At 68.3% G+C, this 57,671-nt stretch carries 48 protein-coding genes and 1 pseudogene (2 of these 49 cut by a window edge); 19 read left to right on the top strand and 30 right to left on the bottom strand.

Annotated elements, in window-relative coordinates:
- The 4 genes from G1H11_RS26940 to G1H11_RS07560 all read right to left on the bottom strand — a co-directional run.
- A protein-coding gene (locus G1H11_RS26940; protein ID WP_343074823.1) for a LuxR C-terminal-related transcriptional regulator crosses the window boundary here: on the bottom strand, window positions 1–1,609 show its 5' portion. It extends 20 nt beyond the left edge of the window; only the first 1,609 of its 1,629 coding nucleotides appear in the window; it begins with the start codon at window positions 1,607–1,609; its stop codon lies off the left edge, out of view.
- Between the two features lie 114 nt (window positions 1,610–1,723).
- Window positions 1,724–3,103, bottom strand: coding sequence for an NAD(P)H-quinone dehydrogenase (locus G1H11_RS07570; protein WP_163817606.1), 1,380 nt, complete (start codon window positions 3,101–3,103; stop codon window positions 1,724–1,726).
- 584 nt (window positions 3,104–3,687) lie between these two features.
- Window positions 3,688–5,205, bottom strand: coding sequence for a UxaA family hydrolase (locus tag G1H11_RS07565; RefSeq protein WP_163817603.1), 1,518 nt, complete (start codon window positions 5,203–5,205; stop codon window positions 3,688–3,690).
- A gap of 62 nt (window positions 5,206–5,267) precedes the next feature.
- Window positions 5,268–5,636 (bottom strand): peptidoglycan-binding domain-containing protein, encoded by a 369-nt coding sequence (locus G1H11_RS07560; RefSeq protein WP_163817601.1) that lies wholly within the window; start codon window positions 5,634–5,636, stop codon window positions 5,268–5,270.
- A gap of 195 nt (window positions 5,637–5,831) precedes the next feature.
- Here G1H11_RS07560 and G1H11_RS07555 point away from each other — a divergent pair, with 195 nt between their 5' ends.
- Together G1H11_RS07555 and G1H11_RS25165 are read left to right on the top strand one after the other, a co-directional pair.
- Window positions 5,832–6,656, top strand: a complete 825-nt coding sequence (locus tag G1H11_RS07555; RefSeq protein ID WP_163817599.1) for a purine-nucleoside phosphorylase — start codon at window positions 5,832–5,834, stop codon at window positions 6,654–6,656.
- Window positions 6,657–6,806: 150 nt separating this feature from the next.
- Complete coding sequence (locus G1H11_RS25165) at window positions 6,807–8,681, top strand: phospho-sugar mutase (protein WP_163817597.1); 1,875 nt, start codon at window positions 6,807–6,809, stop codon at window positions 8,679–8,681.
- Window positions 8,682–8,778: 97 nt separating this feature from the next.
- Here the strand turns inward: G1H11_RS25165 and G1H11_RS07545 are convergent, their stop codons facing one another.
- Window positions 8,779–10,053: an amidohydrolase family protein gene (locus tag G1H11_RS07545; protein WP_163817595.1), complete on the bottom strand. Its 1,275-nt coding sequence runs from the start codon at window positions 10,051–10,053 to the stop codon at window positions 8,779–8,781.
- A 274-nt stretch (window positions 10,054–10,327) separates the two neighbouring features.
- On the opposite strand from G1H11_RS07545, the gene deoC reads away from it, so the two are divergent.
- The 3 genes from deoC to G1H11_RS07530 all read left to right on the top strand — a co-directional run bounded on the left by deoC (window position 10,328) and on the right by G1H11_RS07530 (window position 13,702).
- Window positions 10,328–11,278, top strand: coding sequence for a deoxyribose-phosphate aldolase (gene deoC / locus G1H11_RS07540; protein WP_216843543.1), 951 nt, complete (start codon window positions 10,328–10,330; stop codon window positions 11,276–11,278).
- A 5-nt stretch (window positions 11,279–11,283) separates the two neighbouring features.
- Window positions 11,284–12,738: an aldehyde dehydrogenase family protein gene (locus G1H11_RS07535; protein ID WP_163817593.1), complete on the top strand. Its 1,455-nt coding sequence runs from the start codon at window positions 11,284–11,286 to the stop codon at window positions 12,736–12,738.
- Window positions 12,739–12,829: 91 nt separating this feature from the next.
- On the top strand, window positions 12,830–13,702 hold the full coding sequence (locus tag G1H11_RS07530; protein ID WP_163817590.1) for an aldehyde dehydrogenase family protein: 873 nt from the start codon (window positions 12,830–12,832) through the stop codon (window positions 13,700–13,702).
- Window positions 13,703–13,950: 248 nt separating this feature from the next.
- Here the strand turns inward: G1H11_RS07530 and G1H11_RS07525 are convergent, their stop codons facing one another.
- Window positions 13,951–14,214: a hypothetical protein gene (locus G1H11_RS07525; RefSeq protein WP_163817588.1), complete on the bottom strand. Its 264-nt coding sequence runs from the start codon at window positions 14,212–14,214 to the stop codon at window positions 13,951–13,953.
- A gap of 16 nt (window positions 14,215–14,230) precedes the next feature.
- Here G1H11_RS07525 and G1H11_RS07520 point away from each other — a divergent pair, with 16 nt between their 5' ends.
- The gene (locus G1H11_RS07520; RefSeq protein WP_163817586.1) at window positions 14,231–15,157 is read left to right on the top strand and encodes a CapA family protein; all 927 of its coding nucleotides are present in this window, start codon (window positions 14,231–14,233) and stop codon (window positions 15,155–15,157) included.
- Window positions 15,158–15,182: 25 nt separating this feature from the next.
- Here the strand turns inward: G1H11_RS07520 and G1H11_RS07515 are convergent, their stop codons facing one another.
- A complete protein-coding gene (locus tag G1H11_RS07515; RefSeq protein WP_163817585.1) occupies window positions 15,183–16,493 on the bottom strand; it encodes an HAAS signaling domain-containing protein in 1,311 nt (436 codons plus the stop codon).
- An 83-nt stretch (window positions 16,494–16,576) separates the two neighbouring features.
- Window positions 16,577–16,894 (bottom strand): annotated as a pseudogene (locus G1H11_RS07510) (PadR family transcriptional regulator); the annotation flags it as partial.
- A gap of 164 nt (window positions 16,895–17,058) precedes the next feature.
- Between G1H11_RS07510 and G1H11_RS07505 the strand changes: the two are divergent.
- Entirely contained in the window at window positions 17,059–17,268 is a 210-nt protein-coding gene (locus tag G1H11_RS07505; protein WP_163817581.1) for a PspC domain-containing protein, read from the top strand.
- Here G1H11_RS07505 and G1H11_RS07500 read toward each other — a convergent pair.
- Complete coding sequence (locus G1H11_RS07500; RefSeq protein WP_163817580.1) at window positions 17,249–18,379, bottom strand: adenosine deaminase; 1,131 nt, start codon at window positions 18,377–18,379, stop codon at window positions 17,249–17,251. The two genes, G1H11_RS07505 and G1H11_RS07500, sit on opposite strands and share 20 nt — an antisense overlap.
- Before the next feature lie 123 nt (window positions 18,380–18,502).
- Here G1H11_RS07500 and pta point away from each other — a divergent pair, with 123 nt between their 5' ends.
- Window positions 18,503–20,572, top strand: a complete 2,070-nt coding sequence (gene pta / locus G1H11_RS07495; protein WP_163817577.1) for a phosphate acetyltransferase — start codon at window positions 18,503–18,505, stop codon at window positions 20,570–20,572.
- A gap of 3 nt (window positions 20,573–20,575) precedes the next feature.
- On the opposite strand, the gene G1H11_RS07490 is transcribed toward pta, so the two are convergent.
- On the bottom strand, window positions 20,576–21,532 hold the full coding sequence (locus tag G1H11_RS07490; protein ID WP_216843542.1) for an LLM class flavin-dependent oxidoreductase: 957 nt from the start codon (window positions 21,530–21,532) through the stop codon (window positions 20,576–20,578).
- Window positions 21,533–21,626: 94 nt separating this feature from the next.
- Here G1H11_RS07490 and G1H11_RS07485 point away from each other — a divergent pair, with 94 nt between their 5' ends.
- Window positions 21,627–22,817 (top strand): acetate/propionate family kinase, encoded by a 1,191-nt coding sequence (locus G1H11_RS07485; protein ID WP_174257460.1) that lies wholly within the window; start codon window positions 21,627–21,629, stop codon window positions 22,815–22,817.
- Between the two features lie 177 nt (window positions 22,818–22,994).
- On the opposite strand, the gene G1H11_RS07480 is transcribed toward G1H11_RS07485, so the two are convergent.
- The 11 genes from G1H11_RS07480 to G1H11_RS07430 all read right to left on the bottom strand — a co-directional run bounded on the left by G1H11_RS07480 (window position 22,995) and on the right by G1H11_RS07430 (window position 36,514).
- A complete protein-coding gene (locus G1H11_RS07480; protein ID WP_163817575.1) occupies window positions 22,995–24,296 on the bottom strand; it encodes a thymidine phosphorylase in 1,302 nt (433 codons plus the stop codon).
- Window positions 24,297–24,631: 335 nt separating this feature from the next.
- On the bottom strand, window positions 24,632–25,972 hold the full coding sequence (locus tag G1H11_RS07475) for an MFS transporter (protein WP_216843541.1): 1,341 nt from the start codon (window positions 25,970–25,972) through the stop codon (window positions 24,632–24,634).
- A 79-nt stretch (window positions 25,973–26,051) separates the two neighbouring features.
- Complete coding sequence (locus G1H11_RS07470; protein WP_343074822.1) at window positions 26,052–26,471, bottom strand: cytidine deaminase; 420 nt, start codon at window positions 26,469–26,471, stop codon at window positions 26,052–26,054.
- Between the two features lie 34 nt (window positions 26,472–26,505).
- Window positions 26,506–27,753, bottom strand: a complete 1,248-nt coding sequence (locus G1H11_RS07465; RefSeq protein ID WP_163817905.1) for an ABC transporter permease — start codon at window positions 27,751–27,753, stop codon at window positions 26,506–26,508.
- A 23-nt stretch (window positions 27,754–27,776) separates the two neighbouring features.
- Window positions 27,777–28,913: an ABC transporter permease subunit gene (locus tag G1H11_RS07460; protein WP_163817573.1), complete on the bottom strand. Its 1,137-nt coding sequence runs from the start codon at window positions 28,911–28,913 to the stop codon at window positions 27,777–27,779.
- Window positions 28,910–30,514 carry an ABC transporter ATP-binding protein gene (locus G1H11_RS07455; protein WP_216843539.1) on the bottom strand — a complete coding sequence of 535 codons (1,605 nt, stop codon included), beginning with the start codon at window positions 30,512–30,514 and terminating at the stop codon, window positions 28,910–28,912. Before G1H11_RS07455 ends, G1H11_RS07460 begins: the two co-directional genes overlap by 4 nt.
- A 2-nt stretch (window positions 30,515–30,516) precedes the next feature.
- Complete coding sequence (locus G1H11_RS07450) at window positions 30,517–31,566, bottom strand: BMP family lipoprotein (RefSeq protein WP_216843538.1); 1,050 nt, start codon at window positions 31,564–31,566, stop codon at window positions 30,517–30,519.
- A gap of 181 nt (window positions 31,567–31,747) precedes the next feature.
- A complete protein-coding gene (locus G1H11_RS07445) occupies window positions 31,748–32,788 on the bottom strand; it encodes a hypothetical protein (RefSeq protein WP_163817571.1) in 1,041 nt (346 codons plus the stop codon).
- 106 nt (window positions 32,789–32,894) lie between these two features.
- Window positions 32,895–33,590, bottom strand: a complete 696-nt coding sequence (locus G1H11_RS07440; protein ID WP_163817569.1) for a hypothetical protein — start codon at window positions 33,588–33,590, stop codon at window positions 32,895–32,897.
- A 181-nt stretch (window positions 33,591–33,771) separates the two neighbouring features.
- Window positions 33,772–35,352: an acyl-CoA mutase large subunit family protein gene (locus G1H11_RS07435; protein ID WP_163817567.1), complete on the bottom strand. Its 1,581-nt coding sequence runs from the start codon at window positions 35,350–35,352 to the stop codon at window positions 33,772–33,774.
- Between the two features lie 205 nt (window positions 35,353–35,557).
- Window positions 35,558–36,514 (bottom strand): hypothetical protein, encoded by a 957-nt coding sequence (locus G1H11_RS07430; protein WP_163817565.1) that lies wholly within the window; start codon window positions 36,512–36,514, stop codon window positions 35,558–35,560.
- A gap of 256 nt (window positions 36,515–36,770) precedes the next feature.
- Between G1H11_RS07430 and G1H11_RS07425 the strand changes: the two genes are divergently transcribed.
- Window positions 36,771–37,553 carry a hypothetical protein gene (locus tag G1H11_RS07425; protein ID WP_163817563.1) on the top strand — a complete coding sequence of 261 codons (783 nt, stop codon included), beginning with the start codon at window positions 36,771–36,773 and terminating at the stop codon, window positions 37,551–37,553.
- 245 nt (window positions 37,554–37,798) lie between these two features.
- Here G1H11_RS07425 and G1H11_RS07420 read toward each other — a convergent pair whose 3' ends face one another.
- Window positions 37,799–38,377, bottom strand: coding sequence for a hypothetical protein (locus G1H11_RS07420; protein ID WP_163817561.1), 579 nt, complete (start codon window positions 38,375–38,377; stop codon window positions 37,799–37,801).
- A gap of 192 nt (window positions 38,378–38,569) precedes the next feature.
- On the opposite strand from G1H11_RS07420, the gene G1H11_RS07415 reads away from it, so the two are divergent.
- The 5 genes from G1H11_RS07415 to G1H11_RS07395 all read left to right on the top strand — a co-directional run bounded on the left by G1H11_RS07415 (window position 38,570) and on the right by G1H11_RS07395 (window position 43,332).
- Window positions 38,570–39,706 carry a glycosyltransferase family 4 protein gene (locus tag G1H11_RS07415; RefSeq protein WP_163817559.1) on the top strand — a complete coding sequence of 379 codons (1,137 nt, stop codon included), beginning with the start codon at window positions 38,570–38,572 and terminating at the stop codon, window positions 39,704–39,706.
- A gap of 247 nt (window positions 39,707–39,953) precedes the next feature.
- Entirely contained in the window at window positions 39,954–40,331 is a 378-nt protein-coding gene (gene sdhC / locus G1H11_RS07410; protein ID WP_163817557.1) for a succinate dehydrogenase, cytochrome b556 subunit, read from the top strand.
- 6 nt (window positions 40,332–40,337) lie between these two features.
- Window positions 40,338–40,784 carry a succinate dehydrogenase hydrophobic membrane anchor subunit gene (locus G1H11_RS07405; RefSeq protein ID WP_163817555.1) on the top strand — a complete coding sequence of 149 codons (447 nt, stop codon included), beginning with the start codon at window positions 40,338–40,340 and terminating at the stop codon, window positions 40,782–40,784.
- Between the two features lie 29 nt (window positions 40,785–40,813).
- Complete coding sequence (gene sdhA, locus G1H11_RS07400; RefSeq protein WP_163817554.1) at window positions 40,814–42,568, top strand: succinate dehydrogenase flavoprotein subunit; 1,755 nt, start codon at window positions 40,814–40,816, stop codon at window positions 42,566–42,568.
- Complete coding sequence (locus tag G1H11_RS07395) at window positions 42,568–43,332, top strand: succinate dehydrogenase iron-sulfur subunit (RefSeq protein ID WP_163817552.1); 765 nt, start codon at window positions 42,568–42,570, stop codon at window positions 43,330–43,332. The genes sdhA and G1H11_RS07395 overlap by 1 nt, the downstream gene beginning before the upstream one ends.
- Window positions 43,333–43,542: 210 nt before the next feature.
- On the opposite strand, the gene G1H11_RS07390 is transcribed toward G1H11_RS07395, so the two are convergent.
- Both G1H11_RS07390 and pcrA read right to left on the bottom strand, forming a co-directional pair.
- Complete coding sequence (locus G1H11_RS07390) at window positions 43,543–44,076, bottom strand: glyoxalase superfamily protein (protein ID WP_163817549.1); 534 nt, start codon at window positions 44,074–44,076, stop codon at window positions 43,543–43,545.
- Between the two features lie 425 nt (window positions 44,077–44,501).
- Window positions 44,502–46,796: a DNA helicase PcrA gene (gene pcrA, locus G1H11_RS07385; RefSeq protein WP_343074827.1), complete on the bottom strand. Its 2,295-nt coding sequence runs from the start codon at window positions 46,794–46,796 to the stop codon at window positions 44,502–44,504.
- 221 nt (window positions 46,797–47,017) lie between these two features.
- On the opposite strand from pcrA, the gene G1H11_RS07380 reads away from it, so the two are divergent.
- Window positions 47,018–48,466: a hypothetical protein gene (locus G1H11_RS07380; protein WP_163817545.1), complete on the top strand. Its 1,449-nt coding sequence runs from the start codon at window positions 47,018–47,020 to the stop codon at window positions 48,464–48,466.
- Between the two features lie 36 nt (window positions 48,467–48,502).
- Here G1H11_RS07380 and G1H11_RS07375 read toward each other — a convergent pair whose 3' ends face one another.
- Both G1H11_RS07375 and G1H11_RS07370 read right to left on the bottom strand, forming a co-directional pair.
- On the bottom strand, window positions 48,503–49,192 hold the full coding sequence (locus G1H11_RS07375) for a response regulator (RefSeq protein ID WP_343074821.1): 690 nt from the start codon (window positions 49,190–49,192) through the stop codon (window positions 48,503–48,505).
- Between the two features lie 38 nt (window positions 49,193–49,230).
- Complete coding sequence (locus tag G1H11_RS07370; protein ID WP_163817542.1) at window positions 49,231–50,559, bottom strand: PspC domain-containing protein; 1,329 nt, start codon at window positions 50,557–50,559, stop codon at window positions 49,231–49,233.
- A 460-nt stretch (window positions 50,560–51,019) separates the two neighbouring features.
- On the opposite strand from G1H11_RS07370, the gene G1H11_RS26390 reads away from it, so the two are divergent.
- Both G1H11_RS26390 and G1H11_RS07360 read left to right on the top strand, forming a co-directional pair.
- Window positions 51,020–52,492: a PspC domain-containing protein gene (locus G1H11_RS26390; RefSeq protein ID WP_163817540.1), complete on the top strand. Its 1,473-nt coding sequence runs from the start codon at window positions 51,020–51,022 to the stop codon at window positions 52,490–52,492.
- Window positions 52,489–52,689 carry a hypothetical protein gene (locus tag G1H11_RS07360; protein WP_163817538.1) on the top strand — a complete coding sequence of 67 codons (201 nt, stop codon included), beginning with the start codon at window positions 52,489–52,491 and terminating at the stop codon, window positions 52,687–52,689. Before G1H11_RS26390 ends, G1H11_RS07360 begins: the two co-directional genes overlap by 4 nt.
- Window positions 52,690–52,699: 10 nt before the next feature.
- Here the strand turns inward: G1H11_RS07360 and G1H11_RS07355 are convergent, their stop codons facing one another.
- The 4 genes from G1H11_RS07355 to G1H11_RS07340 form a co-directional block, all read right to left on the bottom strand.
- On the bottom strand, window positions 52,700–53,812 hold the full coding sequence (locus tag G1H11_RS07355; protein WP_163817536.1) for a glycerophosphodiester phosphodiesterase family protein: 1,113 nt from the start codon (window positions 53,810–53,812) through the stop codon (window positions 52,700–52,702).
- Window positions 53,813–53,961: 149 nt separating this feature from the next.
- Window positions 53,962–55,533, bottom strand: a complete 1,572-nt coding sequence (guaA, locus tag G1H11_RS07350; protein ID WP_163817535.1) for a glutamine-hydrolyzing GMP synthase — start codon at window positions 55,531–55,533, stop codon at window positions 53,962–53,964.
- A gap of 77 nt (window positions 55,534–55,610) precedes the next feature.
- Entirely contained in the window at window positions 55,611–56,129 is a 519-nt protein-coding gene (locus tag G1H11_RS07345; protein ID WP_163817533.1) for a nuclear transport factor 2 family protein, read from the bottom strand.
- 99 nt (window positions 56,130–56,228) lie between these two features.
- Entirely contained in the window at window positions 56,229–56,699 is a 471-nt protein-coding gene (locus G1H11_RS07340; protein ID WP_174257459.1) for a hypothetical protein, read from the bottom strand.
- Window positions 56,700–56,836: 137 nt separating this feature from the next.
- Between G1H11_RS07340 and G1H11_RS07335 the strand changes: the two genes are divergently transcribed.
- A protein-coding gene (locus G1H11_RS07335; RefSeq protein ID WP_163817531.1) for an ABC transporter transmembrane domain-containing protein crosses the window boundary here: on the top strand, window positions 56,837–57,671 show its beginning. It continues 914 nt past the right edge of the window; 835 of the gene's 1,749 nt are visible here — the first part of the coding sequence; the start codon lies at window positions 56,837–56,839; its stop codon lies off the right edge, out of view.

The raw sequence follows: 57,671 nt of genomic DNA, 5'->3' as shown, positions 1-57,671 counted from the left end.
GGAAGGCGTACGCGGCCGCCTCGGTTCGAGACGACACATTGATCTTGGTAAAGATATTCGACAGGTGCCGCGCCACCGTCTTCTCGCTCAGTACCAGCGACGTGGCGATCTGCCGGTTGGATTTCCCACGGGCGGCGAGCCCGAGGACCTCTGCCTCTCGCGCGGTGAGTCCGTCCGGTAGGGCAGCCCCGCCCTTCCGTATGCTCAGCGCCCGCGTGTCCAGGACTGCGCCGAGCCGGACGAACGTCGCTTCGGCGACTCGTCGTTCAGCCTCCGCGGCGTCGGTGTCTCCGAGCTCGTCGTAGACCTGCGCCAGGACAGCGCGGACCCGGGCACATTCATACGGCGCGTCGAGCTCCCGCCATCGACGGCAGGCATCGCGCAGGATCGGGAGCGCCTCTGCGGCTCCGCCGTCCTTCAGCGCCACCAGGCCATGCACGAAAAAGGCCAAGGCGAGCAGGCCTGAACTGCCGTAGGCGGAGGCTATCTCCGTGAGTTCGGCGTCGGCCTTGCATGCGGTATCGACGTCGTCGGCGGCGAGAGCGATCTCGACCTGAGCAGCGCACAGCCGAGCCCGGACTGGCCGGTTCAACGTCTCGGCGATCAGCGCGGAGCGAATCGACGAAGCGGCCGCCTCGACCCGTCCCTCGGCCAGATGCAGGAGCGCCAACCCCGGTTGTGGGTCTCGGCCCAGTTCATGTGAACGGCTGTATGCCTCGTGAGCGCCGGCGAAGTCTCCCCGGAGTCGCCGGAGATCACCCACCTGGTAGTGGGCTTCCGCCGCGGTGCCCACCGCCATGTGCTCGACGTCGGTGCAGACTCGCAGCGCCTCGACTTCCGCCTCCTCCCATGCCCCGGAGCTCTGCAAGACCTGCGAGCGATGTACCCGGCAGATCCCCGCGAACAGCACTGCGGCCGAGAACGAATCGACCCATTGCACTGCTGCCTCGGTCCACTCGCGCGCCCGCCGCACATCGGCGACCTCATAACACGCGCTCATCAGGTTGCAATAGACGTTTCCGACCCAATCCGGGGATAGTCCATCGCGCAACGACGACGTCATCGCTTCGTCGAGCGCCGCCATACCGGCGGCGACCTTCCCCTGCCGGATCAGGCCGCGGCCACGGCCGGTCAGCCCGAGAGCGACGAGAGTCGGCTCGTCGTGGCGGACCCCGGCCTCGATCACGGCCTGGGCGGCCGCAAGGACGCTGTCGAGGTCCGGGCCGTCCAAGGCGAACTCGACGTCCCGGGCGTACACGAGGAACGCCTGCTCAGGACAGTCGGTCTCGTGGGCCAGCAGTCTGACGGCTCGGCCCAGCCAACCGGACGCTGCCGATACGTCTCCGCGCAGCGCCAGGTAATAGGCCAGATTCAGTGCCTCCATCGCGGCCGGCCGCGGGTGGTGTTCGTCGATATATCGTCTGTAGGCGCGCGAGCTGACGCCGAGTGATTCGTCGATGTGGCCCAGCCACCAGGACGCGTCCGCGAACGCGTGCAGGTCGTCAGCGTCCAGCTCAGCGAGCCCCTCCGCGGCGGTGAACAGCTCTTCCGCGCGTCGCCACTCCCGGCGTCGGTAAGCCTCTCGTGCCTCTGGCAGGACTTCGGTCACTGGCGCCCCCTGGCTTCCCCCCACCGAAACCCCAGTATCCCGTATGGGCTCACGAGGTCCCGGTGTCGAGAATTATTGCACCGGAGCCAGAAGAGTCAACGGGACAACCGGACGTCAGTGCAGATGAAGCTGGCGGGCCGCCTCGGCCACGGAACCAGACAACGAGGGGTACACGGTGAATGCCCGCGCGAGCTGGTCGACGGTGACGGATGCCTCGACGGCCAGCGAGATCGGGTGGATCAGCTCGCTCGCGCGGGGAGCGACGACGACGCCGCCCACGACGATGCCGGTGCCGGGCCGGCAGAACAGCTTGATGAAGCCGTCGTGGATACCCTGCATCTTCGCCCGCGCGTTCGTGGCGAGGGGCAGTTTGACAGTGCGGGCGTCGATCTCGCCGGCCTCGACCGCGGCGCTGCTCCACCCGACCGTGGCGATCTCTGGCGAGGTGAAGACGTTCGCTGCCACTGTCTTCAGATCCAGCGGGCGTACGGCGTCGCCCAGCGCATGCCACATGGCGGTGCGGCCTTGCATCGCGGCCACCGAAGCGAGCATCAGCACACCGGTGCAGTCTCCGGCGGCGTAGACACCGCGGGCGGATGTGCGGGAAACGCGGTCGACGGTGACGAAGCCGCCGTCGTCCACCGCGATCCCGCAGTCCTGCAGGCCGAGATCCTCTGTGTTCGGCACCGAGCCGACGGCCATCAGGCAATGTGATCCCTCGACCGTGCGTCCGTCGGACAGGGTCACTACGACACCGTCGCCGTCCCGCTTCACCGATGCCGCCCGCGACTTGGACATGACCGTGAGGCCGCGACGGGCGAAGACGTCCTGGAGCACCAGTGCGGCGTCCGCATCCTCACCGGGCAGCACACGGTCGCGGGAGGAGACGAGCACGACGTCGGAGCCGAGCGCGTTGTACGCGCTGGCGAACTCCGCGCCGGTGACGCCCGATCCGACGACGACGAGCCGTTCAGGTAGCTCGTCGAGATCGTAGACCTGTTCCCAGGTCAGGATCCGCTCACCGTCGGGCTGGGCGTCGGGCAGTATCCGCGGCCGCGCACCGGTGGCGATCAGAGCGACGTCGGAGACGAACTCGTCCGTCCCGCCGTCGTGAAGATCGACGACGACCCGGTCCCCCGGGGCCAGCCGACCGGTCCCGCGCACGATCCGCACGCCCGCGCGCTCCACGCTGGCGGTCGTGTCGGCCGACTGCGCCAGCGCCAGCTTGCGCACCCTGCCGTTGACGCGGGCCAGGTCCACCCCGACGTCGTCGCCGATCGCGATACCGAGCTCTCCGGACTCACCGGCCTCGGTGGCCACCTCGGCCGTGGCGATGAGCGTCTTGCTGGGGACACAGTCGGTGAGCACCGTCGAGCCGCCCACCCCGTCCCGGTCGACGAGGGTCACCTCCGCGCCCAGCTGCGCGGCCACCAGGGCCGCCTCATATCCGCCCGGACCGCCACCAAGAATCACCACACGTGTCACGCCCGCCATTGTCCCGCATGGTGGCCACCCGGGGCACGGCGGCCGTTTGCTGAGCGCGGCCAGCCCGTTGCTCAGCGTGGCTGGCGCATTACAGGGGCGCAGCCTGCACAGGGTGAGATCTCGGTGTGCATCCCGGCCGCTCATAGCAGCCTCGTGTCAACAGCCGTGTGAACCTTGACCGCTCTACGCCATACCCGGACAACCGCGCGACGAGCCGTGTGAGGGAGGGCCGCCGTTCGCCGTCCAGATCAACACGGCTGATCCCACGCCGGCTGTGAAGATCCTTGTGTGAAGAACAGCCGGTGAAGTCTCGTACCGAGCAGACGTGAAGATTGCTGTGTGCGTCTTGGCCGGCGCCGGTGCGGAAACCGAGCCGATCAGAGAACATCGACGCGTCTCCTGACCCCATTTTGTCGTCCTGACGCCCTTCCATCGCGCCATGGAGCCAGATCCGGGACTAAGGCACGACTGCAAGTAGTCAGGACGAGCAAAAGGCGTCACGACGCGACGCCCGACGACGACCCGACGCCACACGACGGCCCGACGCAGGCGTAGCGCACGGCCGGGCTCCCGCCCGCCTGCCTTGGCCGGTCTCACATCACGGCACCCAGCTGCCAGGGGGCGAACTCCTCGTCTCCGAAGCCCAGAATCTCGCTGGCGGTCTGCTCACCCGAGGCGGTCGCGACGATGCGGTCGAAGATCGTCTGGCCGGCCTCCTGGACGCTTGCCTCGCCGTCGGCGATGACACCACAGTTGATGTCCATGTCTTCGGACATGCGCCGGTACATCTCGGAGTTGGTGGCGAGTTTGAGGCTCGGTACCGGTTTGCACCCGTAGACCGAGCCGCGACCGGTGGTGAAGCAGACGACGTTGGCGCCTCCGGCCACCATGCCGGTCACGGAGACGGGGTCGTATCCGGGGGTGTCCATGAAGACGAGGCCCTTGGCGGTGATCGGCTCGGCGAACAGCCGCACGTCGGTGAGCGGGGTGGTGCCGGACTTGGCGACCGCGCCGAGGGACTTCTCCAGAATGGTGCTGATGCCGCCGTCTTTGTTGCCCGGCGACGGGTTGTTGTCCAGGCTGCCGCCGTGTTTAGCGGTGTAGTCGCGCCACCAGGCGATCCGTTCCAGGAGCCGGGCGGCGACGTCGTCGTCGATCGCTCGTTCGGCGAGCAGGTGCTCGGCGCCGTAGATCTCCGGAGTCTCGCCGAGCACGGCGGTGCCGCCGCGGGCAACGAGCAGGTCGGCCGCCACACCGAGCGCCGGGTTGGCGGTGATGCCGGAGTAGCCGTCGGATCCGCCGCATTCCAGACCGAGGATGAGCTCCGACACCGGCACGGGTTGCCGCTCGACATCCATCTTCTCCAGCAGCACGCCGACGCCTTCGACGCCGGCCCGGACCGCGGCGGCGGTGCCGCCCGCGTCCTGGATGGTCATGCTGGTGATGGCTGTGTTCGTGGGGAGTTCCAGTTCAGCGATCTGATTGACCTCGCAGCCGAGCCCGACGACGACCAGGCCGCCGAAGTTCGGATGCCTGGCGTATCCGGACAAGGTCCGCCGCAGGAGCTCCAGGCCCTCGCCGTCGGAGGCGAGGCCGCAGCCGGTCTGGTGGGTGATGGCGACGACGCCGTCAACACTGGGATGGGCCGCGAGCATCCCGGAGGCCCGGACCCTCTCGGCGACGAGCTTCGCCACGGTGGCCGAACAGTTGACCGAGGTGATGATGCCGACGTAGTTGCGGGTGGCGATCCGGCCGTCGGGCCGGACGATGCCCTGGAAGGTCTCGGGTTCGACGGGATCGGGGGCGGCCACCCCACCGGTGGTGATCCGGGCGTCGTCAGTGTCGGCGAAGCCGACGTTGTGCACGTGGACGTGCTCCCCCGCGGCGATGGGCCGGGTGGCGTACCCAATCACCTGGCCGTACTTGGTGACTGGGGCACCTTGGGCAACGGCGACGACGGCGAACTTGTGGCCAGGGGGGACGGCCTCCCGGGCTGCGAGAGCGGCGTCGTCGTCGCCCAGGGAGAGCGGCGCACCCGGTGGTAAGCCGTCGAGCGTCACCGCCACGGAGTCGTCCGGCCGGAGCTTGAGCACTCGCCCGCCAGCGGTCATACCCACTCCTTCGCACGTTCGGGGTCAGCACCGGCCGCTACGATGAGAAACCGGTTCCCCGTCTAGCTTACTCCCCATCGCGACGACGAGTGCCACGCCCGGGCCAGGGCGTGCACGGTGGCGCGATCGGCCACGCCATCGGTGCGCAGGCCGAGCTCGCGCTGGAACGACGTCAGGGCGCGGGTGGCCCGCGGGTGCCAGCGGCCGGTCGCATACCGTGCTTCGAGCCGGCCGATCTCGACGAGAATGCGCTGCACCGACGCCGGGTCGGCGTCCACCTCCGGAATCCGGACCAGCAAGCGGTCCAGCCGGAACCGCACCCGCCGGGCGGCCCATGCGGCGCGGGCGGACAGCACATCGGTGAGACGACGCGGCCGGCTCGTGGCGGCGCGTCGCTCACCCGGGATGACAGCGGTGGCGTGGATGGCCATGACGTCCTCCTCGATCAGTCGTGGACATCCACTACTCTGCGTGAATACGGCGGCGTTAGCGTCTGCCCACGGGTGTATTCGCCTGCGCCGGCCGTCACCCCACGGGCTGACCTCTCCGCGCGCGGCCGCAGGACCGCGGAATGAGCGACCCTGAGGAGGCCTCGGGGCTGTCCCCGAGCGCGATACAGTCACCCGGTGGACGAGAACGTGACTCTCGCAGCCGACCCTCAGGCCGCTGCGGATCAGGCAGCGCGCCATATCGCCGAAGCCACCGGAATCGAGCGGCACGACGTCGCCCTCGTCCTGGGCTCCGGCTGGGGCGGAGCCGCGGAACTGATCGGCGAGACGGTGGCCGAGCTCCCCAGCGCCGACGTCCCCGGTTTCAGCCGGCCGGCCGTGGCCGGTCATGTCGGCACCATCCGGTCCATCCGGATCGGCGACACCGGCCGGCACGCGCTCGTTCTCGGCGCCCGCACTCACCTGTACGAAGGCCGCGGGGTGCGGGCCGTCGTCCACGGCGTCCGGACGGCTGCGGCTGCCGGGGTCTCCACGCTGGTGCTGACGAACGGCTGCGGCGGCCTGCGTCTGGAGTGGCCTCCTGGCACACCGGTCCTGATCAGCGACCACATCAACCTGACCGCCACGTCCCCGCTCGAGGGCGCCACGTTCGTGGACCTCACCGACCTGTACTCGTCGCGCCTACGCGCGGTGGCCCGCGAGGTGGACGCCGGGTTGCCCGAAGGCGTCTACGTCCAGTTTCCCGGCCCGCACTACGAGACGCCCGCAGAGATCCAGTTCGCGAAACGTGGCGGTGGCGACCTGGTCGGCATGTCCACAGCGCTGGAGGCGATCGCCGCGAGGGAGGCCGGTGTCGAGGTGCTCGGGATCTCCCTGGTGACCAATCTCGCCGCCGGCATCAGCCCACAGCCCCTCAGCCACGCCGAGGTACTCGAGGCCGGCCGTGCCGCCGCGCCCCGGATCGGATCGCTGCTCGCCGCGATTGTCGCCCGCCTCCCCTAACCACCCCTCTATCCCGGCGCATGCCAGGGTTTGTGGCTCCACAAATCGGACATTTCGACCTCGACAGCGACCACAAACCCTGGCATGCCGGGATTCGCCCTGGGGCTACGAGATAGGTTGCATCCACGCACCGATCCGAGGAGGCCGCCGATGAACGACGTGCTGTACGAGGCCCACTCATGGCTTGCCGATGACCCCGATCCCGTGACGAGAGCCGAACTGAGCGCCCTGCTCAAGGCCGCCACCGACGGCGACTCCGACGCGATGGCCGACCTCGGGGACAGATTCGCTGGTTTCCTGTCCTTCGGCACCGCCGGCCTGCGGGGCGCGCTCGGAGCCGGCCCGAACCGGATGAACCGTTCGGTGGTCATCCGCGCCGCCGCCGGCCTGTCCGAGTACCTGCGTTCCATGCGCGAGCCTGTACACGGAGAGCGGCACCGGGTGGTGGTCGGATACGACGCACGGCACGGATCCCGCACTTTCGCGCTCGACACAGCCGCGGTATTGACGGCCGCGGGTGTCGAGGTGCTGCTCCTGCCGCGCGAGCTTCCGACACCGGTCCTCGCCTTCGCCCTCCGGCGCCTCGACGCCGACGCGGGCGTGATGGTCACCGCCAGCCACAATCCACCCCAGGACAACGGCTACAAGGTCTACCTCGGCGGGCCTGACGCCGGAGCGCAGATCGTCGCCCCCATCGACGCCGAGATCGCCTCCTACATCCACGATGTCCACTACACGTCCCGGGTGCCGCGCGCCGAGGACGGCTGGACGGTGATCGGAGAGGATGTCGTCGACGCCTACATCGACGCCGCCGCGCGCGTCGCGACGCCGGGCTCCGGCCCCGGTCGCGCCGCCTCGGCTCAGCCCGATTCGCCTCGCTCGGGCTCGGGCCGAGTCGTCTCAGATCGGCAGGAATCCGTGGCCGACGAGCGGATCGCCGCGCTGCGCGAACGTATCGACGCCGCACGCGAACGGCTCGCCCAGCTCGGCTCGCCGGCCCGGAACCTGCGGATCGTGCTCACGTCGTTGCACGGCGTCGGTGGAAGCACATGCGTCGAGGCGCTGGCCAGAGCCGGTTTCACCGACGTCCGACCGGTTCCGGAGCAGGCCGAGCCGGATCCGGACTTCCCGACGGTCGCCTTCCCCAACCCCGAGGAACCCGGCGCCATCGATCTCGCGCTCACTCTGGGGACGCAGGCCGGGGCCGACGTCGTACTCGCCAACGATCCGGACGCCGACCGTCTGGCCGTGGCCATACCGGGCACCACGCCGGCCACTGACCCGTCCCCTTCGCCCGCGTCCACCTCCGCCGGGAGTCCGTGGCGCATGCTTCACGGCGACGAAGTGGGAGCACTGCTGGGCGCGCACCTCGCCGGCAAGACCGGCTCGGGTGTCTTCGTGAACTCCATCGTCTCGTCTCGGCTGCTCGGGCGGATCGCGGCGGCGCACGGAATCGACCACGTCGAGACGCTCACCGGCTTCAAGTGGATCTCCCGGGTTCCGGGCCTCACGTACGGCTACGAGGAAGCGCTGGGATACGTCGTCGACCCGGAATCGGTGAGAGACAAGGACGGCATCTCCGCGGCGGTGCTGTTCGCCGAATTGGCCGCCGAGACGAAGGCGGCCGGCCGCACGCTCGGCGATGTGCTCGATGATCTCGCCCGGCAGCATGGCCTGCACGTTACCGACCAGCTGTCCGTACGAGTCGGCGACGTGAGGCTCATCACCGACGCCATGCGCAGGCTGCGCCGGCACCCGCCGGCCGAGTTCGGCGGCGCCGCGGTGGCGGCGGCCCAGGATCTGCACACCGGCGCCTACGGCCTGCCGCCCACGGACGGCCTGCGCTACTACCTGGACAACGGCTCGCGGGTCATCATCCGGCCGAGCGGGACCGAACCGAAGCTGAAGTGCTACCTCGAAGCGGTGGAGGACGTGGTGAACGACGACGTCGACGCGGCCCGTAGCGTCGCCCGGCAACGCCTCGCCGCCCTCCGCGACGGCATATCCGCCGTCCTCGCTCTCTAGCCAGCTGCCCCAAATGATCATGTAAACCATGTTTTCTCGTGCGATACCAGGCCTGCAGGCATGGTGAAGCACGAGAAGGCATGGTTTACATGATCATTTAGGCCGCGGTAGCGGAGAGCCAGTGGCCGCGGAGCATCGTTCCCCAGGCGCTGAAGCCCGGGTCGAAGACGGCCAGATCGGCATCCATGCCGACCGCGATGGTCCCCTTGCGCGCGCCCACGCCCGCCACATCGGCGGCCCGGCTGGTGGCCATCGCGACCACCTCGGTCACCGGCCAGCCGAGATCGGTGCACAGGTGCTCCAGCATCTGCGCCACGGTGGTGGTGCTTCCCCCGAACGCGTCGGCTCCAATGACGACGCCGACCCCGTCGCCCACTTCGCAGCGCACGGTGCCGAGATCGTAACGGTAGCCGCTGGGCATCCCCGTCCCTTCGGTACCGTCGGAGACGACGATCAGCCGCTCTCCCAGGCATCGGCGGGCGATCTCGAGCAGCTCGGCCGGTAGATGCCGCCCGTCCGCGATCACCTCAGCGGTCAGCGAATTCGACGCGAGCGACGCCTCCAGCAGGCCCGGCACGCGCCACGGCCCTTTCCTGGTGACGCTCGATTGGCCGCTCCACAAATGTGTGATGTGACTCAGGCCCGCCGAAGCGGCCTCGGCGAGCTCGGCGGGAGAAGACTCGCTGTGCCCAGCCGCGACCACGACGCCGGCTTCCGCGAACCGCCGGACGGCCTCGACCGCACCGGGAAGCTCCGGCGCCAGGGTGATCATCGCGATGCTCCCGCTGTGCTCAAGTAGGGCGGCGACGTCGTCCGACGACGGTGCCCGCAGCACCGCGGGATCATGCGCGCCGCATTGCGCGCGGGTCAGGAACGGACCCTCGAGGTGGACACCGAGCAGTTCCGCACCGTCGGAAGCGTCGCGGTGGACCCGGCCACCAGCGGCGATCGCGTCCAGCCGGGCAGCCAGCTCGTCCACCTCGGCGGAGACCAGGCTCGCCTGGATGGACGTGACACCGGCGCGAGCGAAGCGGCGCAGCAGTTCGGGAACGGCGTCGGAGCCTCCCGGCTGGTTCGAGCGGTCGAAGGACATGCCCCAGCCACCGTGGACGTGGAGGTCGATCAGGCCAGGCGTGATCAGCCGGCCGCCGACGTCCACGACCCGCGTGCCGCTCTCCTGCCGGTCCGCGACGGCGTGGCCGACCTGGGCGCTATCAGCGTCACCGTCCGCGATATCGGTGGACGTGCGTGGCCGCACCGCGGTGATCCGCCGCTCTTCGACCACCACCGCGAGACCGTCACGGATACCCTGCGGCAGTACCATCGGCCCCCCGGTCACCACCACACGTTCGGCGTCGTCACGCTCTCCCACGTCGTCCCTCCGCAATCGTCGTCCTGAGTCTCGGGGCGGCGTCCGCCCGCCGTACAGCCTCGCATGCGGACGGTTCCGACCCTGGCGGTGCCAGCGCCCAGTGCCCTGCGTGGGGAGTCTGTTGCCGGATCTGTCATCCAGGTGGATGCATCGCAAGGCGGAGGAGGAGTTCGATGTGGAACCATCGAGCGACGACGACAACGCAGCAAGGCGCCGCATGGGCGGCAGAGACGGTGACAAAGGAGTTCTCACGCAGGGCACTAGACTCGGACTCGTGACTGTGCTCAATGAGGCGCACCTGGCCGACGTGACGTCGTCACAGGCGTCGCTGCGCCAGTTCCTGCTCGGCCTGCCCAGCGTCGATCAGGTAGGCGCGGAAGCACGGGCGGCCACGCTGGCCAGCCGTTCCATCAAAACCACGGCCAAGCAGTTCGCCATCGACCTGGCCATCTCCATGATCGACCTCACCACGCTCGAGGGCCAGGACACCCCCGGCAAGGTCCGCGCGTTGTGCGCCAAGGCGCAGCGTCCCGATCCGTCCGACCCCAGCGTCCCCCGGGTCGCCGCCATCTGCGTCTACCCGGACCTGGTGAGCACCGCCGAAGCAGCCCTGCGCGGGAGCGGCGTCAAGGTGGCCAGCGTCGCCACCGGCTTCCCGTCCGGACGTACCACGCTGGAGGTCAAACAGGCCGACACACGTGCCGCGGTGGCCGCCGGCGCCGACGAGGTCGACATGGTCATCGATCGCGGAGCGTTTCTCGCCGGCCGGTACGCGCAGGTCTTCGAGGAGATCAGCACGGTCAAGCAAGCCTGCGGCAGCGCCCACCTGAAGGTCATCCTGGAGACGGGCGAACTCGCCACTTACGACAATGTCCGCCGCGCCTCGTGGCTGGCGATGCTGGCCGGCGCCGACTTCATCAAGACCAGCACCGGCAAGGTATCGCCGGCGGCGACCCTGCCGGTCACCCTGATCATGCTCGAGGCGGTCCGCGACTTCCTCGACATCACCGGGCGCCAGGTGGGCGTCAAGCCGGCCGGCGGCATCCGGACCACCAAGGACGCCATCAAGTACCTGGTGCTGGTCAACGAGACAGCGGGCGCCGCCTGGCTGAGCCCGGACTGGTTCCGGATCGGGGCGTCGAGCCTGCTCAACGACCTGCTCATGCAGCGGCAGAAGATGACCACCGGCCGCTACGCCGGCCCCGACTACTTCACCCTGGACTGATCACGATGGTGACGTTCGAGTATGCGCCGGCGCCCGAGTCGCGGGCCGTCGTCGACATCAAGAGCTCGTATGGGCTGTTCATCGGCGGCGAGTTCACCGATCCGGCGGACGGCGCGTCGTTCAAGTCGATCAACCCGGCCAACGAAGAAGTACTCGCCGACATCGCGCAGGCCGGCGTGACGGACGTCGATCGAGCCGTCGCCGCCGCCCGCAAGGCGTTCAGCCAGACCTGGTCGAAGATGTCCGGCCGGGATCGCGGCAAGTACCTGTTCCGGATCGCACGGATCATCCAGGAACGCGCCCGAGAGCTCGCGGTGCTGGAGTCCATCGACAACGGCAAGCCGATCCGCGAGTCACGTGACGTGGACATCCCGCTGGTGGCGGCACACTTCTTCTACTACGCGGGGTGGGCCGACAAGCTGGAGTACGCCGGATACGGCGTCGACCCGCGGCCGCACGGCGTGGCGGGCCAGATCATCCCGTGGAACTTCCCCATGCTGATGCTCGCCTGGAAGATCGCGCCGGCGCTGGCCACCGGGAACACGGTGGTCCTGAAGCCGGCCGAGACCACGCCGTTGACGGCGCTGCTGTTCGCCGAGATCTGCCAGCAGGCCGACCTGCCGCCCGGCGTGGTGAACATCCTCACCGGCGCCGGGGAGACCGGCCGGCTGCTGGTCGAGCACCCGGACGTGGACAAGGTGGCCTTCACCGGCTCCACCGAGGTCGGCAAGGCGATCGCCCGCAGCGTCGCCGGGACGTCGAAGAAGGCCACGCTGGAGCTCGGCGGCAAGGCGGCCAATATCGTCTTCGACGACGCACCTCTCGACCAAGCCGTCGAGGGCATCGTCAACGGCATCTTCTTCAACCAGGGGCATGTGTGCTGTGCTGGTTCGCGGCTTCTTGTGCAGGAGTCGGTGTACGACGACGTCCTGGCCCGGCTCAAGCGGCGCCTCGCCACTCTGCGCGTCGGCGACCCGCTGGACAAGAACACCGATGTCGGCGCGATCAACTCCGCGGAACAGCTGACCCGCATCCGGGAGCTCTCCGAGGTGGGCGAGGCCGAGGGCGCCGAGCGCTGGTCTCCGGAGTGCGTTCTCCCCGAGCGAGGGTTCTGGTTCGCGCCCACGGTCTTCACCGGGGTGAGCCAGGCACACCGGATCGCCCGGGAGGAGATCTTCGGCCCGGTCCTGTCGGTGCTCACGTTCCGCACTCCGGCCGAGGCGGTGGAGAAGGCCAACAACACCCCGTACGGCCTGTCGGCCGGTGTGTGGACGGACAAGGGGTCGCGGATCCTATGGATGTCTCAGCAGCTGCGTGCCGGTGTGGTTTGGGCGAACACCTTCAATAAGTTCGACCCGACGTCACCGTTCGGCGGGTACAAGGAGTCCGGTTACGGGCGCGAGGGCGGCCGGCATGGGCTAGGAGCGTATCTGGTGCCGAGCGAGCGGAGTGGCCGGTGACGCGAGGAACGAGCGGTGCCGTCCGCGAAACGAGCGAGCACCAGATCGCGACCAGAAAGCACGGCGCCTATCTGCGGATGGAGGGTGGCGCGTGAGCGAACGGCTGGCCGTGAAGAAGACGTACAAGCTGTACATCGGCGGGAAGTTCCCGCGTTCGGAGTCGGGCCGGTCCTATCAGGTCACCGACACGAAGGGCCGGTTCCTCGCGAACGCGGCGCATGCGTCGCGCAAGGACGCCCGGGATGCCGTCGTGGCCGCTCGCAAGGCGTTTGCGGGCTGGTCCCGTGCCACCGCCTACAACCGCGGCCAGGTGCTGTACCGGGTGGCCGAGGTGATGGAAGGGCGCCGCGCGCAGTTCGTCGACGAGGTCGCGGCCGGTGAGGGCCTCAGCCGTGGCAAGGCGGAGAAGGCTGTCGACGAGTCGATCGATCGCTGGGTCTGGTACGCGGGTTGGACGGACAAGATCGCCCAGGTGGTGGGGTCGAGCAACCCGGTGGCGGGGCCTTACTTCGACTTCTCGGTGCCGGAGCCCACGGGTGTGGTCGCTGTCCTGGCGCCGCAGCGCTCGTCGCTCCTCGGCCTGGTGTCCGTTTTGGCTCCGGTGCTGGTCAGCGGCAACACGGCCGTGGTGGCGTCGTCGTACGAACGCCCGCTGCCGGCCATCACGCTCGGTGAGGTCCTGGCCACGTCGGACGTACCTGGTGGCGTTGTGAACATCCTGACGGGCCGGATGGGCGACACCGCGCCGTGGCTCGCCGCACACATGGATGTCAACGCGGTAGACCTGGCCGGTGCGGCGGGTGACGACGAGCACGCCCGGGAGCTGGAGCTTGCCGCCGCGGAGAACCTCAAACGCGTGGTCCGGGCCCCGGCCGACGAGCCGGACTGGACCGCCGAACCGGGGCTCGACCGGATCACGTCGTTCCTCGAGACCAAGACCGTCTGGCACCCGGTCGGCATCTGACACCACGCCGATCAGTGCTGTCCCGCCACGCACCAAGGAAAGCTTGGTGTTGCGCCCGCCATGCACCAAGGAAGCTTGGTGCTGTCCCCACGACACCATGCTTCCTCAGTGCGAGCCGCCCCTCGCGGCGATCATGGCCGAGTTCGCCGTCATGTGCCACGCGCCGACGACCGGCTGTTCGCGTGGCATCTCCAATGCTGAACGCCAGGAACGCCGGACCGCGAGCATAGTCTGGGAAGGATGTGGGTTCAGCGGTCCAGGCAGCGCGCTGCGACGCTGACCGCTTTCCTCGTTTCAGGGGCGATGGCGGCCGGGTGCGCGGGGGCCGGCGAAGGTACGGATACGACACCGAGACCGGATACGCCTCCGTCGCCTGCATCCGGCCCTACCTCGACCACCGAACCGACCGCATCGGGCCCGGCTTCGGCATCCGGCCCGGCGACGTCACCCCAGGCCTCGACGCCGGACCCGTCCGACGAGCCGCCTGGACCGGGCGCCGAACCCGTCACCATCTCGTTCGCCGGCGATATGCACTTCGAAGGCGACCTCAGGTCTCGGCTGGACGAGCCTGAGCGCGCCCTGGATCCCATCTCGACGCGCCTCTCCGAGGCGGATCTGACGATCGTCAACCTGGAGACGTCCGTCGGCTCGGGCGGCACTCCGGAGCCGAAGCGGTACACGTTCCAGGCGCCCCCGTCAGCGTTCGACGCACTCGCCGCAGCCGGCGTGGACGTCGCGACGATGGCCAACAACCACGCGATGGATTACGGCCCGGAGGGACTCAACGAGACCCTGGCGGCCGCCGAGCGGGCCGCTGAAGGCAGCCCGGCACTCTCCATCGTGGGGATCGGCGAGGACCTGGAAGCGGCGTTCACACCCGCGCTCCACGATATCCGCGGAACCACGGTCGCGGTACTGGGCGCCTCGCTCCCGGACGATCCCACCGCCGACCCTACCGAGCAATGGGCGGCCGCCCCGGATCGTCCCGGCATCGCCGTAGCGCTCGACCCGGAGCCGTTGCTCGCCGCAGTGGCGGCCGCGCGGGCCGAGAGCGACGTCGTCGTGGTGTACATGCACTGGGGCGTCCAGGGCGACGCCTGCCCCAACGATTCCCAGGCCAACCTCGCAGGTGCGCTCGCCGAGGCCGGTGCGGACGTCGTCGTCGGCAGTCACACGCACCGGCTGCAGGGCGCGGGGCTGCTCGACGACGCGTACGTCGCCTTCGGGCTGGGAAACTTCGCCTGGTACACACAGGCCTCTGCGGCGACGACTACGACAGGCCTGCTAACCCTGACGGTGGACGACGGCGTGGCGGTCGGTGAGGAATGGGCCCCGGCCAGAATCGGGTCGAGCGGTCTTCCCGAGTTCGCCGACGGCGCCGACGCACACGAGATGCGGACGGACTTCGCGGATCTGCGGGAGTGCACGGATCTGGAACCGCCCGGCGGCCGCTGAGCGCTCCTTTCCATCGCCGCCGACCTCACTTGTCCTCCTCGTCCTCCGGCTCGGTCGCCGCATCCGTGTCCCTGGATACGCTCGGCCCCGCGGCCGCGCCCGGCAGCCGGTCCCCGAACGGGGGCTTCAGTGCCGGCTCGGTGCAACCGCCGTATCCGTCGTCCTCGACGGAGTACCGCGGATACACGTGCGAGCCCCACGGGCTGGTCACCGTCGTCAGCAGCGTGCGGTCCGTCTCCTCGTCGTAGCACTCCCCGAACGGCTGGAGTTCGATCGGGTTCCCATCCTGATCGAACAGGCGGACGTCACGCAGAAGTTCGCCGTCCGGGCCGTACGCGAAGATGTTCTCCACCGAAACCCAGTCCTCATCGTGCAGCAGCTCACCGTCCGGGCCGTACGCGACGTCGTTCCCCAGCGGGACCCAGTCATCTTCGGTCATGTCGCCGGTTCTATGGGCGCTCGACTGATGCAGGTGGTCGTTGTATCCGTCCTGGTAGCCGGCGTCGTACGAGACGTACTCGGGATCGGACGGCCGGGCGCCGGACGCGATCGCCGCGCACACGACGAGCGCACCGACGGCCAGCGCCACATTGGCAGCGGGCACCAGGCGGGCAGCGCGGCCGTGCATCTCCTGCGCGCGGCTCTTCCGGCCCAGCCAGATCGAAGCGACCAAGGCGACCACAAAACTGAAAGCGCCCATCGCGAGCGTCGTGATACCCGCCACGGCGATGCCGACGACGGCCGCCCGGACGACCCACCAGGCCGGGCGCAGGGAGGTCACGAACTCGACCGCGGGCTCGCCCCACGGCCTCCCACGGACCCACCACATCGCGGCCGCCAGCGCTCCCGCTCCCGGAATCAGCCGCAGCTCGGCGGCGGGCTCCTGGTGGGCCACCAGCAGAGCGGCACCGGCGGCGGCGATGACAGCACACACAGCGGCGGTGCCGAGCAGCATGCCCGGGTCACCAGATATGAACAGCACATCGAGCACGGCGAACCCGATGAGCACCACCGCGGCGGCAGCAAACGCTGCGGTCACCAGGCGCATCGCGGGACGCCAGAACGCCGTCCCAGAGGTCGCGGCATCGGCCGTCGGCGGAGGCGTAAGCCCGGCAGCGGCGCTCAACTCCCGCGCGTACTCGGCCGGAGCGCCGAGCCGGTCCACCAGCCGCGGAGTGGTCAGCGTCTCGCCGAATTCCGCGGCCACCTGCTCCAGGTGCTCGCGGACATCGTCCATGATCTCCGCGACGTCGTCGGCCGGAAAGGCACCCAGCTCGTCCCGGACCGCCGCGGCATATGTCTCCACCACGGTGTTCCTCAGTTTGTTCGTGTTCATCACGACTCCTTCGTCTCCTGATCGGCCCGGCCGGGAATGCGCTGGCCGAACGCAGGCGGGCCGGGCGTGTGCTCGCCGGGCGTACGCTGATCGAGCAACTCGTTCATGGCCCCGGTGAACTCCCGCCAGGTCTTCGCCGAACGATCCAGGCGGTCGCGGCCGGGCCCGTTCAGGCTGTAGTACTTGCGATGCGGGCCCTCCTCGGACGGCACGACGTAGGTGGTCAGCACCCCCGCGCTGTACAGGCGGCGCAACGTCCCGTACACAGAGGCGTCGCCCACCTCGTCGAACCCGGCCGCCCGCAGCCGGCGCACCACGTCGTAGCCGTAGCCATCCGCATCCCGGATCACGGCGAGCACGGCAAGATCCAGCACGCCCTTGAGAAGCTGACTCGTATCCATGGGTCTCCCTTCGAGACACGGATGAGTATTACGTTTTACGTAGTACCGCGTAAAGCGCGACACGCCGCCGGCGGAAAGACCGGCATTCTCAGGGGGACCCCTGACGGCGAAGATCGGGGGCTTACTGGATGTGCCCAAAGTCCCCGCAGACGTAGCGTCGAACCATGACCACGACATACTTTCCCACGAAGCGACGCGGACTCGTCCGGCCCAGCGAAGGCCGCATTCTGGCCGGTGTCTGTGCTGGGCTGGCACGCAGGTTCGGCACCACCCCCACCCGGGTGCGCATCATCGCGCTGATCTCCTGTCTGCTACCCGGCCCGCAGTTCGTCATCTACCTCGCGCTGTGGCTGATCATGCCGAACGAGGACTGACCGGGCCGGGCCGCAGGTCAGCCAACGTACGCTGGGCCCGAAGCGCAGCGTAGCCCGGCTTGACGACATCGTTGATCAGGACCAGCCGCTCGTCGAACGGAATGAACGCGCTTTTCAGGGCGTTGACCGCGAACCATTGATAGTCGTCCAGGTCGTAGCCGAACGCCTCGGACAGCAGGGACAGCTCCCGGGACATCGATGTGGCGCTCATCAGCCGGTTGTCGGTGTTGACCGTGATGCGGAACCGCAGCTTGGCGAGCAGGCCGAACGGATGCTCCGCGATGGACGACGCCGCCCCGGTCTGAATGTTCGACGACGGGCACAACTCGAGCGGGATGCGCTTGTCACGGACGTAGGCGGCCAGCTTGCCCAGCGTGACCTCGCCCGATTCCGCCACCTGGATGTCGTCGACGATCCGCACACCGTGCCCGAGCCGATCGGCGCCACACCATTGAAGCGCCTCCCAGATGGACGGCAACCCGAACGCCTCGCCCGCATGGATGGTGAAGTGCGCGTTCTCCCTGCGCAGATACTCGAACGCGTCCAGGTGACGCGTGGGAGGGAAGCCCGCCTCCGCGCCGGCGATGTCGAACCCGACCACCCCCGCGTCCCGGTACCGCACCACGAGCTCGGCGATCTCGCTCGAGCGCGCAGCGTGACGCATCGCCGTGAGCAGTGTCGCCACCCGGATGGGGCGGCCGTCGTCGGCGGCTCGGCGCTCCCCCAGCCGGAAGCCCGTCTCGACGGCGTCCACCACGTCGTCGAGGGTGAGCCCTCCTTCCAAGTGCTGTTCCGGCGCGTAGCGGACCTCGGCGTAGACGACGCCGTCGGCGGCCAGATCCTCCGCGCACTCGGCGGCGACTCTGCTCAGCGCCTCCCGAGTCTGCATGACGGCGACCGTGTGCTCGAACGTCTCCAGGTACCGCTCCAGCGAGTCCGAATCGGCAGCCGCGACGAACCAGTCGCGCAGGGCCTCGGCCGAGTCCGCTGGCAGCTCGTGGCCGGCCTCCGCCGCGAGCTCGATGACGGTCTCCGGGCGCAGCCCACCGTCGAGGTGGTCGTGCAAGACCACCTTCGGTGCTGCGAGAACCTCCGCCTGGGTGGGCACCATAATGGCGACGCTACACGAGGCTCCCACCCTTCTCCCTCATGATCATCGACGATGCGTCGGGGCCTAGTCCGCTAGACCATCGATGATCATGGAACGGAGACGTATGCACGCTAGGGTCGGGGTGTGGCTCAGAACGTGTACATCGCCTCGGTGACGGGCGAGACCGGAAAATCGACGGTGGCGCTGGGTGTGGTGACAGCCCTGACCCGGCGCATCGGCCGGGTCGGCGTGTTCCGTCCGATCGTGCGAAGCGGGAGCCGCCCGGACTACGTGCTGGAGCTTCTCCTGGCGCACGACGGCGTCGACCTTCCGTACGAGCTGTGTGCGGGCGTCACGTACGACGACGTTCATGCCGACCGGGACGCCGCGTTGAGCACCATCCTCGACCGCTACCACCAGGTGGCCCAGCGATGCGACGCCGTCGTTGTGGTCGGCAGCGACTACACCGACGTGGACAACCCCACCGAGTTCTCCTACAACGCGCGGATCGCGGCCAACCTCGGCGCGCCGGTCCTCCTGGTGGTCAACGGACGAGACCGGACCCCGGCGAACCTGCGGACGGTGGCGGATTCCGCCGCCGGAGAGCTGGCGGCGAACTCGGGACAGCTGCTGGGGATCGTGGCGAACCGGGTGGCGCCGGCGCTGCTCGACCAGGCGCGCGAGGCACTCGGCTCCACAGCGCTCGGAGTGTCGACGCCCGCCTACACGCTGCCCGAGGAGCCACTCCTGTCCGCGCCGACCGTAGGCGACCTCCTGGATGTGGACGGCGAGCTGTACCGGGGCGATCCCGCGCTGCTGGGTCGCGAGGTCCGCGAGTTCGTCGTCGCCGGTATGACGTTGCCGAACGTCCTGGACCGGCTGGTGGACGACGCCGTGGTGGTCACCCCCGGCGACCGCTCCGACGTGTTGCTCGGCGTGCTCATGGCGCACGCGTCGCGGACGTTCCCAACCTTGGCGGCGGTGGTGCTCAACGGCGGCTTCTCGCTGCCCGAGCAGATCGTCACGCTGATCGACGGACTGAACGTGAACCTGCCGATCATCACCACCAAAGACGACACGTTCGCCACCGCCACGGCCCTCGCCGCCGTCCGGGGCCGGCTGACCCGCGATTCCGCCCGCAAGGTGGAGACCGCGCTCACCCTGTTCGACCAGCACGTCGATGAGGTGGAACTCCTCGACCGTCTCGACGTCACCCGCAGTGAGGCCGTCACGCCGCTGATGTTCGAGCATCGGCTCGTGGACCGAGCGCGCGACGACGTCCGGCACATCGTGCTGCCGGAAGGCGACGAGGAACGCGTGCTGCGCGCCGCTGACACCGTCCTGCGCCGGGGCATCGCGGAGCTTACCCTGCTCGGCGACCCCGACATCGTGCACACCAAGGCCACCCGGATCGGCGTGGACATCACCGCGGCACAGGTGGTCGACCCGCGGACCAGCGAGTGGCGTGAGCGATTCGCCCACGAGTACGCGGACCGGCGGTCGCACCGCGGCGTGACCCTTGAGCTCGCGCATGACCAGGTCGCCGACGTCTCGTACTTCGGGACCATGATGGTTCTCCTCGGCCTCGCCGACGGCATGGTGTCCGGCGCCGCGCACACGACGGCGCACACCATCCGGCCGGCGTTCGAGGTGGTGAAGACCCGCGAGGGCGTCTCCACGGTGTCGAGTGTCTTCTTCATGTGTCTGCGCGACCGGGTGCTGGTGTACGGGGACTGTGCGGTGAACCCGGATCCGAACGCTGAGCAGCTCGCGGATATCGCGATCTCCTCGGCGCAGACAGCCGAGGAGTTCGGCGTGGAGCCGCGGATCGCGATGCTCTCCTACTCCACCGGTGAGTCCGGGTCCGGCGCCGACGTAGACAAGGTCCGCACTGCCACGGCGCTGGCCAGGGAACGCCGGCCCGACCTGTTCATCGAGGGACCGATCCAGTACGACGCCGCGGTGGACGCTGGAGTGGCGCGTACAAAGCTCCCGGAGAGCGACGTGGCCGGCCGGGCTACCGTCTTCATCTTCCCTGACCTCAACACCGGCAACAACACTTACAAAGCGGTGCAGCGTAGCGCCGGGGCGGTGGCGGTAGGCCCCGTCCTGCAGGGTCTCCGCAAACCGGTCAATGATCTGTCCCGCGGGGCTCTGGTGCGCGACATCGTGAACACCATTGCCATCACCGCCATCCAGGCCCGGCACACCTGACGTCTACCGTGCGGCGATCTCCAGGACGTCTTCCACCTGTGACATGGCGATCTCGACGTCTGGAGCGGGGAACAGCCCGATGCTGTCCACGCCGGCTGCCTCAAGTGCGCTGACATGCTCGATGGCGTCATCCATGGTGCCGATGGGCGCGATCTCGGTCCACCATTCCGCGGGCATGCTGGCCAGCCCCTCGTTGCCGTGCTGGCGGTAGCGCTCGATGAGCTCCTGATAGAACGGCAACGTGGTGATGCCCACGGTGGGGTTGTCGAGCAGGGAGGCCAGCCAGGGAGCCATGATGGTGTAGGCGGCACGACGCTCACGTTCGACACAAAGCACCGAGAAGACAGCCGTGTGGAACTGGTCCGGCCGTCCGGCCTGGTCCAGCGCCCACCGGACGTACGTGGGGCTGGCCGGCTCGGCGAGCACGACGCCTCCGGCCACCCGGCCTGCCAGTGCCATCGACTTGGGCCCCCGCACACCCGCCAGGAGCGGCGGCACGTCAGCCGGCGGGTGATGCAGCTGGACGTCGTCGAGCGTGACATAGGTGCCATGGACGGTGACCCGCTCACCGTCGAGCAGGCGCCGTACGGCGTCCATTACCTCCTCCAGGGCTGTCAGCGGAGACTCCGGCCGCACACCCATCTGGCCCATCCAAGACTGCACCCCGTGGCCGATGCCCGGAAGCACCCGTCCCGGAGCGAGGGCACACAACGTCGCGATCTCCATAGCCGTCACCGCCGCGGTGCGCGCCACGGCCGGAAGAATGCCGATGCCTACGGTGAGTCGCTCACTCACAGCGAGCGCCGAAGCGGCAAGACTGGCGCCTGCGGTGTAGAAGCAGTCCTCGATCACCCACAACTGGTCCGCACCGGCATCGAGCCGCCGTGCTAGGTCAACCACCAGCGAGGCGGGGAAGGTCCGGTCAAAGCACATACCGACGTGGGCTCGTTTCAACACCATGCGAGAACGGTACCCGTAGAGACTGACAGACTAAGGACGCCGCGCAAGCCCGGCTGAAGACCCGCAACCCATGGGATACGACGAGGTGTGACTGATGAGCGCAACGGTACTCGTGCTCAACTGCGGTTCGTCGTCGATCAAGTATCAGCTCATCGACGCCCACGACGCGCGCGTCCTTGCGCGAGGGCTGATGGAACGGATCGGCGAGGAGACCGGCCATGTCCGGCACGAGTCCACCGAGGGCGTCGTGCAGCAGGATCCCCAGCTGCCGGATCACGAGTCCGCTCTGAAGACCATGCTCGGCACGCTCGAGGAGCACGGCCCACGGCTTTCCGACGCCGGTGTGGTCGCCGTCGGCCACCGGGTGGTCCACGGTGGTGAGCGCTTCTCCGCGCCGGTACGGGTCGACGACGACGTCGAGCGCACCATCGACGAGCTCTCGGCGCTCGCTCCGCTGCACAATCCGCCGAACCTGGCCGGCATCCGAGTGGCCCGCCAGGTCCTTCCGGACCTGCCGCACGTGGCGGTCTTCGACACCGCGTTCCACCAGACGTTGCCGCCAGTGGCCTACACCTACGCTCTCGACCGCGAGGTGGCCGCACAGAATCACGTGCGCCGTTACGGCTTCCACGGCACGTCGGTCGCCTACGTCACGAAAGAAGCCTCCCGATTCCTGGAACGTGACCCGGCACGCACCAACCTGATCATCCTGCACCTCGGCAACGGCGCATCCGCCACGGCGGTGCGGGGCGGCAAGTCAGCCGACACCTCGATGGGGCTCACTCCGCTCGAGGGCTTGGTGATGGGCACCCGCAGCGGTGACCTCGACCCCGGCATCCTGTTTCACCTCCGGCGTGAGGCCGGCTGGTCGGTCGACGAGCTCGACGACCTGCTCAACCGGCGCAGCGGCCTGCTTGGCCTGTGCGGAGTCAATGACATGCGCGAAGTCCAGCGGCTGGCGCTGGAGGGCGACGCCGACGCCCGGCTGGCACGGGACGTGTACTGCTACCGGATCCGCCAGTACGTCGGTGCCTACCTCGCCGTCCTCGGCGAGACCCACGCCGTGGTGTTCACCGGCGGCGTCGGCGAGAACGACGCGTGGGTGCGCTCGCACTCGATCGCCGGTATGCGGCAGCTGGGTATCGAGATCGACCACGTGCGCAACGCTTCGCGCGGCGAGCGGCCCCGGCACATCTCCCCGGACGGAGCCGCCACGGCGGTGCTTGTCGTCCCCACCAACGAAGAACTGGAGATCGCCCGCCAGTCCGTCGCCTTGGTCACCTGATCGTCGATGTGTCATCTGATCGTTGAGCGCCGGGCGATCAGGTGACGGCACACGGCTCCTGCGTGCTCGTTCGTCGTCCGATCCAATCTCGCCATTCGGACGCTAAACGATCAGGTGACCAAACCCACGCCACGAGGTCCGTTTGGTCACCTGATCGTTGGGCCCGACGGCGCCGCGCTACGCCACCCGGTCGATCACCAGGGGAAGCAGATCGGGGCGCGAACCCACGGGAGCGATCGTGAACGCCCCGTCGAGTGCGTCAAGGGCACGGTCGAATCGCTCCGGCTCGTCGGTGTGCAGGGTCAGCAACGGCTCGCCGCCGGCCACGACCGCGCCGGGTTTGACGTGAATCTCCACCCCGGCGCCGGCCTGCACGGTGTCCTCCTTGCGCGCTCGGCCGGCACCCAGCCGCCAGGCCGCGACTCCCACACCGTAGGCATCCAGGCGGCTGAGCACCCCGTCAGCCGGGGAGAGCACGGTATGGGTTTCGCGCGCCCGGGGCAGGGGCGCGTCCACAGCACCGCCCTGCGCTGTCACCATCGCCCGCCAGACGTCCATCGCGGAACCGTCCCGCAACGCCTCAGCCGGATCCTTGCCGTCGATTCCCGCTGCTGCCAGCATCTCCCGGGCGAGCGTCACGGTAAGTTCGACGACGTCCTCCGGCCCGCCGCCCGCGAGCACCTCGACGGATTCGCGTACTTCCAGCGCGTTGCCCACCGTGAGACCCAGCGGTGTCTGCATATTGGTCAGCAACGCAACCGTCCGGACGCCGGCGTCGCTGCCCAGGTCCACCATGGTGCGGGCCAGCTCCCGCGCCGACTCGGTGTCCTTCATAAACGCCCCTGAGCCGACCTTCACGTCCAGGACCAGCGCACCGGTGCCTTCGGCGATCTTCTTGCTCATGATGGAACTGGCGATGAGCGGGATCGCCTCCACGGTGCCGGTAACATCCCGCAGAGCGTAGAGCTTCTTGTCTGCGGGGGCGAGGTTCTCCGTCGCAGCGCACACCACGGCCCCGGCGTCCCGGACCACCGCTTGCATCTCCTCTGCCGACAACGACGCACGCCAGCCGGGTATGGACTCGAGCTTGTCCAATGTGCCGCCGGTGTGTCCGAGCCCTCTCCCGGAAAGTTGCGGGACGGCGGCGCCACAGGCCGCCACCGTGGGTGCCAACGGCAGCGTGATCTTGTCGCCGACCCCGCCGGTCGAGTGTTTGTCGGTGGTGGGCCGGCCGGCTGCGGTCCAGTCCATGCGCGTCCCGGACCGGACCATAGCGTCGGTCCAGCGGGAGATCTCCCGCCGGGACATGCCATTCAGCAGGATGGCCATCGCCAAGGCGGCCATCTGCTCGTCGGCGACGCCACCGCGAGTGTAGGCGTCGATCACCCAGTCGATCTGGGCGTCGGCGAGCTCCTGCCCGTCCCGCTTGGCACGGATGACGTCCACTGCGTCGAATCGGGTTTCACCGCTGCTTTTCACAGTTCAGACCGCCTTGTTCGTCTTGATGGTCTCGTCGCGCCCGACGACGTCGGACTCGGCGAGAGTGCGCCCGGTGCGGCGGCACCGGGTGGGGCGCCCTTACCGATCCTGCCCGAAGACGATCCTCGCGGCCAGCGCGTCAGCAACCAGCGAACACGGCGCCCGCTCACGGTCCTGACGTCTTTCATCCGTCCTGACGCCCCACAGCCGCGTCATATGCCCCCACATCGCCGTTTGGCGCGACGGAAAGGAGTCAGGACGACGCAACGGCGTCAGGACAACGCCCGATGAGGGTACGGACGACGCGACGACGCACCCAGGACGACCCAACGGCGTCAGGACATACGCTCCGCGGCTCGGCGATGGACGCCCACGTGGTAGCCGACCGCTGTCGCCGCGAATCCAGTAGCGATGACCACGAGGATCAGGTACGACTGCCCGGTGGCAGGCAGAAGGAGCGCCGCCGCGCCGGCCGCCAGGACGAAGCTGGCGTTGAACGCCACGTCGTAGAACGAGAAGACCCGCCCGCGGTACTCGTCGTCCACGCTCTCGTGCACCACGGTGTCAACGACGATCTTCATACCCTGTGTCGCCAGGCCGAGGACACCTGCCACCACCGCCATGGCAGGAACGGTGAACAGCGTCCCCGGCACCAGCACGACCACGGCAGCGGCCGCCAGGAGCAACGCGGCCCAGGTCTCCTTGCGCATCTGCCGGGTGGCCACGGGGGTCAGGAGTGCCGCGACCATGAATCCTGCACCGGAGATCCCCAGAAGCATCGCCAACGTTCCCAGTCCGGCGTCGACGTCGGCCGGGTCGTGGAAGTAATTGCGGGACAGCAGGATGGCGGCGATCAGGGTCAGCCCGTAGAAGAACCGCGTCGACGCCATCGCGGTGAGCGCCCACAGGGCCGGCTTGCGCGCGGCGATGTGCCGTGCGCCCTCGGCCATGCCGTCCACGACCTGCCGCGCAGCCAGGGTCACCGGGATCCGTTCCACGCCGCCGTCGCCAGAACCCTCGCCATCGTCCCCGCCCGGGCCCAGGGTCGTGCGCCCGATCCGCAACGACAGCAGCGCGGCGACCAGATACAGCAGTGTCGCCAGCAGCACGATGGGACCCTCGGCGGACTCCTCGGCGTCGGACCCGAACAGCCACCGCTGAGTCAGGTAACCGGCACCCACTCCCGCGATCATCGCCACCGCCCCGGAGGTGGGCGCCACCGAGTTGGCCATCACCAGCTCGTCGCGCTCGACGACGCGCGGCACCGACGCACTCAGCCCGGCCAGGACGAACCTGTTCAGCGACAGCATGGCCAGCACCGTGATGAAGAACGGCGGGCCGACATTGCCATCGGTCACCTGCCACACCATCGCCAGGGAGAGCGCCGCGCGGCACAGGTTGGTGAACAGCAACACCTGGCGGCGCTGCCAGCGGTCCAGCAGCACGCCCGCGAACGGTCCGATCACCGAGTAGGGCAGCAACAGCACAGCGAAAGCGGCCGCCGTCGCCGCCGCACCGGTCTGGCGTTCGGGAGAGAAGAAGACGTACGACGCGAGCGCCACCTGCAGCACTCCGTCACCGAACTGACCGGCGATCCGGACACCGAACAAGCGCCGGAAGCCCGGTCTGCGCAGCAGAATTCGCAGCTCGGACGAGAATCCCGTGGTTGTCGGCACACAGACAGCCTAGGTGCGCGACGACGCAGTCTCCCCATTGCGCTCACAACGTTCCCCTAACAACGCCGGCGCGACGGTCTCAGTCTGGCCGTACGCCGCCAGCATGCAGATCGTCCGGGCCGAAGGCCTGCGGAAGCACCTCGGCCATGCTGAGGATCCCCTCTGGTGTGTCGACCTGCAAGGCGGCGCCACCGTGTTCCCACAGTAGCTGGCGGCAGCGCCCGCAGGGCATGATCCTGGCTCGGTCCTGCCCGCCTACGCACGTGAACGCGACGAGCCGGCCGCCGCCAGACGCGACCAGGGCGGACACCAGGCCGCATTCGGCGCAAAGGGTCACGCCGTAGGAGGCGTTCTCCACGTTGCAGCCCGTGACGACCCGGCCGTCGTCGACGAGCGCCGCCGCACCAACGGGGAACGACGAATACGGCGCGTACGCTCGCTGTGCCGCATCGACGGCTGCCGCCCGCAGGACGTCCCACTGGACCTCGTCGGCCCTCACGTGCTCACCTCCGCCCACACGAACCTCCGCCGAGTCAGTGTTCCTCACCGCGCCGATATCGCATGCCGTCGGCGGCAGGTGGCCGGAGCCGCTGCGTCGCCGAGGCCAGCACCGCGAGAGTGACCAGGTACGGAGTCATGGTGGTGACCTCGCTGGGCAGCGCGTCGAGCGCCAGCGAGCCGACGATGGCCGCTCCGGCCAGGACCAGCAGCACCGCGCTGAGCACGAAGCGCCGGCGGTACAGATCCCACACACCCACGGCGGCCAGCAGGATACCCACGAACAGCAAAAGTGCCAGCACAGCGGCCGAGCTTGACGCGCGGAGACGGACAGCATCGGAGTACCCGAAGAGTCCGGAACCGGCGGCCAACCCTCCGGGCCGCCAGTTTCCGAAAATCATCGCCGCGAGGCCGATATAACCGCGTCCACCGGTCTGTCCTTCGCGGTAGGAGCCCGTGAACAGCACCAGCATAAGGCCACCCAGGCCGGCAAGCGCGCCGCTGGTGATCACCGCGAGGTATTTCATGCGGTAGACGTTGACGCCCAGCGACTCCGCCGCTACCGGATTCTCGCCGGCAGAACGCCAGCGCAGGCCAAGGGCGGTGCGCCACAACACGAACCAGGTGAGCGGCAGCATGGCCAGCGCGATCAACGCGAAGGCGGTCAACCCGCTGGTCAGCCCATACAGGACACCGCCGAGGTCGGACAGCACCGGAAGATCGGTGTCCTCCAGGCGCCCGAGCAGGTTCGGTCCCGAGGACAGCACCGGAATGCTGAAACTCGCCGCGGACCCGATCGGCGGGGACTGGGTCGGCCCGCCGCCCTGCGCGCCGTCGGCGTAGACGGCCTCGGACAGGAACCGCACCAAGCCTGCCGCCACCAGGTTGATCGCCACGCCGCTGACGATGTGGTCGACACCGAACGTCACTGTGGCCAGCGCATGGATGAGACCGCCGAACGCGCCGCCGATCAGGGCGCCGAGCAGCGCTCCCCATGGCCCATAGTGCCACCCGCCGAATCCGGCACCCCACGTTCCGAGGATCATCATGCCTTCGAGGCCGATGTTGATCACTCCGGCCCGCTCGGCGACCAGCCCGCCCAAGGCGCACATGCCGATCGGCAACGCGAGGATCAGCATGGCGCGCGCGGTGCCGCTGCTGGTCAGGACAGTTTCCCCGGTGATCACGCGTACCGCGGACAGCGCCACGAATCCCAGGGCGAGGATGAGCAGCATCCTGCGAGTCCGCGAGAGGCGCAACGCGGCGCCTTCGGGGCGGGTCATGATCTTGGGTCCCGTGCTGCCGGTCACGACGCCACCTCCACCGGGGTCGTGGCCTGGTCCTGGGCGCGGGCGCGTCGTTCTTCACGACGACGCAGCCGCCGCCGCGCCACCTCGTCGACGATCAGCACAGACAGCACCACAATGCCCTGCATGATCGTCACCGCTGCCGGGGGAATCCCTTCGGACTGCAACCGGGGACCGGCACGATCGAGGAAGGCGAAGAGCAGGGCCGCCAGCGCGATGCCGCCTGGCCGGTTGCGCCCGAGCAGGGCCACCGCGATGCCGGTGAACCCATAGCCGGCGACGAACGAGTCCGGCTGGAACCGGTGCGCCGAGCCCAGCAGGTCGGACAGTCCGACCAATCCGGCCAGGGCTCCAGAGAACAGCATCGCCTTGACCACCATGGCACGCGACGAGATCCCGTTAGCGGTCGCCGCGAGCGCACTCAGCCCGCTCGCTCGCAGTTCGAAGCCGAACCGGGAACGGGAGAGGATGACAGCGACGACGACCCCGACGACGATCGCGACGACGACGAACCCGTGCACCGGGCGCCGGGGCTCTTCCAGGCCGAGGACGCCGAACAGTTCGTTCAGACCGGGGAAGTGCGCGGATTCGGGCAACCTGGTGGTGGCGACGTTCTCGCCCGCGCCGAGCTCCGGGTCCACGAACGGCGAGCGGATCAGATACGCGGCGATGCCGATGGCGATCGCGTTCAGCATGATGGTGGAGATGACCTCGCTGACGCCGCGGGTCACCTTGAGGATCGCCGGAATCGCCGCGTAGGCGGCACCGGCCGCCATCGCGATCAGCGTGATCACCAGGATGTGCAGAGGCGCGGGCAGGACGATCGCGGCACCGAGCCCAGCAGCCACGACGGTGGCGATCCGGTACTGGCCTTCCACGCCGATGTTGAACAGCCCCATGCGAAAGCCGATGCTCACGGCTAGGCCGGCGAGGAACAGCGGCGCAGCCCGGTTGATCCACACGCCGATCGAGTTGGCCTGCGCGACCGGGGTCTCACCGAAGTCGAACAGGGCGACGAGCGCCGCGATGGGGTTCTCGCCGATGATGAGGATGAAGACTGCCGTGACGGCCAGGGCGACGCCCAGGGCGACGAGTGTCGGGGCGATGCGCCGCCACCATCCGAGCAGGCGCGTCACCGGCTCTCCTCCTCCGTGTCGGCCCGCGCCGCCTGCTCTTCCCCGGCGGCGTCCCCCGTTGTGAAGCGTGCGCCTTCCTGCCCGGCGGCTCCGGTCATGTAGCTACCTAGCAGTTCCGGCGTCACCTCGGCCGGATCGAGCCTGGCGACGATCCGCCCGCGGAATAGCACGTAGAGCGTGTCGGACAGGCCGAGGAGCTCCTCCAGGTCGGCGGAGACCAGTACCGTCGCAAGCCCGGCGGCGCGCGCCTCACGCAATCGGTCCCAGATGGCGGACTGAGCGCCCACGTCCACGCCGCGCGTGGGGTGAGCGGCGACGAGCACACGCAACGTGGTGCTCATCTCCCTGCCTATGACGAACTTCTGCTGGTTACCACCCGAGAGCGCGTCGGCGATCGTGTCCGGCCCGGGCGCCCGCACGTCGTACTCCCGCATGATCGTCGCGGCCTCGGCCCGGGCAGCCTGCGGCCGGATCCAGAACCGCCCACCGGCGGGCGGATTGCCCTGCCACCCGAGCAGCCGGTTCTCCCAGAGGGGCGCGTCGAGAAGCAGGGCCTGCCGGTGCCGATCTTCGGGGATGAAACCGATGCCGGCCATCCGCCGCTGGTGAGCCGGCCACGACGTCATGTCGTCGTCGCCCAGCCTCAGCAGCCCGGCATCGGGCTTGCGCAGGCCCATGATGGCCTCGACCAGCTCGCTCTGCCCGTTCCCTTCGACGCCGGCGAAGCCGGCGATCTCGCCGCGCCGGACCTCGAAGGTGACGTCATGCAGGAGGTCAGGGCCGTCTTGCGAACTGAGCGCGAGACCCGAGGCCGCCAGCTCGACCACGTCGGTCACGGTCGACTCGGTGGTCTCCGGTGTGGGCAGTTCACTTCCGACCATCAGGTGTGCCAGCTGCCGCGACGACGTGGCCTGTGGGTCGTCCACGGTGGCGACCGTCGACCCGCGGCGGATCACCGTGATCCGGTCCGCCACCTGGCGCACCTCGTCGAGCTTGTGGCTGATGAAGATCACCGACAGCCCGGCGGCACGCAGTTCTGCCAGGTTGGAGAAGAGCGCGTCCACCTCCTGCGGGACGAGAACTGCCGTCGGCTCATCCAGGATGAGCACGCGGGCGCCCCGGTAGAGCACCTTGGCGATCTCGATCCGCTGCCGGTCGGCCACGCTGAGCTCTTCGACCAGCCGGTCAGGACGCAAGCCCAAGCCGTACCGCTCGGACGTCTCCTCGATCCGCTCTCGGGCCGCCGCGAAGTCGAGGCGAACCCCGGCCCGGGGCTCTGCGCCGAGCACGATGTTCTCCAGGACGGTGAAGTTGTCCGCCAGCATGAAGTGCTGGTGCACCATGCCGATGCCGGCGGCGATGGCGTCCTTCGGACTTCCGAACTCGACCGGGTGACCGTCGACGCTGATGGTGCCCTCGTCCGGCTTGTACATGCCGTAGAGGATCTTCATCAGCGTCGACTTGCCCGCGCCGTTCTCACCGACGACGGCGTGCACTTCGCCATGTCGCACCGCGAGGTGGACGTCGCGATTGGCGACCACCCCGGGGAAGCGCTTTGTGATGCCGGTCAGCTCGATGACCGGCGCTGGCTCGGCGTCCACGGTCACTCGGTGCGGCTGACCTCGATCTCACCGTCGATGATCTGCTGTTTGTAGTCGTCCAGCTCGTCGGTGATGTCGTCGATGAACCCGCCGCTGGTGGAGTAGCCCACGCCTTCGTCGGACAGGTCGTAGGACGTGGACTCGACGTCCCCGCCCTCGATGAAGGTGTTGATGCTTTCGAACACAGCGCTGTCGACCCGCTTGAGCATCGACGTCAGGATCGCTTCCTGCAGCTCCGGGTCCCCGACCGTTTCATACTGGTCGGAGTCGGTGCCGATGGCCCACTTGCCGGCCTCGGCCGCGGCCTGGAACGTGCCGACGTTGGAATCACCGGCGGGCGTGTAGATGATGTCGACGCCGCGCTGGTACATCGCCTCGGCGGCCACCCGGGCGCCGGCGGGGTCGGCGAACCCGGCCGGCTCCTCGCCGGGAGACAAGCGCTGGTCTTCAATTTCGATCGACGGGTCGACCGCCTCCACGCCCTGCTTGAATCCGGCGCCGAACGCGTTGATGACCTCGCCCTCGTTACCGCCGACGATGCCGACCTGACCGGTCTCGGTCTTCAGCGCCGCCGCCACTCCCATGAGGAAAGAGCCCTGCTCTTCGGCGAACGTCATGACGGCGACGTTCTCGCGGTCGCTGGGCGGCCCGTCGATCCGAATGAACTGCACGTCGGGGTACTCGTCGGCGACGGTGTCCATGACCTCGAAGAAGGCGTAACCGATACCGAGGATCGGGTTGTGGCCACCGTCGGCGAGCTCGCGCAGCAACTCATCGCGGTTGGAGCCGTCCGACGCGGGAGACAGATCCTGGAATGTGACGCCCAGTTCCTCGCCCGCCCGGTCGAGACCAGCCGCAGCCGAGTCGTTGAAGGACCGGTCTCCCCGGCCACCGACGTCGAAGGCCATGCCGACCTGGACGTCCTCTCCGGACGCGCCCTCACCGTCGGTGCCGGTGGTGGGGTCGTCGGTACCGTCATCGTCGCTCGCACATGCTGTGAGCAGCATGGCCGCGGTGGCGAATCCCGCGGCAAGTTTCATGACCCGGCGCACGGGCAGCTCCCTTCACAAACCTGACTCGAGCAGCTGTTGCGAGCCCGAGTGAGCGAGAGCGTATCCGTTGTGTCCGAGTTAGGGCGAGCTCAACTGGGTGTTGTTACCAGAACGCAAAGGAATGTTCTGAAATGAAAATCCTCCGGAGGCCGGGTGCGGCCGCCGGAGGATCGTTCGTGCGTCAGCGGACGGTGGCTTGGCTCTCCGCCACCGGCACATTGACAACAACCGACTCAGAACGGCCTGCCAGGTCACCGCCGACCTGCTCCCCGTCTTGCGTCACGCCCTCCCACGTGGCTGCCCACTCGACCGAAGCCGAGACAGGGTAGCCGTCGGGGTACTGAACAGAAGCTCGCGTGAAGCTCACCGTGCAACCCTCGGCGTCGCTGGATCCCGGCGACCACGCCTTGATGGCGAGAGCGGGCTCACAGTCCGCCCTGCCTGCGGGGGATGCGACGGTCAATCCGTCCGTCTGCGCGGTGACCTCAGCCCAGACGGTGCCGCCCACCACCTCGGCCCGGATCCTGCGCTCACCGTCGGCGCCGCCGATGCTCTCCTCCGGGTTGGTCACCCAGAACCACGTGTCGAAGCCGACGAGCGTCGCGCCGCCCAATGCCCCGGCGCCCTGCGGGTTCCGGTCGATCTCCGGTGCCTCGATCACCATCTCGTCTCGAGCCGCCTCAGCGAGGTCCTCGGGGTCGACGACCGGATCCGGCTGCTCCCCAGTGGCAAATGGCCAGTATGCGACGGGTATGTCCTCGCCATCGTAGTGGTTAATCTGAGGTGAGCACGCCATTTTGGCCTCTTTGTCCGCACCTTCGATCTGGTAGAAAGTGATCTCTTCGCCAGCTCCAGCACGCCGTATCGCGTCCTCGAAGACCTCATAGGAGGGCCAGGCGAAATAGCCGGCCGCTGCGTGCCCTCTGAGCCAGGGACGGATCTCTTCCTCGAAGTACTCGCGGATCTCTTCAGGGTCGGTGATGTCGACTCCTGGCATGACCGCAATCGGCTCCCACCAGCAGACAGGCGGTACGTGGATGGTGTAACCGTCACCGCCACCGCCCGGCGCGCCGTCTCCGGAGAGCCGTACCTCGACGCTGTACCCGCTCCCGGTCTCCTCGCCGCCGCCCTCTTCGCCGCCCGGGATGGCGGACGCGGTTGTCGGAACCAGCATGGCACCCGCCACGAGCGCGATCGTCGCGCTACGGTGCTTCAGACGCATGTACCCATACCTCAACAATCAAGTCCGGAACGTGCCGTATCGTAGCAGGATCGTTCCCAAGCAGGGCAGCGATCAATCATTCGGTCACATCCGCGGTCAAAGATCGTCAACATGCCTGCGCGTCCTGCTCTCTCGCGTTCGAAGCGACCCAGGTGCCAGATCGTTGCTGCATATCAACGATGTACCTCTCGGGGGACGGATACGGAGATACCGAGCCGCCGCGGAACTCGATCCATCCCGGCAAAGCCAGGCACAGGTCCACCTCAGCGCTGTCACCGTTCACCGAGACGTCGCGAGCCTGAAGCAGCATCGGCTCACCGGTGAACACCCATTCTTCCTGCTCCGCCTGACCGATGAACTCAATCAAACGGCCGAGCTGAGGCTCCACCGCCGTGTCGCGGACCTTGGACAGTTCCGCGTCGGCACCGAACAAAACTGCCTGCCAGCTGGCCATGAACCGGCCTACGCCCTCAAGCACCTCGAGCTCGTCGTCGGTGGCGTCGTCTGGCGGTTCCACCGGCAGCTCGTCGGGCAGCTCGATGACGTTCGGCTCGTCACCTGGCAGGTACGGCTGGGTGAATCCGGGCTCCGGCTCGGACCCGCCGTCGTCGTCCGGCGGCGGAGTCGCCGTCGATTCCCCGGATGCCGGCGGCTCGTCGAGGTCGGTGGGCGGCGGGCTGGTGACGACATCGGTCTGTCCGTCCAGCCCGGGAGGCTCCGTTCCGCCACCGCCACAAGCCGTGAGCACGAGAGCGGCCATCGCCGCCGCGGCTGCCACCCTGGCTGTCTTCGTGACGGTCACCCGTTGTTCCCTTTCCCGTGCAAAATCCAGTCAACGTCCCGTGCCGACACGGCCGTGTACGGGCTACGCGGACGGCAGGACTTCCGCGCCAGACGATACCGCCACCGGATGACCGGCAAACCCGCAATCACCGAACCAGCGATCCGCAGCCCCGCGCATGCCTCCCGCTGCGGCGACGGCCTCACATGGTGGACGGCGGCTGGTACACGCCCCACACTTCGCGCAGCGCGTCGCAGACCTCCCCGCCAGTGGCTCGGGCGGCCAGCGCGTCGCGCATCGGGTCCATCACATTCTCCGACCCCGAGGCGGCCGTGCGCAGCTCGTCCAGCGCCCGGTCGACGGCGGCGCCGTTACGTGACTCACGCAGCGCCGCCAGGCGTTCACACTGGGCCGCTTCCAGCTCCGGGTCAACGCGCAGCGGCTCGTACGGCTCGTCGCCGTTGGCCTTGAACTTGTTGACACCGACGACGGCCCGTTCCCCGGAGTCGATCCCCTGTGCGATGGCGTAGGCAGAGCGCTCGATCTCACTCTTCTGGAAGCCGCGCTCGATCGCCATGACCGCTCCGCCAAGCTCCTCCACCTGCCGCATCAGGTCACGCGCGGCCTCTTCGACGTCGTCGGTCAAGGACTCGATGGCGTAGGAGCCGGCGAACGGGTCCACGGTCTTCGTCACGTCGGTCTCGTGCGCGAGGACCTGCTGGGTCCGCAGCGCCAGCCTGGCCGCCTTCTCCGACGGCAGCGCTATCGCCTCGTCATAGGAGTTGGTGTGCAGGGACTGGGTGCCGCCCAGCACCGCGGCCAGCGCCTGCACGGTCACCCGCACCAGATTCACCTCGGGCTGCTGGGCCGTGAGCTGGACACCGGCCGTCTGGGTGTGGAACCGCAGCATCTGGGACTTGGGGTTCTTCGCGCCAAACTCGTCACGCATCATGTGCGCCCAGATCCGCCGCGCGGCGCGGAACTTGGCCACCTCCTCGAGAATGGAAGTCCGCGCGACGAAGAAGAAGGACAGTCGCGGTGCGAACTCGTCGACGTCCAGCCCGGCGGACAACGCGGCTCGCACGTACTCACGCGCGTTCGCCAGCGTGAACGCCACCTCCTGCGCGGGCGTCGCGCCAGCTTCTGCCATGTGATAGCCGGAGATCGAGATCATGTTCCAGCGCGGGATCTCTCGTTGGCAGTACGCGAAGATGTCGCTGACCAGCCGTAACGACTGCGCCGGCGGAAAAATGTAGGTGCCCCTGGCGATGTACTCCTTGAGCACGTCGTTCTGGATGGTTCCAGTGAGCTTCTCGCCCGCGACGCCCTGCTCGGCGCCGACGAGCTGATACATCAGCAGGAGCAGCGCGGCCGGCGCGTTGATCGTCATCGACGTCGAGACCTGATCGAGGGGAATGCCGCCGAACAGCACCCGCATGTCTTCGATGGAGTCGATGGCCACACCGACCTTGCCGACTTCGCCCTTGGCCAGCGGGGCGTCGGAGTCGTAGCCCATCTGCGTCGGCAGATCGAAGGCGACGGACAACCCACCAGTCCCCGCCTCGACGAGCTGGTGGTAGCGCCGGTTCGACTCTGCGGCCGTGCCGAAGCCGGCGTACTGGCGCATGGTCCACGGCCGCCCCGTGTACATGGAGGGATAGACACCCCTGGTGAAGGGGTACGAGCCAGGCTCACCCAGCTTCTCTCCGGGATCCCAGCCGTCGAGCTCGCTGGGCCCGTAGACGGGTTCGATCGGCAAGCCGGACTCCGATGTCGCGCTCATGATCGCCTCGCTCCGTACGACGGGTGATCCGTGAACCCGCGGGATGAACACGATCCCGCCCGCACTCTCACGGACCTGCTGCTTCTTACGAACCTATGCTCACTGCGGGATCGCCCTAACGTAGTGCCGCTTGCCTCCCGGCAGCCGTGAGAATGCCCACATCAGGAGATAGTTCACACGGACCGGCCTGCGCAGCCCGCCGTGATCACAGCAGCTTCCGCTTGGCTTCGCGTCGGCGCTTACGAGCTGCCTCGAGGTCCGCCCTCGCCTCGCCCAGTTCCTCCTCGGCGTCGTCGACACCGGTCCGGGCGTTCTCCAGTTCGCCCTTTGCCGCCTCGAGCTCGGCGAGCAGCCGCTCGACCTTCGCCTCCGCACTCTCCAGGGCGTCTTGCCTCTCATCGAGGGCTGTCTCGAGCCCGCCGACGTGTTCCTCAGCCTCCGTGACCGCTGCGTCGGCCTCCTCGAACTCCCGCTCAGCCTCAGCACGCTGTTGGGCCAGCCGGCGCTCCCGGGCGGTCGTGGCGTCCTCAGCACCCTCCCCGGCGTCCTCATCCTTGACGTCCTCGTCGTCGGCCCGCCGGGCACGGGGCTTCGCCGGCGACGACGGTCTCGGGGGCGCTCCGCGGCCGTCTTCTCGCTTCTCCCGCGCCGCCCGTGCCTGGCTGAGCGAGATGACCTGCGCGGCTCCACCGCCGGGGAGGCCGAATCCCACGTGCTGCAGCGGATGCGTGAGCCGACCAACCTGCAGCTCCGCCGCCACACCGGGATCGGCGGTCGCGGCCAGCAGTGTCTCGTTGAGCGCCTCGACCGCGTCGTGACTCGGCCGTTTGCCGCCGTTCAGCTTCGCGACCTTGGCCAGGAGCGCGTCGACCTTCTCTTTGCGACGGGCCGCAAGTTCGCGTAGCCGGGCACCGTCGCCGTCAGCGGTGGCCTCGCGCATCTCGTCGCCCACCCCGACGAGTTCGTCCACATCCTGGCGGTGGGCCCGCACCAGCTGATTGGCGAGCCAGGCGGGATGCGTCGGCTTCCGCAATCCCTTGATTCTGGCAGCGACGTCGGCCGCGCCCTGGCGCTTCGCCTCTTTGGCCAAGGCATCGCGAGCCGGTACGAACTCGTCGAGCGGCAGCCCGTACAGTTCGGTAGCGGCGGCGTCGAGGTTCATGCCTCCAGTGTTCCTGACGCGCGGCGTCACCGCACCACGTCTCGGCGTTCGGCTTACGCGACCCGACATAGTACCGATAGCCCGTAATGATCTTGATATCGCCCTGACGGCTGGTTGACAGTCGCCCGTGCATATGATGACGAACGGTCATGCTGCGTCCCTTCGGGAAACCTTTCCGCGTACGCCTGCATGCCCCCTGCCCCGGTATCTCACGGGCTGCTCACTTCACTAGATGATCCATACGAAAGGAACCACCATGCGCAAGACGCTTGCCTCGCGTCGCGTCATCGCTGCTCTCGCTGGCAGTGCGCTCGTATTCGGGCTGGCCGCGTGCTCGTCCGACGACGACGCGCCCGAGGACACCACCACGGAGGAAGTCACCGACGAGGTGGACTCCGACGAGCTCGACGTTGAGGATGTCGCGGACGACGAGGACACGGACGAAGACACCGACGAGGCGGAGGAAGCCGAGGACGAGCCGGCCGACAGCCCCAACGGCAGCGGTGAGCACACCGCCGCGCCCTGGACCGACCCCATCACCCTCCCCGGTGAGCAGATCGCCACCATCGAGGGTGACAACTTCCAGGTCGAGATCTACCAGGTGGGCGTGGAGCCGTCGCCCAAGGACGGCATGCTGGTGGACCCGGACAGCAACAAGCCGATTCTCGCCGAAGGCGACGACATCGTCTTCGTGAACTACGTCGTCACCAACACGTCCAGTGAGCCGATCAACCTCAGCTCCAGCCTGGTGGCGGTCGTCGCGAAGTATGCGGACTGGGAGTACCTGCAGGGCATGGACTCGATCACCGACCGTGACCTCTACGAGGCGATGGAGCTGGACACCAACGCCGTCGCGGAGCGCAGCGAAGAGGGCGTCTACCCGCTGGCGCCAGGCGAGTCCTACTCGCAGGCCGACAACTTCATGTACAAGACGGACTCGCCGGTCATCTTCGAGGCCCGCCTGACGCCGGTCGACGACGAGGGTGAGCTGCTCAGCGACGAGCGCCAGGAAGAATCGGTCGAGGTCACGCTCTCTTGATCGGAGCGTGACGGCCGCATGAGTTCCGGCCGGACTGGTGGCGTCGCCGCGGCACCAGCCCGGCCGGTTGCATTTAGTACATCACGTCGCAAGATGCCCGTCGCAGGGTGGTCCCCGAAGCGACACCTCGACGTCACCGACGACCGCCTCGGCAACGGCGTCGTCGTTCCGGCCGTCCGAGAACCCGTCGCGTCTCCCGCGGTAATCCCGCGGGGAACGAACCCGCGTGCGTCATCACAGGGACGTCAGTGGACCTGGTGAACCGAGGTCTGCTGGTCCGCGCGGACGACGAGGTACCGCTCGCCGCGGCCAATCTTCCTGCCGATGGGAATGTTCTGCCGCCCGTCACCGAGCCGCCCCGCGAAGAGCGGGGTCTGGTGAATTCTGTACAACGGATCCAGCCGGTGCAACACCACACCGACTTCCGCCGGGCGAGTCATCATCAGAACCACGCGATTATTTACCTGCTCGTACATGGCACTGCTGACGATTCTGGCTGATCCAGGCGGCGAGCTCACCGCTTCCTGAATTTGAGCCACAAGCAATGGTGGAATTGGCGCCAAGCCATCGACGACCTTAAGCCCGGGATTCTGCGCCTTGAGGGCGGTGACCACCGCCTCACGCTTCGCGCCGCGCACCGCACGCCCGAGAGCGACCACGTCCACGGATGCTCCGTCAACGGTGGTCCGGGCTCTGTCCAGATCCGTCTCCTGGATAACCTCCATACCGAGATGCTGCAGCGCACGACCCAATTCGTCGAGCACCCGAGCACGTTTACCAACGAGTAACACCCGTGCCACTCGTTGTGCCGATTCAGCCGTCATAGGCACCCCTGACCGCGCTGCGCTCCGCCAAACCCTTGACAAAGATCATGGACGTTCGTCTCATGAAAAGTCACGGCCCATCTCTCATGGTGAGATATTTCTCCTCACTTCGATCAATCCGACGCCTGAACGTCATCAGGCATTCACATCTGTCTCGCCGTGCAGCCATCGGCACCGCACACCGTGGAGGCCATGCGCGTCGTGATCATCACAGAGTCCTTCCTCCCGCAGATCAACGGGGTTGCGAACTCGGTCTGCCGCGTCGTGGAGCACCTTTCCGGTCATGGTCACGACGCCCTGGTCGTCGCTCCAGGCGACGGTCCGGACAGCTACGCGGGGGCGCCGGTCGTCCGAGTGCCGTCGGTGACACTGCCCGGCAATGACGACAGCGTCGTCGGACTGTCCACGAGGCGCCGGATCGCCGCCACCCTGCGTGACTTCCGGCCCGATGTCGTCCACCTCGCATCGCCGGCCTGGCTCGGCCGGGCCGGCATGAACGCGGCGGCCCGGCTCGGGCTGCCCACCGTGGCCGTCTTCCAGACCGATCTCGCCGGATTCGCCCGCGGCTACCGGTTCTGGCGCGTCGTCGGCGACGACGTGATCTGGTCCTGGCTCCGGCGTATCCACGATCACGCGGACCGCACGCTCGCCCCGTCCACGGCGACTATGGCCCAGCTGGCCACGCACGGATTCCCCCGGCTTGCCCGCTGGGGCCGCGGCGTCGACCTGGTCAGGTTTCACCCGGCGCACCGTGACGAAGGCCTCCGCCGCGACCTCGCGCCGAACGGGGAAGTCCTGGTCGGCTATGTCGGCAGGCTGGCTCCCGAGAAGCAGGTCTCGGCGCTCACCGCTCTGCGAGACCTGCCGAACGTCAAGCTGGTGGTGGTCGGTGGCGGGCCGAGCGAGGCCGAACTGCGTGAGGCCCTGCCCGCAGCGGCGTTTCTCGGTTTCCGTTCCGGGGAGGCGTTGTCCCGCGCCTACGCCAGCCTCGACGTGTTCGTGCACACCGGACCGGCCGAGACGTTCTGCCAGACGGTGCAGGAGGCGCTCGCGTCAGGGGTGCCGGTCGTCGCTCCCCGCGCGGGCGGTCCGATCGACCTCGTCAGCCACGGCAGCACCGGCTACCTCGTCGAACCCGGCAGCCGGCCCGAGGTCCGTGCGGCCGTCGAGCGGCTGACGTCCGACGGCCGGCGACGAGCGGCGATGGGGCGCGCCGCGCGTGAGTCGGTCCATGGCAGATCATGGACGGCGATCTGCCATGAGCTGCTGGGACACTACGAAGCAGCGATCAGCCGTCGCGCGTCGATCAGCGCCGTCGCCGCCGGCTGACCACGTCCACGTGACCTATTTCACCGGCTCGCGACCTATCTCACACCCCTGAGGTGACATTGACCACGGAACGGCTATAACGACGCAGATACGATGAACGCCGGTCGAAGCGAGACGCTCCGGCTGGGTGCGCGACCTCGTGAACGAGTCGACCGGTGCCACCAGGCATCAGTCCGCCCGACACGCGCCACGTCGTCGTGACGTGACCGCGTGCCCCATTTCGACATCGGCGAAAGGTAACCTCCCCGTGCCCAAGGCGCCGGCAGGCACGCTTTATCGCGGCCGCGAAGGCATGTGGTCGTGGGTGGCCCACCGGGTCACCGGCGTAGGCATCTTCTTCTTCCTGTTCGTCCACGTCCTCGACACAGCACTCGTCCGGGTCTCCCCCGAGGCGTACAACGAGGTCATCCACACGTACCAAACTCCGATCGTCGGGCTGATGGAGGCTGGGCTGGTCGGTGCGATCATCTTCCACGCCTTCAACGGCATCCGGATCATCCTGGTCGACTTCTGGGGCAAGGGACCGCGCTACCAGCGGCAGATGCTGGTCGGTGTCGGCGTGCTCTGGGTCGTCCTCATGGTGCCGTTCCTGGTCCGCCACCTTTCCCACGTCTTCGGGGGCTGATCATCGATGACCGCAACGTCTATCGCCGCTCCCCGCTCCCCCCGCCGGATGCGCTCTCGCACCAACACGGAGCTCTATGCCTGGCTGTTCATGCGCATCTCCGGCGTCTTGCTGCTGGTACTCGTCTTCGGCCACCTGTTCGTCAACCTCATGGTGGGCGAAGGCATCAACGCATTGGACTTCGCGTTCGTCGCCGGCAAGTGGGCCAGCCCGTTCTGGCAGATCTGGGATCTGCTCATGCTGTGGCTGGCCATGATCCACGGCACCAACGGGCTGCGCACCATCATCAACGACTACGCCGAGCGGGACATGCTGCGGATGTGGCTGAAGGTCGGCCTCTACACGGCGACGGCCATCACCATCGTCCTCGGCACCCTGGTCATCTTCACCTTCGACCCCTGCCCCGCGGAGGCGGCCGCGCACCTGCTGCCGTCATTCTGCCCGGCGCCTTAATCTCGGCACTTCAGGAAGGCTGATCACATATGCAGACTCACCAGTACGACGTGGTGATCATCGGTGCCGGCGGCGCCGGGATGCGAGCCGCCCTGGAAGCCGGACAGCGGGCCCGCACCGCGGTGATCACCAAGCTGTACCCGACCCGCTCGCACACCGGCGCTGCCCAGGGCGGCATGTGCGCCGCACTCGCCAACGTCGAAGACGACAACTGGGAGTGGCACACCTTCGACACCGTCAAGGGCGGCGACTTCCTGGTGGACCAGGATGCGGCCGAGATCATGGCCAAGGAGGCCATCGACGCCGTCCTCGACCTGGAGAAGATGGGGCTGCCTTTCAACCGGACCCCCGATGGCACCATCGACCAGCGACGCTTCGGCGGGCACACCCGCAACCACGGTGAGGCCGCTGTGCGCCGGGCATGCTATTCGGCCGACCGTACCGGCCACATGATCCTGCAGACGCTCTACCAGCAGTGTCTCAAGCACGAGGTGGAGTTCTTCAGCGAGTTCTACGTGCTCGACCTGATCTTCAGCGAGATCGACGGCGAGCGCCGGACCGCGGGGGTCGTCGCCTACGACCTCGCCAGCGGTGAGATCCACGTGTTCCGGGCCAAGTCCGTGGTGTTCGCCACTGGCGGCGCGGGCAAGGTCTACAAGACGACATCCAACGCGCACACCCTCACCGGCGACGGCATGGCCATCGCCTACCGCCGCGGTGTCCCGCTCGAGGACATGGAGTTCTTCCAGTTCCACCCGACGGGTCTGGCCGGGCTCGGCATCCTGCTGTCCGAGGCCGCCCGGGGCGAGGGCGCGATCCTGCGCAACAGTGAGGGCGAGCGGTTCATGGAGCGCTACGCCCCGACGCTGAAGGACCTGGCCCCGCGGGACGTCGTCGCTCGCGCCATGGCGAACGAGGTGCGCGAGGGCCGCGGCGCCGGACCCAACAAGGACTACGTCCTGCTGGACCTCACTCACCTCGAGCCCGCGCACATCGACGCGAAGTTGCCGGACATCACCGAGTTCGCCCGGACCTACCTCGGTATCGAGCCGTACACGGAGCCGGTTCCGGTCTTCCCCACCGCCCACTACGCGATGGGCGGCATCCCCACCACCGTCGAGACCGAGGTCCTGGCCAGCAACGACCACGTCATTCCCGGCCTGTTCGCCGCCGGAGAGGTGGCATGCGTCAGCGTCCACGGCGCGAACCGCCTGGGTACGAACTCCCTGCTCGACATCAATGTGTTCGGCCGGCGCGCCGGTATCGCCGCGGCTGCCTTCGCCGCCAAGGCACCCTGGGTGGACCTGCCCGAGTCGCCGGAGAGCCAGACCGTCGCGATGCTCGAGGGCATGCGCAGCCGGGACGACGGCGAACGCGTCGCCGAGGTCCGGCGTGCGCTGCAGGAGACCATGGACGCCAATGCCCAGGTCTTCCGCTCCGAGGCGACACTGAAGCAGGCGCTGGCCGACATCGGCGTGCTGCGCGAACGCTTCGAGCGGGTCTCGGTGCAGGACAAGGGCAAGCGGTTCAACACCGATCTGCTCGAGGCCCTGGAACTCGGATTCCTCCTCGACCTCGCCGAGGTGATCGTCGTCGGAGCCCTGGAACGCAAGGAGTCGCGCGGCGGGCATTTCCGCGAGGACTACCAGAACCGCGACGACGTCAACTACATGCGCCACACGATGGCGTACCGGACCGTGAATGAGGACGGGAGCGCCAGCGTCCGGCTGGACTACAAGCCCGTCGTCATCACCCGTTACCAGCCGATGGAGCGTAAGTTCTGATGACGTTGACTGCCGAGGCACCTGTCCAAGACTCGCCCGCCGCCGGTGCCATCCCGTCGTTCCAGGTCACGCTGAAGCTGCGCCGGTTCAACCCGGAGTCGGACACCGAGCCACGCTGGGAAGAGCACACGCTCACCATGCACGGCACGGACCGCGTGCTCGACGCGCTGCACAAGATCAAGTGGGAGATCGACGGCTCGCTGACCTTCCGCCGGTCCTGCGCACACGGGATCTGCGGCTCGGACGCGATGCGGATCAATGGCCGCAACCGGCTCGCCTGCAAGACGCTGCTCAAAGACCTCCCGCTGGACAAGCCGGTGGTGGTGGAGCCGATCAAGGGTCTCGCGGTGATGAAGGACCTGATCGTCGACATGGAGCCGTTCTATTCGGCCTACAAGTCGATCATGCCGTTCCTGGTCACCACGGGCAACGATCCTTCCCGGGAGCGTCGGCAGTCGCCGGAGGAGCGCGAGCGCTTCGATGACACCACCAAGTGCATCCTGTGCGCGGCGTGCACCACGTCCTGCCCCGTGTACTGGTCCGACGGGCAGTACTTCGGCCCGCAGGCGATCGTCGGAGCACACCGGTTCATCTTCGACTCGCGGGACGAAGGCGCCGAGCAGCGGCTGGAGATCCTCAACGACCGGGAAGGCGTGTGGCGCTGCCGCACCACGTTCAACTGCACCGACGCGTGCCCGCGAGGCATCGAGGTCACCAAAGCCATCCAAGAGGTCAAGCGCGCCCTCCTCTTCCGCCGCGTCTAACCTTGCCGTTTGGTCACCTGATCGTCGTTTTGTCGCCTGATCGTTTTCCGGCGGGCGATCAGATGCGCAAACCCTGAACGACGACGCGGATACGTCACCTGATCTCGTCTCAAGATGTGGGACGCTGACGATCAGGTGACACAACCGCGTTGGTTGTGGCCATTACGTCATCTGATCCGCATCTAAGGCTGGCCCGGGAGCACACTGGTATCAGGCAGTTGCTTCGCAAAATCTGATCACGTTGGAGAACGGGTCGACGATCTCCATCGTGGGTCCGCCCGGAGCTTGCCGGTCGATGCCAGGACGCAGATTGGCGTACGCCCTGTTGACCAGTTCCCGGTGGAACGCGGCGAGGTCTCGTATCGGCGCCCACAGGACCGAGCCCGGTGTCCCATCGCCGTGATGCTCCGACATGTCGATGACCAGCTCGTCACGCCGCAGCCGTGCATACAGGGGTAATCCCGGTTCGAATCGGTGCTCCCACTCGACGTGAAAGCCGAGATAGTCGACGTAGAACCCGCGTGCCTGCGACTCGTCGTAGATGCGAAGTACTGGGACCGCGTGACCAAGCCCGGGGCCTTGCTGATCGTCCAGCGCAGCCACGGCGGTATTCCAATCTCGGTACCCGAGCTGTCGAGCGACGATCTCCAAGGCCGCACTGTGGCTCAGATCTACGGCCGAGTGTGTGAGGCGGTCTCGGAGGATACGAGCGGCGCGCTTGGCGTCGGCGATCGTCACGTCCATCAGTTCACCTGCGTGTTCCGGTGCCATCGTCGATCAGGGCCCGCGTTTCTGAAGGGGCACCGTGTCTCGCAGCATGCATGGTGACCGCGCAGCGATGTGTTCACCATGCCGTGAAGGCGCGGGCGGCGGGTCACATCAAACCCTGGCCTGACCCTACGGGATCTCGCCCACAAGCGCTACTGGTCACTGCCGACCGTCGTTGATCAGATGACGTAACGGCCACAACCAGCGCGGTTGTGTCACCTGATCGTCAGCGTCCCACATCTTGAGACGTGATCAGCTGGCATATCCCGTCGTTCCATCAGAGTTTGCACACCTGATCCGCTACGAGAAGACGATCAGGCGACAAAACGACGATCAGGTGACCAAGTGGCGGGGTGTGGCGGGGTCGGCAAGCGCGCTAAGAGACCACGGGTCGCGGAAGGCTAGAGCTTCTCAACCGGGGCGTATTTCAGCATGAGGGTCTTCAGGCCGTCGGTCCCGAAGTCCACCGTGGCTTGTGCCTGCTCACCGGCGCCGGAGGTCGCGACGACGGTCCCCAGCCCAAAGGCGTCATGGTTGACCCGGTCACCGGCGGACAGCATCGGCACGGCCCGGGCGGGCGCCTGCTGCCGGCTTCCGCTCATTCGCCGCACAGGTGAGGAGGCCCAGCGGGTCTGGTCCGCCTCGGTACGCCGCCAGTCGACGAGCTCGTCCGGAACCTCGGCAAGGAACCGGGACGCCGGGTTGTGACTGGGTGCGCCCCACGCGCTGCGCACGGTGGCCCTCGAGATGTACAGCCGCTCGCGGGCCCGCGTGATGCCGACGTAGGCCAGCCGGCGCTCCTCCTCCAGCTCACGTGGCTCGCTCAGCGAGCGCTGATGCGGGAAGACGCCGTCTTCCATACCGGTGAGGAACACGACAGGAAACTCCAGGCCCTTGGCGGTGTGCAGGGTCATCAGGGTGACGACGCCCTCGTGATCATCCCCCTCGGGAATCTGGTCGGCGTCGGCAACCAGGCTGACCTGCTCGAGGAACCCGGTGAGTGTGCCGCCTTCCTCCTCGTCGGCCCGGCCGACGTCGTACTCTGCGGCGACGGCCACGAGCTCCCGCAGGTTGTCCACCCGGGTCTCGTCCTGCGGGTCGGTGGAGCCGGCGAGCTCGGCCATGTAGCCGGTGCGTTCCAGTACGGCTTCGAGGACGGTGACCGGGTCCGCGTCATTCTCGGCCAGCGAGCGCAACTCGTCGGTCAGTGAGATGAACGACTCGATGGCGTTGACCGAGCGGGCGGCGATGCCAGGTGCGTCGGCGGCCCGGCGCAAAGCCTGCCAGAAGGTGATCCGCTCCCGCTGCGCCAGCGCGTCGACCATCGCCTCCGCACGATCACCGATTCCGCGCTTGGGAACGTTGAGGATGCGGCGCAGCGAGACGGTGTCTTCCGGGTTGACCAGGAAGCGCAGATACGCCAGCGCGTCCTTGATCTCCTTGCGCTCGTAGAACCGCACACCTCCGACCACCCGGTACGGCAGTCCGACCCGGATCAGGATCTCCTCCATGACCCGGGACTGAGCGTTGGTGCGGTAGAAGATGGCGACGTCGCCAGCCTTGGCCAGGCCCTCGTCGCTGAGGCGATCGATCTCCTCCGCGACGAACTGCGCCTCACTGTGCTCGTCATCCGCGACGTATCCGACGATCTTCTCGCCGTCGCCGCTCTCGCTCCAGAGCCGTTTCGGCTTGCGGCCCTCGTTGCGGGAGATGACCGCGTTGGCGGCGGACAGGATGGTCTGAGTGGAACGATAGTTCTGCTCCAGCATCACCACGCGCGCATCGGGATAGTCCTTCTCGAACTCCTCGATGTTGCGGATGGTGGCACCACGGAACGCGTAGATGGACTGGTCCGCGTCACCGACGACGCACAGCTCGGCCGGCTCGAGCGACGGTGCGTCACCCGCGTCTTCCTCGGTGCGGCCCACCAGCTCCCGGATCAGGGCGTACTGGGCGTGGTTGGTGTCCTGGTACTCGTCGACCAGCACGTGGCGGAACCGGCGACGGTACAGTTCGGCGACGTCAGGGAACGCCTGGAACAGGTTGACCGTGGTCATGATGAGATCGTCGAAATCGAACGCGTTGGCGTCGGTCAGCCGCCGCTGATACATCGCGTACGCCTCGGCGATGGTGCGCTCGTGGTGGTTGCTGGCCTGCGCGGCCGCCGTCTCGTGGTCGATCAGCTCGTTCTTGAAATTGCTGACCGCGTAGCTGAACGAACGCGGTGGGTACCGCCGCGGGTCCAGGTCCAGATCCCGGCAGACCATGGTCATCAACCGTTGCGAATCGGCTTGATCGTAGATGGTGAACGACGACGTGAACCCGAACCGCTTGGCCTCCCGGCGCAGGATACGCACGCACGCCGAATGGAAGGTGGAGACCCACATGATGTTTGCCCGGCGCCCGACCAGCTCGGTGACCCGCTCCTTCATCTCTCCGGCGGCCTTGTTGGTGAAGGTGATAGCCAGGATCGAGCCGGGGTGGACATTCCGTTCGGCCAGCAAATAGGCGATGCGGCGGGTGAGGACCCGGGTCTTGCCCGACCCGGCGCCGGCGACGATGAGCAGCGGGGACCCCTCGTGAACGACCGCTTCGCGCTGCTGCGGATTCAACCCATCGACGATCGACGCAGGGTCGGTCCGGCGTCGCTCGGGCTGCTCTTCCGCTCCCTCGTCGGCACGCTTGACGTGCGTCATTCCGGGTAACAACGCCGACGACGTAGGGGGCAGCAACGTGGTCTGTTCCATGGGTGCGCTCATCGTGGCTCAAGCCTATGCGCCGACACCGACAACGACGAGATCGCCTCGCGCGGACGCCGGCACCCGTGTCACGGCCGGGCGATAGCCTCGTGGGCAACCGGCCCGGCCCGCTCGACCATGGGTCGCGGCTACGCGTCTCCACTGGGTATAGGAGCAAGATGAACTCGTCCGGAGTGGTGTTCCCGCTCAGTTCCGACGGTGTGCGCAGCACCTCCGCCCTCGGCCGTTCCGTCGTCGCGGACGCTCTGCGCGATGTGGACCCGGTAGGAGCACGTGCGGCCGAGCATGAGACGAACTGGCGCCAAGGCTACGTTCTGCATTTCCGCCGGCTCGTCGAGGCCGGGCTCGACTCCGCCGACGCCGCCCGGCGGATCGCCGCGGGCGGGCTCGCATCGCTGCACGCCCGGATGCGAGTCCAGACCGACGACGCCGAGATCACGCTGGCCGAGTCCCTGAACCAGGGCGCACACCCGTGGGCCACCGAAGTGGTCACCGGTACGGGGACACCAGAGCGCGAACTCGTCCTGCCATACCGGGGTTCCCGCCTGTACGGCGACTCCCTGGCCCGTCAGCTCGACAGCTGGGCACTGGCCGGCGTCATCGAGCCGTCCACCGCGGAAGCCGTCCAGCAGGTCATGGCCAATCCGGACTGGCTGGACCTGTCCGACGTCCGGTTGGTCACCATCGGCGCCGGCGCCGAGATGGGGCCGTTGCGCGCCGTCCTCCGGTGGGGCGGCGAGGTCACGGCCGTCGACCTGCCCCGGCCCGGCATCTGGAGAGATCTGATCGACGTCGCGCGACGCTATCCCGGACGATTGCACCTGCCGGCGCGTCCAGGCAGTGGTGATCTCGAGACACGGGCAGGCGCGGACCTGATCGGGGAGCTGCCCGAGATCGCCCGCTGGCTGTCCGACCTCGACGGCCGCCTGGTGCTCGGGAACTACGTCTACGCCGACGGAGCCACCTACGTGCGCGTGGCGATGGCCGTTGACGCCCTGACCGCGCACCTGACCACGGCACGCCCGGACACCGCGGTGTCCTTCCTGGCTACGCCGACGGACGTGTTCGCGGTACCGGGAGACGTGGTCGAGCACTCGGTCCGCGCCTATGAGAAGCACTCGCCGCTGAGGGCGGTCCGCCGTCCGCTGAAGGTGCTGTCCGCGGGCCGGCTGCTGCAGCGCAACTATGCTCCCGGTGCGGACCCCGGCATCTGCGACAGCCTGGTGCCGCAGCAAGGTCCGAACTACGCGTTGGCCAAACGGCTGCAACGCTGGCGTGCCACCACCGAACGCTCACGCGGGCGCACAGTGAGCCTCAACGTGGCACCGCCCACCCGGACCCGTTCGGTGATGAAGAACCGGGCCCTCGCCGCCGTGTACTCCGGCGCCCACCGGTTCGGCGTCGAAGTCTTCGAACCCGGCACCGCCAACACACTGATGGCCGCGCTGCTGGTGCATGACCTGCGCCGCCCCTCACCGGCTGGGACGCATCCGTGGATGGACGAGGCGGCGACGGCCGCTCATGGTGGGCTGTGGCGCAGTGCCTACGCTCCGCGCAGCGCCCTGGGTTTGGCCGCGGTGGTCGGCATCGCCGGCGCCCGAGGGTAACGCCTCGCCCCGGAACGCCTCATGTCCTACCGGACGCTAGATGAGACGGCGGTCGGTGGCCCAGCGGGTCAGCTCGTACCGGTTGGACAGCTGGAGCTTGCGCAGCACGGCCGAGACGTGGGTCTCCACGGTCTTGACCGAGATGAACAGCTCCTTGGCGATCTCCTTGTACGCGTAGCCGCGGGCGATCAGCCGCAGCACCTCGCGCTCACGCTGGGTGAGGCGGTCGAAGTCGTCGTCGACGCTGGGTGCCTCGGAGCCGGCGAACGCGTCCAGGACGAAGCCGGCCAGACGCGGGGAGAACACGGCGTCGCCGTCGGCCACCCGCACGATGGCGGCGACCAGGTCGTCGCCGGTGATCGTCTTCGTCACATAGCCGCGGGCGCCGGCGCGGATGGTGCCGATGACGTCCTCCGCTGCGTCGGAGACGGATAGGGCGAGAAAGCGGACGTCGGGGAGCTGGGGAAGGCACTGCCGCAGCACCTCCACCCCGCCGCCGCCCGGCAGGTGCACGTCCAGCAGGACGACGTCCGGACGTAGCTCGGACACCACCGTGATCGCCTCCGCGGTGTCCGCGGCCTCGGCGACGACGTCGACGGAATCAGCGGCCTGAGCCAGCTCGGCACGCACCCCCGTGCGGAACATCGCGTGATCGTCCACGAGCACCACCCGGACGGGTCCGGTGCGCCCGGTGCCCGCGCCGTCGTTGCCTGTCGCTTCGCTCACGTCGTCTCCATCCACCAGCTGACCCTCATTGTCACACGTCACTGCTTCTTCGCCGTCAACCTGACCTCGGTTCCCGAACCGGGCTCCGAGCGCACCTCGGCCGATCCCCCGTGCCGGCGCATCCGGTCGATGATCGAGCGGCGGACACCCAGCCGGTCGTCGGGGATCTGCTCGGGGTCGAATCCCGTTCCCCGGTCCCGGACGAAGATCTCGATGTCGTGGTCGATGACCTCGAGGTAGATGTCGATCTTGCCGGCTCCGGAGTGCTTGGCGGCGTTCATCGCGGCCTCCCGCGCGGCGCTGAGGAGGGCCCGCCCGGTGTCGTCCACCGGGGCGTCGCCGACGGTCACCACCTCGACGGGGACACCGAATGCATCCTCCACCTCGGCTCCCGCGGTGGTGAGCGCGGCCGCGAGCGACGTGTCGTCCGCGGCGTCCTTGTCCCCGTAGAGCCAGTTCCTCAGGTCTCGTTCCTGGCTGCGGGCCAGCTTGACGACCGTGCGCGGCTCGTGTGCCTGTTTCTGGATGAGCGCCAGTGTCTGCAGCACGGAGTCGTGCAGGTGGGCAGCCATGTCGGCACGTTCCTGAGTGACGATACGCTCCCGCCGCTCCGACTCGGCCGTACGCCACAGCTGCCACAGCCAGGGCCCCAGGATCAGGCTGATCCCGACGAGCAGCACGACGATGCCGGACAGCGCGTCGACGGTGGCGTCGAGCTGCCCGCGGCCGGCCAGGAAGACCACACCGCCGACGACGACCACCAGAACACCGGCGACGACGCGTACCGCTGCCCCCCAGCCGTGCCCGCCGGCGATCGCACCCAGAAGCGGTGCCCGCGGCGACAGTTCCGCCATCCGCCGCCGTTCCTGCGAGTCCGCGCTGCGCCACATCAACGTGAGGCCGGCGGCCGCCAGGATCATCGGCACCGTGTAGGCGGGACTCACCCCCAGCGGTGTCTGCCCGAACATGAGGATGGCGCCGGCTCCCAGCGCCACCAGCGCCGCAAGCTGCCCCAGGTCGCCGGACCGCCGGATGAACGTGCGGCCGCGTCGCATGCCAGACCGCGTGGCGGCGGCGATACCGGCCGGGGCCTCGCGCTCCTCCCGGCGAGCGACGTCTGCGTCGAGCGGAGTGAAGATCCACAGCGCCAGATACAGCACTACGCCGAAGCCAGACAACCCGCTGAGCAGGCTGAAGGCAATACGAGCCGTGAGTGGCTGGACGCCGAGATGCCTGGCGATACCCACCGCCACGCCCCCGACCAACCGGCCGTCGGAGCCGCGCGCGAACGTCGGGGTCTCCCGGCGGGCTCGCGCGCCGGAGCCGGCCGACCGACCGGTGGACGTCAGCTTGGGAACAACACTCACTCCTCGATACTCACACGTCATCCTCATCCCCGCCATGAGGGAACACCCCTAATGGTCCGTGGGCTGGGGCGATCGCCTTGCGAGGCGGGGGCCCCTGCCTGCGAGCCGGGGGCCTGCCTGCGAGCCGGGGGCCGGCTTGCGAGCCGGGGGCCAGCTTGTGAGCCGGGGCGATCTGCATCTGGCGTCATTACGTCGTCTTGACGCCATCTATTCTCGCCACAACCCGGGTTCAGGCGGTTTGGCGCGACTGGAAGGCGTCAGGACGACGGGATCGCGTCAGGTCTTCGACGGCGCGCGGAGGTGCGGACAGGATGAAGGAGCGGTGTGCAGCCGGGATGGATCCGGGGCAGTTCAGGGTGATCCCCCATGGTGAGAGCTCCCGTGGCACGGCAGTATCGGTGACATGAACGAGATGCCGTCGACTCCCCCACCAGGTAGAGGCACCGAGACACCGCCAAACGTGGCCGACGAGATCCGGCTGCTGCGACGTAGCCAGACCGACCGCGTGATCGCGGGGGTGCTCGGCGGTGTGGGCCGGCGGCTCGGGGTGGACCCGACGATTCTGCGGGTGGCCACCGCCGTGCTGGCCCTGTTCGGCGGGGTCGGAATCCTCTTGTATGCCTTGGCCTGGCTGTTCATGCCGGCCGATGGGGAACCGGCGTCCGTCATCGAGCAGGCGATCGGTCGGCGCGAGGTGCGCGACGCCAGCGCTGTCCCGCTGGCCCTCGCTCTCGGCGCCGGTGTCATCATCTCCTCCGGCGTGGTTCTCGGCGGCTCGTGGAACGGCACCGTCCTGCTGATACTCGCGGGGGCCGGCCTGTTCGCCCTCCTCAGACGACGCACGGCGAGCGATTCAGCCTCCGCACACACGGACGCCTACGCGCCCGGCTACGCACCGCCGGGATACTCACCGCCCGGGTACGACGACGTCTCCGCGGGCGGAACCACCTGGGCCGGCTGGCCACCACCCGCACCCGAGACCGACACGACGTCCTCGCGGTGGTCCGGCGCCGCCGGGCCGGCGGACTCCGCCGGGCCGGCAGACCCCGCAGACCCGGCGGACCCCGCAGACCCGACTGACGCGGTGGATCCCCCGGACCCGGCGGGCCCCGTTGACCCGGCCAGTCCGGCGGACGTCGCCGATCCGGCCGGGCACGTGGGGCAGCCCACGTATCAGGCCGGCACCGGCTGGCCGGAGGGACCGGACTGGCAGCCCGCGGACGCGGGTTCGCCCTACGCCGACCTGTACCTGCGGCGCGAGGCCGACCCCTATTCGCAGCCCGAGGAACCGCCTCCGGGCATAGATCAACCGCGTTCCGTCCTCGGTCTGCTGACCTTCTGCTCCGCCCTGATCTCCGTCGGGATCGTCGCGATGCTCGAGGTGTTGGCAGGCATCGAACCGGGCCCCCTGTACGTGGCGGCTCCGCTGGCCGTCGTCGCACTCGGCCTGCTCGTCGGCTCGTGGTTCGGCAGGTCGAGGGGCCTGATAGCTCTCGGCATCCTCCTGACGCTCGCCTTGATCCCAGCCACGTTCTTCTCCCGCTGGGACCTGACGTCAGGACCGAGCAACATCATGCCGCCCGCCACCGTCGAGGAGGTACCGGCAGACACGCTCACGCACGGCATCGGCCCAATGGATTACGACCTCTCTCTGCTGGAGCTCGAGGACGAGGACACTGTCGCCGTGACGATGCAGCTGGGCATGGGGCCGATGACCGTCGTCGTCCCCGAGACCGCCGACGTCGTACTCACCAGCTCCGTCGGCGCCGGGGTGATCAACGCCTTCGATCACACCACCAATGGGTTCGACCGCCAGCTCAACATCACCGACGTCGGGCCGGACGGTCCCGGCGGCGGGGAGATACAGCTCAACCTCGAGCTGGGCATGGGGCCCATCAACGTCACCCGGGCGGACACGGAGGTCGACCAGTGAAGCGACACGACACCGACATCATGTCCCTCGTCTTCGGGCTGTTCTTTCTCGGCGTCTTCGGCATCTGGGCCCTGCTGAAGCACGACGTCATGGGCGTCGCCGCACTCGAGGTAGCGGCACCGTTGCTCCTGGTGACGGTCGGTCTGGCCGGACTCACGGCATCTATCGGCAAGATCCGGCGGGGCCGCGACGGCTAGCGGAGCCTCGCTACGGTCCGGCAGCGGAGTTCCGGTGCCGCACGGCCGGCCCGGCGAAGATCTGCCGGGCGGCCGTCGCGGTGTCCGGGTGGTCGCTGAGCACGGCGTCGACGCCCGCGGCGAAGAACGCATAATACTCTCCGATGGCGTCGCCGAAGGCTCCGGCGTCCGAGCCGTGCCGCAAGTCAGCCGGCAGGAAGGCGCTTTCGTTGCGGAACGTCCATGCGTGCACGGCCATACCGGCCTTGTGGACCTGCTCGACCAAGCCACTGGGGCGGGCCAGCCGCCCGTCTGGATCACGGGGGATGACGAGTGACTTGTGCACACCCACCGCGGCCGCGTAGGCGGAGATCTCCTTGAGCCCACCCGGGGCCAGCATGCCGGCGAAGGTGCCGCCGTGCCCGTGGTGCTCCCAGTCGTACGGTTGGCCGGCGACATCGACACGCTGGACGAGCGGGACAGACGTACGCACGGCAAGCCGGCGTAGCGCCGACGGCTCGAAGCACTGGATGAACACGTCCGCACGGCCGAGCCCGGCGATCTCGAGCCCGGTCAGCAACGCATCCTCGTGGCGGAGCCCGCGTTCGGCGAAGTACGTGGGGTGCTTCAGCTCAGGGTAGACGCCGACGCGGCGGCCCAGCCGGCGGCCGGCTTGCACGGCCAGAGCGGTGATCTCGGCGAACGTCGGCACGCGGAAGCGGCAGTCGTAGCCGGCGCTCTGCTGCCGCACCGTGGCCAGCCGTTCCCTTGCGTAGAGCCGTTTGAGCTCCTCGAGACTGAAGTCGTCGACGAACCATCCGCTCACTTCCCGGCCGTCGAGCGTCCTCGTGTCGAGCCGGTCGGCGAACTCGGGCCGATGCGCGACGTCGGTCGACGTGGACAGCTCCGCCTCGTGCCGGGCGACCAGGACGCCGTCGGCGGTGATCACGAGATCTGGTTCGATGAAGTCCGCGCCGAGCTCGATCGCCAGCCGGTATGCCTCCAGAGTGTGCTCCGGACGGTAGCCGCTGGCGCCGCGGTGAGCGACGACCAGTGGTCCCGCGTGCGCAGGAGGCGGGACGGTGGGGGCAGGTGGCCGGCGGCGGCCCAGCAGCGCTGGTGGGCGGCCGAGTAGTGCTCGCATGGGTCAAGGTCACGCCGCTCAGATGGCTCGACCGCGACGTGCGGCCGAACACGACATGACGGGGCAGCGACAATCGCGAAGGCGGGTGACTAGAACTCGGACTTGCAGTCACATTCCCTGACAATCGAGCATGCCCGGAAGCGCACCCGCTACTCCCATTCGATGGTGCCCGGCGGCTTGCTCGTGACATCGAGGACCACTCGGTTGACTTCCGCCACCTCGTTGGTAATCCGGGTGGAGATGCGCTCCAGAAGCTCATAGGGAAGCCTGGACCAGTCAGCCGTCATGGCGTCCTCGCTGCTCACCGGTCGCAGGACAACCGGGTGACCGTAGGTGCGCCCATCGCCCTGGACTCCCACCGAGCGGACGTCGGCCAGGAGGACCACGGGGAACTGCCAGACGTCGCGGTCCAGGCCCGCCGCCGTCAGCTCCGCTCGCGCGATGGCGTCGGCGCGGCGAAGGATCTCCAGCCGCTCACCGGTCACCGACCCGATGATCCGGATCGCCAGGCCAGGCCCGGGGAACGGCTGACGCCACACGATGTCCGCCGGGATGCCAAGCTGCTCGCCGACCGCCCGGACCTCGTCCTTGAACAGCCAGCGCAATGGCTCGACGAGGGTGAACTGCAGGTCCTCCGGCAGGCCGCCGACGTTGTGGTGACTCTTGATGTTCGCCGCGCCCTCGCCGCCGCCGGACTCGACCACATCGGGGTACAGGGTTCCCTGCACGAGGAACTCCACCTCGTCGCCGTCGGCACCGGCCTTGGCGACGATCTCACGGGCCGCTTCCTCGAACGCCCGGATGAACTCCCGGCCGATGATCTTACGCTTGGTCTCGGGGTCGTCGACGTCCTTGAGGGCAGTCAGGAATCGGTCTGCCGCCTCCACCACGTAGAGGTCGACACCCGTGGCTGCGACGAAATCCCGCTCGACCTGCTCGGCTTCACCTTCGCGGAGCAGGCCGTGGTCGACGAACACACAGGTGAGCTGGTCGCCGACGGCGCGCTGCACCAGCGCCGCCGCAACGGACGAGTCCACTCCGCCGGAGAGCCCGCAGATGATCCGCTTCTCCCCGACCTGCTGGCGGACCACCTCCACCGCCTCGTCGACGATGTTCACCATCGTCCACGACGGCCGTGCGCCCGCGACGTCGAAGAGGAAATGCTCGAGCATCGCCTGGCCGTGCTCGGTGTGCAGCACCTCGGGGTGCCACTGGACGCCGGCCAGCCCCATGTCGGCGTTCTCGAACGCCGCGACGGGAGTGGCGTCGGACATGGCCAGAACGTCGAATCCCGGGGGTGGCTGGGTCACGGAGTCGTTGTGGCTCATCCACACCGATGGCCCTTGCGGAACGCCTTGAAGCAGCGAGCCCGGCGCCACGATCTCCACCTGGGTACGGCCGAATTCCGACAGACCGGTGCGCGCCACCTGGCCGCCGAGCGCGACGGTCATCGCCTGGAACCCGTAACAGATGCCGAACGCGGCGACACCGGACTGGAACAGCGCCGGGTCGACCGAAGGCGCGTCGTCGGCGTACACGCTGGCCGGCCCACCGGACAGGATGATCGCCTTCGGCTTCTTGGCGAGCATCTGCTCCACCGGCATGGTGTGCGGGACGATCTCCGAATAGACCCTCGCCTCTCGCACTCGGCGCGCGATCAGCTGCGCATACTGGGCGCCGAAATCGACGACGAGCACGGTGTCATGGGTAGTCTCAGCCACCCGACGAGCGTAGCCGACCTGCCATCCTCGCTGCCGCCCTCCCCGCCCGGAGGCGGCCCAGCTACGGTCGGTGGCGGCTACCTGCGGTTGGGATCGGTCAACGGGACAAGATAGCGCTCACCGAGCCGGGTCATCGCCGCCAGCGGGCGCACGGCGGCGCCGACCACCACGGCCAGGCGGCGGCGCCCCTGGCGCCGGACCATTCTCGGCCCGATGCCGGCCATCACGGCCGTCACACCCGGGAGTGGTCTTCCGAACAACGTGATCTCGGTGATCAGGCCGTCCTCGCCGAAGCGCAGCAGCTGGGCTTCCTCGAACTCCACCGAGCCGCTTGTTCCGGTGAAGAACACGGCACGGGTATCCTCGGAGCCCACCACCGTGTGCACACGGACCCCGCTGATCACCTCGAAGGCCGACGTCAGCATCTCGTGAATCTGAACGCGACCACGAAACTGGAAGCGGGCCGTCAGCGGGGAGATGAACACCGCGTCATCGGCGAGACACACGGCCGCCGCGTCAGCATCGCCGTTCTCCGTTGCCGCCTGCCATGCCGCCACGGTCGTATCGACGCGGTCCGGACTGTGGTCACCGTTCATATCAGCGTTCCTGTGTCTTCGAGATCCGGCGACCGGCCGGCCTCCCGAACGGCAGGACGGAGGGTACCGGCTGAACACCAGTGAGTATGTCATCGGCTGTCAGCCGCAGTGGATCCTGGTGCGAGTACGCGATGTCCAGTCCACGGTTCCCGTGACGTCGATGCACCTGTTCGTCATGTCGACCCCGGCCGGCGTGTAGACGGGTCCGGCGTAATAGCTGTAGAAACCGGAATCGCAGCCGGTGCTGGACGGGCAGCTCGGCCAGCTGTAGCCGCTGGGGCGGATCCTGGCCTCGGTGAAGAGCCTGACTCCGTAGGTCGGCCCGGAGTGATTGGTGACCAGGCAGTTGCGCTTGGTGCTGGACGACCAGTAGACGTCGAGATGCCCGACCGTGGTGGACGACGCCGTGATCGGGTGGTGGCCGATGTGACTGTACGACGAGCCACACGGACCGGCCAGCGTGGTGGTGTGCCCCGGCGCGAGGGTGGAATCGCCACCGGCGTGCGCCGTGGTGGCCAGGCCCGTCAGCAGAGCGAAAATCGCGAACACAGCAACCACGACGTGTTTCATCCGGCAGGCCTCCAGGTGCGCAGACGGCGAGTATGTCGCATGTGACCGGCAACACTCTAGTGCCCGCTTTCACCCCGTCCTCAGGCGGCGGAAAACCAGGTGCGCTCTGTCGGTCCGTATCCGTAACGTTATGCATCGTGCGCACGTTGCCTTACGCCGATCCCGGCATCCCCGATACCCGCTCTCCCCAACGCTTCCTCGTGTGGGTGGCGCGGGGCCAGAAGGCCGCCATCGCACTGGCCACCGTTTACGGTGTCATCTGGATGGTGGCGCAGGCACTCATGCCCTGGGCGATCGGACGAGGCATCGACGGCATGGCCGAAGGTGAGAGCGGCACCGCGTACCAGTGGGCCGCGGTGATCGCCGGGCTGGGCATCACCCAGGCCGGCGTCGGCGTTCTCCGGCACCGTGCTGCAGTCGCCAACTGGCTGTACTCGGCGTTCCGGACCATTCAGGTGGTCAACCGGCACGCAGCGAGCACCGGGCCGTCCGTCTCCAGCTCGATGCCCACCGGTGAGGTCGTCGCCACGTCGTCCAGCGACGCTCACCACATCGGGCATGCGTTCGAGGTGATCTCCCGGTTCGCCGGTGCGATCATCTCTTATCTGGTGGTCTCCTTCATCGTCCTGACCACCTCTGTGCCGCTCGGATTGATGGTCCTGATCGGCGTTCCCGTCCTGGTCGGCGCTGTCACTCCCATCATCCGGCCGCTCCAGCGGCGGCAGCGTGAGCAGCGCGACGCACTGGGCAGGCTGACCGCTCTGGGCGCCGACACGGTGGCGGGGCTGCGCGTGCTGCGCGGCGTCGGCGGCGAGCGGGTTTTCCTCGGCCGCTACGCCGAGCGCTCGGACACCGTCCGGCTCGCCGGAAACCGGCTGGCCACCACGCACTCCTTCCTCGACGCGCTGCTGGTCCTGCTGCCGGGCATCTTCCTGGTCCTGCTCACCTGGGTGGGCGCCCGCCTGGTTCTCA

Origin of the sequence: Phytoactinopolyspora alkaliphila, assembly GCF_010550695.1 — a bacterium.
GTDB classification, from domain to species: domain Bacteria; phylum Actinomycetota; class Actinomycetes; order Jiangellales; family Jiangellaceae; genus Phytoactinopolyspora; species Phytoactinopolyspora alkaliphila.
This window is presented reverse-complemented; position numbering and strand designations above follow the sequence as displayed.

What these genes read in the sequence shown, in the direction of transcription:
- G1H11_RS07425 (WP_163817563.1), top strand. Translation starts at nt 36,771, where the DNA reads ATGCGCAAGACGCTTGCCTCGCGTCGCGTCATCGCTGCTCTCGCTGGC.
- G1H11_RS07520 (WP_163817586.1), top strand. Translation starts at nt 14,231, where the DNA reads ATGCACTTCGAAGGCGACCTCAGGTCTCGGCTGGACGAGCCTGAGCGC.
- G1H11_RS07340 (WP_174257459.1), bottom strand. Translation starts at nt 56,699, where the DNA reads ATGAAACACGTCGTGGTTGCTGTGTTCGCGATTTTCGCTCTGCTGACG.
- G1H11_RS07525 (WP_163817588.1), bottom strand. Translation starts at nt 14,214, where the DNA reads ATGGTGACGGGTTCGGCGCCCGGTCCAGGCGGCTCGTCGGACGGGTCC.
- G1H11_RS07345 (WP_163817533.1), bottom strand. Translation starts at nt 56,129, where the DNA reads ATGAACGGTGACCACAGTCCGGACCGCGTCGATACGACCGTGGCGGCA.
- G1H11_RS07445 (WP_163817571.1), bottom strand. Translation starts at nt 32,788, where the DNA reads ATGCGTCTGAAGCACCGTAGCGCGACGATCGCGCTCGTGGCGGGTGCC.
- G1H11_RS07505 (WP_163817581.1), top strand. Translation starts at nt 17,059, where the DNA reads ATGACCACGACATACTTTCCCACGAAGCGACGCGGACTCGTCCGGCCC.
- G1H11_RS07390 (WP_163817549.1), bottom strand. Translation starts at nt 44,076, where the DNA reads ATGGACGTGACGATCGCCGACGCCAAGCGCGCCGCTCGTATCCTCCGA.
- G1H11_RS07515 (WP_163817585.1), bottom strand. Translation starts at nt 16,493, where the DNA reads ATGAACACGAACAAACTGAGGAACACCGTGGTGGAGACATATGCCGCG.
- G1H11_RS07560 (WP_163817601.1), bottom strand. Translation starts at nt 5,636, where the DNA reads ATGGCCATCCACGCCACCGCTGTCATCCCGGGTGAGCGACGCGCCGCC.
- G1H11_RS07435 (WP_163817567.1), bottom strand. Translation starts at nt 35,352, where the DNA reads ATGAGCGCGACATCGGAGTCCGGCTTGCCGATCGAACCCGTCTACGGG.
- G1H11_RS07355 (WP_163817536.1), bottom strand. Translation starts at nt 53,812, where the DNA reads ATGCGAGCACTACTCGGCCGCCCACCAGCGCTGCTGGGCCGCCGCCGG.
- G1H11_RS25165 (WP_163817597.1), top strand. Translation starts at nt 6,807, where the DNA reads ATGAACGACGTGCTGTACGAGGCCCACTCATGGCTTGCCGATGACCCC.
- G1H11_RS07570 (WP_163817606.1), bottom strand. Translation starts at nt 3,103, where the DNA reads ATGGCGGGCGTGACACGTGTGGTGATTCTTGGTGGCGGTCCGGGCGGA.
- G1H11_RS07430 (WP_163817565.1), bottom strand. Translation starts at nt 36,514, where the DNA reads ATGAACCTCGACGCCGCCGCTACCGAACTGTACGGGCTGCCGCTCGAC.
- G1H11_RS07535 (WP_163817593.1), top strand. Translation starts at nt 11,284, where the DNA reads ATGGTGACGTTCGAGTATGCGCCGGCGCCCGAGTCGCGGGCCGTCGTC.
- G1H11_RS07565 (WP_163817603.1), bottom strand. Translation starts at nt 5,205, where the DNA reads ATGACCGCTGGCGGGCGAGTGCTCAAGCTCCGGCCGGACGACTCCGTG.
- G1H11_RS07380 (WP_163817545.1), top strand. Translation starts at nt 47,018, where the DNA reads ATGAACTCGTCCGGAGTGGTGTTCCCGCTCAGTTCCGACGGTGTGCGC.
- G1H11_RS07500 (WP_163817580.1), bottom strand. Translation starts at nt 18,379, where the DNA reads ATGGTGCCCACCCAGGCGGAGGTTCTCGCAGCACCGAAGGTGGTCTTG.
- sdhA (WP_163817554.1), top strand. Translation starts at nt 40,814, where the DNA reads ATGCAGACTCACCAGTACGACGTGGTGATCATCGGTGCCGGCGGCGCC.
- pcrA (WP_343074827.1), bottom strand. Translation starts at nt 46,796, where the DNA reads ATGACGCACGTCAAGCGTGCCGACGAGGGAGCGGAAGAGCAGCCCGAG.
- G1H11_RS07415 (WP_163817559.1), top strand. Translation starts at nt 38,570, where the DNA reads ATGCGCGTCGTGATCATCACAGAGTCCTTCCTCCCGCAGATCAACGGG.
- G1H11_RS07395 (WP_163817552.1), top strand. Translation starts at nt 42,568, where the DNA reads ATGACGTTGACTGCCGAGGCACCTGTCCAAGACTCGCCCGCCGCCGGT.
- G1H11_RS07490 (WP_216843542.1), bottom strand. Translation starts at nt 21,532, where the DNA reads ATGGTGTTGAAACGAGCCCACGTCGGTATGTGCTTTGACCGGACCTTC.
- G1H11_RS07405 (WP_163817555.1), top strand. Translation starts at nt 40,338, where the DNA reads ATGACCGCAACGTCTATCGCCGCTCCCCGCTCCCCCCGCCGGATGCGC.
- G1H11_RS07465 (WP_163817905.1), bottom strand. Translation starts at nt 27,753, where the DNA reads ATGACCCGCCCCGAAGGCGCCGCGTTGCGCCTCTCGCGGACTCGCAGG.
- G1H11_RS07485 (WP_174257460.1), top strand. Translation starts at nt 21,627, where the DNA reads ATGAGCGCAACGGTACTCGTGCTCAACTGCGGTTCGTCGTCGATCAAG.
- G1H11_RS07420 (WP_163817561.1), bottom strand. Translation starts at nt 38,377, where the DNA reads ATGACGGCTGAATCGGCACAACGAGTGGCACGGGTGTTACTCGTTGGT.